Annotated in this window: 53 protein-coding genes, 1 tRNA gene and 1 riboswitch (2 of these 55 cut by a window edge); of the genes, 20 read left to right on the top strand and 34 right to left on the bottom strand. The window is 68.8% G+C overall.

What is annotated here, in order from left to right; genetic code table 11:
* The 5 genes from purF to ASF60_RS21535 form a co-directional block, all read left to right on the top strand.
* Positions 1–933, top strand: partial view of an amidophosphoribosyltransferase gene (purF, locus tag ASF60_RS21555; RefSeq protein WP_056190038.1) — the 3' portion only. It extends 558 nt beyond the left edge of the window; 933 of the gene's 1,491 nt are visible here — the last part of the coding sequence; its start codon lies off the left edge, out of view; its stop codon occupies positions 931–933.
* Positions 934–941: 8 nt separating this feature from the next.
* Complete coding sequence (locus ASF60_RS21550; RefSeq protein WP_056190036.1) at positions 942–1,691, top strand: SDR family NAD(P)-dependent oxidoreductase; 750 nt, start codon at positions 942–944, stop codon at positions 1,689–1,691.
* An 827-nt stretch (positions 1,692–2,518) separates the two neighbouring features.
* Positions 2,519–4,243: an FAD-dependent oxidoreductase gene (locus ASF60_RS21545; RefSeq protein ID WP_082508126.1), complete on the top strand. Its 1,725-nt coding sequence runs from the start codon at positions 2,519–2,521 to the stop codon at positions 4,241–4,243.
* Between the two features lie 282 nt (positions 4,244–4,525).
* Positions 4,526–4,945 carry a dihydrofolate reductase gene (locus tag ASF60_RS21540; RefSeq protein WP_056190031.1) on the top strand — a complete coding sequence of 140 codons (420 nt, stop codon included), beginning with the start codon at positions 4,526–4,528 and terminating at the stop codon, positions 4,943–4,945.
* A 36-nt stretch (positions 4,946–4,981) separates the two neighbouring features.
* Positions 4,982–6,109 carry a carboxylate-amine ligase gene (locus tag ASF60_RS21535; protein ID WP_056190030.1) on the top strand — a complete coding sequence of 376 codons (1,128 nt, stop codon included), beginning with the start codon at positions 4,982–4,984 and terminating at the stop codon, positions 6,107–6,109.
* 9 nt (positions 6,110–6,118) lie between these two features.
* Here ASF60_RS21535 and der read toward each other — a convergent pair whose 3' ends face one another.
* From der to ASF60_RS21520, 3 genes are all read right to left on the bottom strand, one after another.
* The gene (gene der / locus ASF60_RS21530; RefSeq protein ID WP_056190028.1) at positions 6,119–7,477 is read right to left on the bottom strand and encodes a ribosome biogenesis GTPase Der; all 1,359 of its coding nucleotides are present in this window, start codon (positions 7,475–7,477) and stop codon (positions 6,119–6,121) included.
* Positions 7,478–7,523: 46 nt separating this feature from the next.
* Positions 7,524–8,237 carry a tetratricopeptide repeat protein gene (locus tag ASF60_RS21525; protein ID WP_056190026.1) on the bottom strand — a complete coding sequence of 238 codons (714 nt, stop codon included), beginning with the start codon at positions 8,235–8,237 and terminating at the stop codon, positions 7,524–7,526.
* A gap of 99 nt (positions 8,238–8,336) precedes the next feature.
* The gene (locus tag ASF60_RS21520; RefSeq protein WP_056190024.1) at positions 8,337–8,945 is read right to left on the bottom strand and encodes an NnrU family protein; all 609 of its coding nucleotides are present in this window, start codon (positions 8,943–8,945) and stop codon (positions 8,337–8,339) included.
* A 117-nt stretch (positions 8,946–9,062) separates the two neighbouring features.
* Here ASF60_RS21520 and ASF60_RS21515 point away from each other — a divergent pair, with 117 nt between their 5' ends.
* Complete coding sequence (locus tag ASF60_RS21515; RefSeq protein WP_056190022.1) at positions 9,063–10,256, top strand: hypothetical protein; 1,194 nt, start codon at positions 9,063–9,065, stop codon at positions 10,254–10,256.
* Here the strand turns inward: ASF60_RS21515 and ASF60_RS21510 are convergent.
* Positions 10,240–11,151, bottom strand: a complete 912-nt coding sequence (locus ASF60_RS21510; RefSeq protein WP_056190020.1) for a LysR family transcriptional regulator — start codon at positions 11,149–11,151, stop codon at positions 10,240–10,242. The genes ASF60_RS21515 and ASF60_RS21510 overlap by 17 nt on opposite strands.
* Positions 11,152–11,252: 101 nt before the next feature.
* On the opposite strand from ASF60_RS21510, the gene ASF60_RS21505 reads away from it, so the two are divergent.
* A complete protein-coding gene (locus ASF60_RS21505; protein WP_056190018.1) occupies positions 11,253–12,239 on the top strand; it encodes an aldo/keto reductase in 987 nt (328 codons plus the stop codon).
* Between the two features lie 10 nt (positions 12,240–12,249).
* Here ASF60_RS21505 and ASF60_RS21500 read toward each other — a convergent pair whose 3' ends face one another.
* A complete protein-coding gene (locus tag ASF60_RS21500; protein WP_056190017.1) occupies positions 12,250–14,829 on the bottom strand; it encodes an ABC transporter permease in 2,580 nt (859 codons plus the stop codon).
* Positions 14,830–14,833: 4 nt separating this feature from the next.
* The gene (locus tag ASF60_RS21495; protein ID WP_056190016.1) at positions 14,834–15,547 is read right to left on the bottom strand and encodes an ABC transporter ATP-binding protein; all 714 of its coding nucleotides are present in this window, start codon (positions 15,545–15,547) and stop codon (positions 14,834–14,836) included.
* 145 nt (positions 15,548–15,692) lie between these two features.
* On the opposite strand from ASF60_RS21495, the gene ASF60_RS21490 reads away from it, so the two are divergent.
* Positions 15,693–16,322 carry an arylesterase gene (locus tag ASF60_RS21490; RefSeq protein ID WP_056190113.1) on the top strand — a complete coding sequence of 210 codons (630 nt, stop codon included), beginning with the start codon at positions 15,693–15,695 and terminating at the stop codon, positions 16,320–16,322.
* A 4-nt stretch (positions 16,323–16,326) separates the two neighbouring features.
* Positions 16,327–16,866, top strand: a complete 540-nt coding sequence (gene thpR, locus ASF60_RS21485; protein WP_056190014.1) for an RNA 2',3'-cyclic phosphodiesterase — start codon at positions 16,327–16,329, stop codon at positions 16,864–16,866.
* Positions 16,867–16,887: 21 nt separating this feature from the next.
* Here thpR and coaA read toward each other — a convergent pair whose 3' ends face one another.
* The 11 genes from coaA to petA all read right to left on the bottom strand — a co-directional run bounded on the left by coaA (position 16,888) and on the right by petA (position 25,568).
* Positions 16,888–17,859 carry a type I pantothenate kinase gene (coaA, locus tag ASF60_RS21480; protein ID WP_056190110.1) on the bottom strand — a complete coding sequence of 324 codons (972 nt, stop codon included), beginning with the start codon at positions 17,857–17,859 and terminating at the stop codon, positions 16,888–16,890.
* A gap of 65 nt (positions 17,860–17,924) precedes the next feature.
* Positions 17,925–18,248, bottom strand: a complete 324-nt coding sequence (locus tag ASF60_RS21475; protein WP_056190012.1) for a phosphoribosyl-ATP diphosphatase — start codon at positions 18,246–18,248, stop codon at positions 17,925–17,927.
* A gap of 93 nt (positions 18,249–18,341) precedes the next feature.
* The gene (hisF, locus tag ASF60_RS21470; protein ID WP_056190010.1) at positions 18,342–19,118 is read right to left on the bottom strand and encodes an imidazole glycerol phosphate synthase subunit HisF; all 777 of its coding nucleotides are present in this window, start codon (positions 19,116–19,118) and stop codon (positions 18,342–18,344) included.
* Between the two features lie 18 nt (positions 19,119–19,136).
* Positions 19,137–19,895 carry a 1-(5-phosphoribosyl)-5-[(5-phosphoribosylamino)methylideneamino]imidazole-4-carboxamide isomerase gene (gene hisA / locus ASF60_RS21465; RefSeq protein WP_056190008.1) on the bottom strand — a complete coding sequence of 253 codons (759 nt, stop codon included), beginning with the start codon at positions 19,893–19,895 and terminating at the stop codon, positions 19,137–19,139.
* Between the two features lie 47 nt (positions 19,896–19,942).
* Entirely contained in the window at positions 19,943–20,605 is a 663-nt protein-coding gene (hisH, locus tag ASF60_RS21460) for an imidazole glycerol phosphate synthase subunit HisH (protein WP_056190007.1), read from the bottom strand.
* Positions 20,602–21,087 carry a DUF2628 domain-containing protein gene (locus tag ASF60_RS21455; protein ID WP_056190005.1) on the bottom strand — a complete coding sequence of 162 codons (486 nt, stop codon included), beginning with the start codon at positions 21,085–21,087 and terminating at the stop codon, positions 20,602–20,604. The genes hisH and ASF60_RS21455 overlap by 4 nt, the downstream gene beginning before the upstream one ends.
* A gap of 40 nt (positions 21,088–21,127) precedes the next feature.
* Positions 21,128–21,730, bottom strand: coding sequence for an imidazoleglycerol-phosphate dehydratase HisB (hisB, locus tag ASF60_RS21450; protein WP_056190002.1), 603 nt, complete (start codon positions 21,728–21,730; stop codon positions 21,128–21,130).
* Between the two features lie 99 nt (positions 21,731–21,829).
* The gene (locus ASF60_RS21445) at positions 21,830–22,705 is read right to left on the bottom strand and encodes an S-methyl-5'-thioadenosine phosphorylase (RefSeq protein ID WP_056190000.1); all 876 of its coding nucleotides are present in this window, start codon (positions 22,703–22,705) and stop codon (positions 21,830–21,832) included.
* Positions 22,706–22,819: 114 nt separating this feature from the next.
* The gene (locus ASF60_RS21440) at positions 22,820–23,716 is read right to left on the bottom strand and encodes a cytochrome c1 (protein WP_056189998.1); all 897 of its coding nucleotides are present in this window, start codon (positions 23,714–23,716) and stop codon (positions 22,820–22,822) included.
* Positions 23,717–23,738: 22 nt separating this feature from the next.
* Positions 23,739–25,025, bottom strand: a complete 1,287-nt coding sequence (locus ASF60_RS21435) for a cytochrome b (RefSeq protein ID WP_056189996.1) — start codon at positions 25,023–25,025, stop codon at positions 23,739–23,741.
* A 33-nt stretch (positions 25,026–25,058) separates the two neighbouring features.
* The gene (gene petA / locus ASF60_RS21430) at positions 25,059–25,568 is read right to left on the bottom strand and encodes a ubiquinol-cytochrome c reductase iron-sulfur subunit (RefSeq protein ID WP_244476788.1); all 510 of its coding nucleotides are present in this window, start codon (positions 25,566–25,568) and stop codon (positions 25,059–25,061) included.
* A gap of 622 nt (positions 25,569–26,190) precedes the next feature.
* On the opposite strand from petA, the gene ASF60_RS25000 reads away from it, so the two are divergent.
* On the top strand, positions 26,191–26,502 hold the full coding sequence (locus ASF60_RS25000; protein ID WP_056189992.1) for a hypothetical protein: 312 nt from the start codon (positions 26,191–26,193) through the stop codon (positions 26,500–26,502).
* A gap of 50 nt (positions 26,503–26,552) precedes the next feature.
* Positions 26,553–29,510: an ATP-binding protein gene (locus tag ASF60_RS21420; protein WP_056189990.1), complete on the top strand. Its 2,958-nt coding sequence runs from the start codon at positions 26,553–26,555 to the stop codon at positions 29,508–29,510.
* Between the two features lie 143 nt (positions 29,511–29,653).
* On the opposite strand, the gene ASF60_RS21415 is transcribed toward ASF60_RS21420, so the two are convergent.
* The 5 genes from ASF60_RS21415 to ASF60_RS21395 all read right to left on the bottom strand — a co-directional run bounded on the left by ASF60_RS21415 (position 29,654) and on the right by ASF60_RS21395 (position 37,506).
* Entirely contained in the window at positions 29,654–30,583 is a 930-nt protein-coding gene (locus ASF60_RS21415) for an amino acid ABC transporter substrate-binding protein (protein ID WP_056189989.1), read from the bottom strand.
* A gap of 337 nt (positions 30,584–30,920) precedes the next feature.
* Positions 30,921–32,582, bottom strand: coding sequence for a porin (locus tag ASF60_RS21410; RefSeq protein ID WP_056189987.1), 1,662 nt, complete (start codon positions 32,580–32,582; stop codon positions 30,921–30,923).
* 718 nt (positions 32,583–33,300) lie between these two features.
* Positions 33,301–33,915, bottom strand: coding sequence for a bifunctional 4-hydroxy-2-oxoglutarate aldolase/2-dehydro-3-deoxy-phosphogluconate aldolase (gene eda / locus ASF60_RS21405; protein WP_056189985.1), 615 nt, complete (start codon positions 33,913–33,915; stop codon positions 33,301–33,303).
* A 32-nt stretch (positions 33,916–33,947) separates the two neighbouring features.
* Positions 33,948–35,771 (bottom strand): phosphogluconate dehydratase, encoded by a 1,824-nt coding sequence (gene edd / locus ASF60_RS21400; RefSeq protein ID WP_056189983.1) that lies wholly within the window; start codon positions 35,769–35,771, stop codon positions 33,948–33,950.
* Positions 35,772–36,027: 256 nt separating this feature from the next.
* Complete coding sequence (locus ASF60_RS21395) at positions 36,028–37,506, bottom strand: SulP family inorganic anion transporter (RefSeq protein ID WP_156375908.1); 1,479 nt, start codon at positions 37,504–37,506, stop codon at positions 36,028–36,030.
* Between the two features lie 359 nt (positions 37,507–37,865).
* Here ASF60_RS21395 and ASF60_RS21390 point away from each other — a divergent pair, with 359 nt between their 5' ends.
* Entirely contained in the window at positions 37,866–39,236 is a 1,371-nt protein-coding gene (locus ASF60_RS21390; protein ID WP_156634349.1) for a GGDEF domain-containing protein, read from the top strand.
* 28 nt (positions 39,237–39,264) lie between these two features.
* On the opposite strand, the gene ASF60_RS24110 is transcribed toward ASF60_RS21390, so the two are convergent.
* Entirely contained in the window at positions 39,265–39,897 is a 633-nt protein-coding gene (locus ASF60_RS24110; protein ID WP_244476754.1) for a L,D-transpeptidase, read from the bottom strand.
* Between the two features lie 86 nt (positions 39,898–39,983).
* Entirely contained in the window at positions 39,984–40,421 is a 438-nt protein-coding gene (locus tag ASF60_RS21380) for a globin family protein (RefSeq protein ID WP_056189981.1), read from the bottom strand.
* Between the two features lie 314 nt (positions 40,422–40,735).
* Here ASF60_RS21380 and ASF60_RS21375 point away from each other — a divergent pair, with 314 nt between their 5' ends.
* Together ASF60_RS21375 and ASF60_RS21370 are read left to right on the top strand one after the other, a co-directional pair.
* Positions 40,736–41,617, top strand: a complete 882-nt coding sequence (locus tag ASF60_RS21375; RefSeq protein WP_244478537.1) for a DUF4336 domain-containing protein — start codon at positions 40,736–40,738, stop codon at positions 41,615–41,617.
* Between the two features lie 206 nt (positions 41,618–41,823).
* On the top strand, positions 41,824–42,753 hold the full coding sequence (locus tag ASF60_RS21370) for a hypothetical protein (RefSeq protein ID WP_056189979.1): 930 nt from the start codon (positions 41,824–41,826) through the stop codon (positions 42,751–42,753).
* 46 nt (positions 42,754–42,799) lie between these two features.
* Here ASF60_RS21370 and ASF60_RS21365 read toward each other — a convergent pair.
* The 3 genes from ASF60_RS21365 to ASF60_RS21355 all read right to left on the bottom strand — a co-directional run bounded on the left by ASF60_RS21365 (position 42,800) and on the right by ASF60_RS21355 (position 44,429).
* Positions 42,800–42,886 (bottom strand) — tRNA-Leu (locus ASF60_RS21365).
* 65 nt (positions 42,887–42,951) lie between these two features.
* Positions 42,952–44,142 carry an FAD-dependent monooxygenase gene (locus ASF60_RS21360; protein ID WP_056190106.1) on the bottom strand — a complete coding sequence of 397 codons (1,191 nt, stop codon included), beginning with the start codon at positions 44,140–44,142 and terminating at the stop codon, positions 42,952–42,954.
* A 32-nt stretch (positions 44,143–44,174) separates the two neighbouring features.
* Positions 44,175–44,429 carry a zinc-finger domain-containing protein gene (locus ASF60_RS21355; protein ID WP_056190104.1) on the bottom strand — a complete coding sequence of 85 codons (255 nt, stop codon included), beginning with the start codon at positions 44,427–44,429 and terminating at the stop codon, positions 44,175–44,177.
* A gap of 211 nt (positions 44,430–44,640) precedes the next feature.
* On the opposite strand from ASF60_RS21355, the gene map reads away from it, so the two are divergent.
* The 6 genes from map to ASF60_RS21325 all read left to right on the top strand — a co-directional run bounded on the left by map (position 44,641) and on the right by ASF60_RS21325 (position 50,490).
* Complete coding sequence (gene map / locus ASF60_RS21350; RefSeq protein WP_056189977.1) at positions 44,641–45,471, top strand: type I methionyl aminopeptidase; 831 nt, start codon at positions 44,641–44,643, stop codon at positions 45,469–45,471.
* Positions 45,472–45,481: 10 nt separating this feature from the next.
* The gene (gene radC / locus ASF60_RS21345; protein ID WP_056189975.1) at positions 45,482–46,228 is read left to right on the top strand and encodes a RadC family protein; all 747 of its coding nucleotides are present in this window, start codon (positions 45,482–45,484) and stop codon (positions 46,226–46,228) included.
* 99 nt (positions 46,229–46,327) lie between these two features.
* Entirely contained in the window at positions 46,328–47,767 is a 1,440-nt protein-coding gene (locus ASF60_RS21340) for a circularly permuted type 2 ATP-grasp protein (RefSeq protein WP_056189972.1), read from the top strand.
* A gap of 129 nt (positions 47,768–47,896) precedes the next feature.
* Complete coding sequence (locus tag ASF60_RS21335; protein WP_056189969.1) at positions 47,897–48,841, top strand: alpha-E domain-containing protein; 945 nt, start codon at positions 47,897–47,899, stop codon at positions 48,839–48,841.
* Positions 48,842–48,878: 37 nt separating this feature from the next.
* The gene (locus ASF60_RS21330) at positions 48,879–49,706 is read left to right on the top strand and encodes a transglutaminase family protein (RefSeq protein ID WP_056189966.1); all 828 of its coding nucleotides are present in this window, start codon (positions 48,879–48,881) and stop codon (positions 49,704–49,706) included.
* Positions 49,707–49,737: 31 nt separating this feature from the next.
* Entirely contained in the window at positions 49,738–50,490 is a 753-nt protein-coding gene (locus ASF60_RS21325; RefSeq protein ID WP_056189963.1) for a hypothetical protein, read from the top strand.
* 7 nt (positions 50,491–50,497) lie between these two features.
* Here ASF60_RS21325 and ASF60_RS21320 read toward each other — a convergent pair whose 3' ends face one another.
* From ASF60_RS21320 to rpoD, 7 genes are all read right to left on the bottom strand, one after another.
* Positions 50,498–51,565: an NAD(P)H-dependent flavin oxidoreductase gene (locus ASF60_RS21320; RefSeq protein ID WP_056189961.1), complete on the bottom strand. Its 1,068-nt coding sequence runs from the start codon at positions 51,563–51,565 to the stop codon at positions 50,498–50,500.
* Positions 51,566–51,568: 3 nt separating this feature from the next.
* On the bottom strand, positions 51,569–52,240 hold the full coding sequence (locus tag ASF60_RS21315; RefSeq protein ID WP_056189958.1) for a thiamine phosphate synthase: 672 nt from the start codon (positions 52,238–52,240) through the stop codon (positions 51,569–51,571).
* Between the two features lie 49 nt (positions 52,241–52,289).
* Positions 52,290–53,075 (bottom strand): thiazole synthase, encoded by a 786-nt coding sequence (locus tag ASF60_RS21310; protein ID WP_056189954.1) that lies wholly within the window; start codon positions 53,073–53,075, stop codon positions 52,290–52,292.
* Positions 53,076–53,078: 3 nt separating this feature from the next.
* On the bottom strand, positions 53,079–53,291 hold the full coding sequence (thiS, locus tag ASF60_RS21305) for a sulfur carrier protein ThiS (protein ID WP_056189952.1): 213 nt from the start codon (positions 53,289–53,291) through the stop codon (positions 53,079–53,081).
* On the bottom strand, positions 53,288–54,478 hold the full coding sequence (gene thiO, locus ASF60_RS21300; RefSeq protein WP_056190102.1) for a glycine oxidase ThiO: 1,191 nt from the start codon (positions 54,476–54,478) through the stop codon (positions 53,288–53,290). Before thiO ends, thiS begins: the two co-directional genes overlap by 4 nt.
* A gap of 95 nt (positions 54,479–54,573) precedes the next feature.
* A riboswitch (TPP riboswitch) is annotated at positions 54,574–54,702 on the bottom strand.
* Positions 54,703–54,854: 152 nt separating this feature from the next.
* Positions 54,855–56,102, bottom strand: a complete 1,248-nt coding sequence (locus tag ASF60_RS21295; protein WP_056189950.1) for an adenylate/guanylate cyclase domain-containing protein — start codon at positions 56,100–56,102, stop codon at positions 54,855–54,857.
* Positions 56,103–56,324: 222 nt separating this feature from the next.
* Positions 56,325–56,513, bottom strand: partial view of an RNA polymerase sigma factor RpoD gene (gene rpoD / locus ASF60_RS21290; RefSeq protein ID WP_056189947.1) — the end only. The gene runs 1,806 nt beyond the window's last position; the window shows 189 of its 1,995 coding nt (coding positions 1,807–1,995); its start codon lies beyond the right edge, outside the window; its stop codon occupies positions 56,325–56,327.

The following is a 56,513-nucleotide window of genomic DNA, read 5'->3' as shown; positions in this document are numbered from 1 at the left end:
GCCATCGTGGCGCTGACCAACAAGAAGCTGATCGGCGCCCGCGATCCGCTGGGCATCCGCCCCCTGGTGCTCGGCGAGCTCGACGGCCGCTACATCCTCGCTTCCGAGACCTGTGCCCTCGACATCATCGGCGCCAAGTTCATCCGCGACATCGAGAACGGCGAGATCGTGGTGATCTCGGAAGAGGGCATCGAGTCGATCCGCTTCGCGCCCGCGCAGCCGATGCGCCCGTGCATCTTCGAGTACATCTACTTCGCGCGCCCCGATTCGGTGGTGAACGGCAAGAGCGTCTACGCGGTGCGCAAGAATATCGGCCACGAATTGGCGCGCGAATCGGCGACTGCGGCCGACGTGGTCATTCCGGTGCCGGATTCCGGTGTGCCCGCCGCCCTCGGCTTCGCCCAGGAGACCGGCCTGCCCTTCGAGATGGGCATCATCCGCAACCACTATGTCGGCCGCACCTTCATCCAGCCGACCCAGTCGGTGCGCGAACTCGGCGTGCGGATGAAGCATTCGGCCAACCGCGCCGTGGTCGAGGGCAAGCGCATCGTGCTGGTCGACGACAGCCTCGTGCGCGGCACCACCTCGGTGAAGATCGTCCGCATGATGCGGGAGGCCGGTGCCAAGGAGGTGCATTTCCGCATCGCCTCGCCGCCGATCACCTATCCGGACTTCTACGGCATCGACACGCCGGAGCGGGAGAAGCTGCTGGCCGCCACCCATGACCTCGAGGGCATGCGCCGCTACATCGGTGCCGATTCACTGGCCTTCCTGTCCATCGACGGTCTGTACAAGGCCATGGGCGAGGCCCGCCGCGACGAGGCCTGCCCGCAATACACTGACCATTGCTTCACCGGCGACTACCCGACCGGCCTGACCGATCTGGCCATCGCGGGGCCGCGCCGCCTCGCCATGCTGGCCGAAGCGGACTGAGCCGGCCGATGAGCACGCCCGAAAAAACCCTCGCCGGCCGCGTCGCCGTCGTCACCGGGGCGTCGCGGGGCATCGGCCATGCCGCCGCCCTGGCGCTGGCCGAGGCCGGCGCCCACATCGTCGCGGTCGCCCGCACGCAGGGCGGCCTGGAAGCGCTCGACGATGCCATCCGGGCGCGCGGCGGCAGCGCCACCCTCGTGCCCCTCGACCTCACCGATTACGACGCCATCGACCGGCTCGGCGCCGGCATTCACGAACGCTGGAAGCGCCTCGACATCCTGGTGGGCAATGCCGGCATCCTGGGCAACCTCACACCGATCGGGCACGTGACCCCGAAAACCTGGGCGCAGGTGATGGAGATCAACGTCACCGCCAATTACCGGCTGATCCGCTCCCTCGATCCGCTGCTGCGGATGTCCGACGCCGGCCGCGCCATCTTCGTCACCTCCGGGGCGGCGCAGAAGTGCCGGGCGTATTGGGGCCCCTATTCGGTGTCGAAGGCGGCTCTCGATGCCCTGGTGCGGACTTACGCAGCCGAGACCGCGACGACTCCGGTGCGCGCCATGCTGCTCAACCCCGGCCCCCTGCGCACCACCATGCGCAAGGCGGCGATGCCGGGCGAGGACGCGATGACCCTGAAGACGCCGGAAGACCTCGCCCCGCACTTCGTGCGCCTCGCGAGCCCGGATTTCTCGGAATCGGGCAAGATCTACGACTTCCCGAGCGACCGGATCCTGACGCCCCAGATGGCAGGCTGACGCCGCAGCGTCGGCACAGTCGCCGCCGGACCCCGGCCGCGACCGATCACCGGTGAAGGCAGCCCCGCTCGGTTCCGAAGCCGCCCTCCCCCCTCCCGGCATCGCGCGACCGGGACATCGCCGCCGCGCGATTGTCCCGCTGGCTCTCTCCGACGACCCGGTTCGCCTCGGACGGCCGAACCATGGGCGGAGGCCATCGAGGCTCGGTCGCCACCAGATGGGCCCATGCCCCCGCGCGGCATCGTCGTCGCCACGCGGCGAGGCGGATGACAGCGGCGCATGAGGGCCGCTCGTGCATCGAGCGAGCGGGCCATCCCGATCCGCCGGGATCAAACCCTTCGCGATCGATCTGCGCCAATGCCAGGCTTGGGACGTCTCTCGCGCAGATGCGGGATTCGGGTGCCTTCCCGGCCAGAAGCCCCTCGCCCGGCCCCTTGCCTCGCCCCGACCGGCGGTCGAACCCCTTCCCGTCTCCCGGTCGGTCTCGCAACGCCGCCAAGCGCGAGGCGATGGGTCCGACCAGGATCACGCTCGAAGCATAAACATCGTTGCTAATCTAATCAGATCTGCTGCGAGACATGGCACTTCGAAAAGAACCGATTCTTATCAAATAATCGGCCAGAACACGCCAGTAAAGCTACTATTTCTCAAGTTGAACCATATAAACAGGAGCATTTTTCTGTTTCCGATCGCGAATAAATTCGAAAGGTCAGACTGCGCAGAATCCGATTCGACTCATTGACCATATGTGACAAGCCGATATGTGGTTTTCCGTTCTGTATGATCGTCGATCGCGCTTTTGAAGAAACTCCGAGAGACTCCCCATCATGGTTTCGCGACGTTCTTTTCTCGGGGGTGCCGCCGCAACGCTTCTCTATCCGCTCTCCGCTCGGGCCGGACACTTGAGCTTCGACATCGTCGTCTACGGCGCGACCAGCGGCGGTATCGCGGCGGCGTTCGAGGCCAAGCGCCAGGGTCGCTCCGTCGCGCTGGTCGGCGGTTGGCGGGAGAGTCACCTGGGCGGGATGATGTCGGGCGGGCTCGGGTATTCCGATGTGGACTCGCCGCGCGCCTACGGTGGGCTGGCCCGTTACGTGATCGACCGCATCAACGAACGCGCCGGACATCCCCCGGGGACCTTCGCGTTCCAGCCGCGATTCGCCGAAGCCGTGTTCCAGGATCTGCTGGCACGACACGATATTCCGGTGTTCTGGTCACTGGGGGTCACCCAGGTTCGCAAGGAGAACGGCCTGATCGTCGAGATTGCGACGACGATGGGACAGACATTCGCGGCGAAAGTCTTCATCGACGCATCGTACGAGGGCGACCTGGCCGACAAGGCCGGAGTGACGACCTTCATCGGTCGCGAGGCCGCGTCGCCGCAGGACCTCTACAATGGCTACCGGAACGTCTTCAACGACGGCGGCGGAAGCAATCACAACTTCGTCCGGCCGCGCTTCTTCCTGAAATTCCTCGCCGACCGCCACATCTACCTCGATCCGTTCGTCACGCCCTCCGATCCGGCATCCGGCCTGTTGCCGGGCGTTCGCGAACGCCCGCAATTGACCTCCGCCTCGGGGGACGGCGCCGTTCAGGCCTACAACTTCCGCCTGACCATGACGCGGGACCCGCGTGCCCGGGTGCCGTTCGCGAGCACCCCGTCGGACGGCTACAAGAAAGCTAACTACGAAATTCTATTCCGCTATCTCGAAGCGCTGCGGGACGGTGGCTTCCTGAAGCCGACCTCGACGATGGCAGAAGAGAATTTTCTGCTCTGCAACAACATCGGCGACGGCCTCTACGACGTGAACAACCGGGGAGCGGTATCCCTCGACCATGTCGGCGGTTCCTGGTCCTATCCCTCCGCAAGCTATGCGGAGAGAGGCCTGATCTGGAAGGAGCACGAGCGGTGGATTCGCGGCCTCTTCTATGCCTTCCAGCACGAGAACGACCCGCGGGTGCCGGAATCCGTCCGGGAATCCATGCGGGCCTTCGGCTTGGCGGACAATCACTACCTCGACCCGTTTCCCGGCGACGAACGCCATTGGCCCTACCAGCTCTACGTCCGCGAATCCCAGCGCATGGTGTCGGATTTCGTGCTCCACGGCGCCGATATCGCGGCTCGTGACGGCTCGGAGCCACGCAGCCTCAGTACGATCGCGGCCGGAAGTTACAATCGGGACAGTCATCACACGCAACGGATCGCGGTTCCGCTCCCGGTCTGGCACATCCGCAACGAGGGCAATTTCGAGGTCGGGAATGGCGGAAAGGACAAGATCTTCCCCATCCCCTACGAGGTCACGGTTCCTCGGCGCGCCGAGTATCGAAACCTTCTGGTGGCCTTCTGCGTCAGTGCCACGCACGAAGCCTTTGGCGCATTCCGGATGGAACTGACCTTGATGCAGGTCGGCCAATCCCTCGGCATGGCCGCCGCGATGATTGCGGAGCATCCCTGCTTTCTGGCGGTGCAGGATGTGCCGTATGCGGATCTCCGCCGGCGCCTGCTGCAAACGCCCGAGACCACGAAACCCTATCTGCCGCAGACGAACTGAGGTCCGGCCCTCACCTGGGGGCTCACCGTGGGCGCTCACCGAGGGGCGTTGGCGGCACCCGGCGCGGCGTCATCGATCGGGACGAATTGTCCCCGCACGGGCAGGAAGTTGCGATTCGCAATCGCGCTGACGGTCCAGATCTGCCATCAGCCGATGGACCCTGTCCGTGCGGCGGCCCGATCCGAGAGCGAGCCGCAGCACCCCGATCCTTGCCGGTGCCATCGGTGCGACCCTCCATCGGCAGGTCGCGCCATTCCCCTCCCCTCTTCGGACGAGCCTCTCATGATCGACGTTCGCTGCATCTGCGCCATCGGCCTTCGCGGCCAGCTCGGCCTCAAGGGACACCTGCCCTGGGAGGGCAACACCGACCCGCTCTTCGTCGAGGACGTGACGCGCTTCTTCGCCATCACCATGGGGCACGTCCTGATCGCCGGCCCCAAGACCATCGCGTCGGTGCCCGAATTTGCGTTCAAGGACCGTACCATCGACGTCATCCGCAGCCACGAGGACCCGGAGGCGGTTCTGGCGCGCTATCCCGGACGGCGCATCTTCGTCGGCGGCGGCATCGCGGTCTGGAACGTCTACGCCCGCTATATCCAGCACTGGGACGTCACCCGCCTGCCCTATGACGGCGAGGCCGATCGCTGGTTCGATCCGGCCTGGCTCGTCGGCGGCCCGTCCCGGGCACAAATGCCCGCCTGACGGGTTGAGGGGAGCAAGCAACCGACAAGGCTCCCGATGACGTCCGCCCCCTTCCGTTTCGGCATCGAGGAGGAATATTTCCTGGCGGATGCGGAGACGCGCGGCACGCCCCGGCGCTCGGTGAAGCCCTTCCACGTCCAGGCCGGCGAGGAACTGCCCGAGATCGGGCGCGAACTGCTTCAATGTCAGGTCGAGGTCTGTACGCCGCCCTCGACCGACTTCGCCGGGGCCCGAGAGGTGCTGGCCCGGCAGCGGGCGGCGCTGGCCAAGCTCGGGCGCGAACACGGCCTCCTGGTCTTCGCGGCCGGCACGCATCCGGTCGCGGATTGGGCGCGCCAACTCCCCACCAAGGGCGACCGCTATCGCGGCATCCTGCGGGACGTGGGCCTGGCCGGACGGCGCAGCCTGATCTGCGGCATGCATGTCCATGTCGAGGTGCCGGACCCGGACCGGCGGGTCGACCTCATGAACCGGCTGCTGCCCTTCCAGCCGATGCTGCTGGGGCTCTCGGCATCCTCGCCGTTCTGGCAGGGCAAGCCCACCGGCCTCAGCGCCTATCGCCTCAGCGCCTTCGGCGAGTTGCCCCGCACCGGGCTGCCGGAGCTGTTCGCCGACCCGGCCGCCTATGCGCGCTACGTGCGGATCATGACCCAGGCCGGCTCGATCCAGGATGCCAGCTTCCTGTGGTGGTCGCTTCGTCCCTCGATCAAGTTCCCGACGCTCGAATTGCGGATCGCCGATTCCTGCACCCGCCTGGACGACGCGCTGACCATCGCAGCGCTCTATCGCTGCCTCGTGCGGCTCGTCGTGCGTCGGCCGGAGCTGAATGCCGGCCTCGACGGCGTCTCGCGCGCGCTGGCGCAGGAGAACCTGTGGCGCGCCCAGCGCAGCGGCACCGAGGCCGAGCTGATCGACGAGGCGAGCGAGGAGGCCGTGCCCTTCGCCCAGGCTTTGGACACGCTGCTGACCCTCATCGCCGAGGACGCCGCCGCGCTTCACTGCGAAGCGGAGGTGGCGCAGGCCCGCCGCATCCTCGATCACGGCACCAGCGCCGAGCGACAGGTCGCCACCTTCGAGGCCACCCGCAACGGCGACACCTCGAACCGGCAGGCCCTCGACGCGGTGGTGGACTGGCTGGCGGAGACGACGTGTGGGCCGCCGTGACGCCTGTCCTCAGCCCTTGTTCTCGCGGTCGAACGGGTTCTTCGAGGTCCGCAGCGACAGCCGGATCGGCGTGCCCGGCAGTTCGAAGGCCTCGCGCAGGGCGTTGACGAGGTAGCGGGTGTAGGATTTCGGCAGGCCGTCGAGCTGATTGCCGAACAGGGCGAAGTGCGGCGGGCGCGCTTTCACCTGGGTGGCGTAGCGGATCTTGATCCGGCGGCCCGACACCGCCGGGGGTGGATTGCGCTGGGTGGCGGCGCTCAGCCAGTCGTTGATCCGCGAGGTGGAGACGCGGGTGCTCCAGATCTCCTCGGCGTTCGTCACGGCCTGCATCAGCTTGTCGATGCCCTCGCCGGCGAGGCCGGAGAGCGGCACCACGGCGACGCCGCGCACCTGCGGCAGCAGGCGGGTGCAATCCTCGCGCAGCTTCTTGAGCAGGCCGTTCTGGTCGGCGACGAGATCCCACTTGTTCAGCCCGATCACCAGGGCGCGGCCCTCGCTCTCGATCAGGTCGACGATGGTCAGGTCCTGCTTCTCGAACGGGATCGTGGCGTCGAGGAGCACCACCACCACCTCGGCGAAGCGCACGGCGCGCAGGCCGTCGGTCACCGCGAGCTTCTCGAGCTTGTCGTCGATGCGGGCCTTACGGCGCATGCCGGCGGTGTCGTGCAGCTTGATCCGGCGGCCGCGCCATTCCCAGTCGAGGGAGATCGAATCGCGGGTGATGCCGGCTTCGGGTCCGACCAGCAGACGATCCTCGCCGAGCATCCGGTTGATCAGGGTCGACTTGCCCGCATTGGGCCGGCCCACGATGGCGACTTTGAGCGAGCGGTTCGACGGATCGTCGTCGTATGCCTCGTCCTCGTCGTCGAGCTTGGGCAGCGCCTCGATCAGCGCGTCGTGCAGTTCGCCGGTGCCCTCGCCGTGCTCGGCCGAGAACGGGATCGGGTCGCCGAGCCCGAGGGAGAACGCCTCGTAGGCGCCGGACATGCCGGCGCCGCCCTCTGCCTTGTTGGCGATGAGGATGACGGGGCAGCCGGCCCGGCGCACCATGTCGGCGAAGGGCTGGTCGGCCGGAAGCACGCCCGCGCGGGCGTCGATCACGAACAGCACCACGTCGGCTTCGAGGATCGCCGCTTCGGTCTGGGCGCGCATGCGGCCGAGCAGCGAACCCGGATCGGCCTCTTCGAGGCCGGCGGTGTCGATGATGCGGAAGACGAGACCACCGAAATTGACGTCGCCCTCGCGCCGGTCGCGGGTCACGCCGGGGCGGTCGTCCACCAGCGCGAGCTTCTTGCCCACGAGGCGGTTGAACAGGGTCGACTTGCCGACGTTCGGCCGTCCGACGATCGCGACGGTCGGCATATCCATGGTGTGCTCGTTTCGATCAGGCGTACGTGAGAAGCGGGTCGAGGGCTCAGCGCGTGACGGGTGGGGGAGCGGCCGGCGCGGCCGGAGCCGCCGCCGTCACAGTGACGGGTCCGCCAGCCACCAAGGCCGCGTAGACTTCGATGCGCTGGCGCAGGTTCTGCGGTGTCTGGGAATCGGCGTTGATCTGGTCGAACCAGCGGCCGGCGCCCTCATAATCGCCACGCTTCAGCGCGACGAGGCCGAGCATCTCGCGGGCGGTGTGGCGGAACGGGGCGTTCGGCGCGGCGAGGCCCTGGAGGGTGCCCAGCGCGGCATCGGGGTCGGTGCCATCGAGCCGCAGCAGGGCGGAGCGCAGGCGCGCGAGATCGCGCAGGCCGGTGCTGACCGAGGTGTCGTTGGCGAGGGCGTCGTACTCGGCGGCACCGGCCTTCGCATCGGTCTTGCCGGTCTCGGCCGCCGAGCGGAACCGGGCCAGAAGGGCATAGCCGGCGGGCGCATCGCTCTCGATCGCCTCGAACGCCTTGTCGGCCTCCGCAGACTTGCCCTCGCGGGCGAGGCGGTTGGCGACCTCGAAGCGCTCGGAGGCGGCCTCGGCGCGCACGCGCTGGTCGTGCTGCCAGTAGCGCCATCCGCCCACGCCGGCCACGACGAGAATCGCCAGGGCGATGATCACGCCGCTATAGCGGCGCCAGATCTCGGCGACCTGATCGCGGCGATAGTCCTCGTTGACCTCGCGGATGAACTCGTTGTTTTCGGCCATGTCGTCTCACGCCGCCCGAAACCCCGGCGGCCGCTCAAGAAAGTGGAAGGCCTGCGCCTAGCACAGGCGCAGGCCCTTGGCGACCGGCTTCGAAACGGCTCAGGCCTGGCCCGGCCAGGCGGCGACGCCGATCAGCAGCGGATGCAGGTACTTCCCGAACACGAACCAGACGCCGAGGCCGACGACCACCGCGAGCGCGTCGTTGCGCCAGCCGGCGGGCGCCGCCACCGGGCCGCCGTGCTGGGCCGCGACCGCACCGGCCGAGAGCGCCCGGCGCTTGGCGCTGATGCGGGCCACCACGGCCCAGGCGAGGAAGCTGCCGAACAGCAGGATCGAGCCGAGGTCGCCGTTGGCGAGGAGGTGGGCGGTGGCCCAGATCTTCACCGCCAGCAGCATCGGGTGCTTGGCCTTGGCGCGGATATGCCCCGGCAGGTAGGCGGAGGCGAGCACGATGAAGGCGAGCGCCGTCAGCAGCAGGGACAGGTGGCGGGTCCAGACCGGCGGGTCCCAGACGGCGATGTAGCCGGATTCGCGGTAGAGGTGGAAGCCGTAGGCTATCAGCACCAGCCCGAGGAGGGAGGCCAGGGTGTAGGCCAGCTTGAAGCGCCCCTCCCCGACCTGGCCGACGACCTCGGCCCGCTTGGTCCGCGCCATGGAGAAGGCGTGCGTGCCGAGAAACAGCACGAGGCCGAGAATGAGGATCAACATGGGGGGCTTTCGCGAGAAATGGGCGTCGGTGTGGATAAGCTCGGAGCCGCCGATGCCGGGACAAGCAGACTGTAACGGTTCAAAACCCAATCCTGGTCCGATGTCCAGGCTTCCCCGATGACGCGCCCGTCCCGCCTCGCCGCCCTCGGGCCGGTTCTCGCCCTCGGCTGGCTGCTCGGCGCGGGGACCGCGCAGGCGGCGCCCGAGCCGCCGGTCTCGGCTCTGACGCTGGTCGGGCCTCCGGTGGTGATGTTCAAGGCGACCCGCGACGCCTGCGACGGGGACGACGTGCCGGATGCCTCGGCAAGGGCGTTTCGCGACGCGTCTGGGGCGGTGGCGCTGTTCGGGATGCACTACCGCAACCGTGCCTTCCGCGGCCCGAGCCTGGATGCGCTCAAACTCGACTGCACGGTGGTGCTCGATTCCGGCGGTCAGGCCGATCCCGCCGCCTATGACGACGCCTCCTGGATCACCGCCACCTGGACCGAGGACGGGCGCCGCGTCGCCGCTCTGGTCCATCACGAGTACAGGGCCAACGAGCATCCGGGCCGCTGCCGTTCCGCGGTCTACCTGGAATGCTGGTACAACAGCGTGATCGCGGCGACGTCGCCGGATGGCGGGCGCAGCTTCACCCGGGCGAGTCCCCCGGTGGTGGTGGCCGGCGCGCCTTTCCGGCAGGAGGTCGACCAGGGTCGCCATCGCGGCTTCTTCAATCCCTCGAACATCGTCGGCGACGGAAGGTGGCGCTATTTCCTGGCCTCCACGACCGGATGGCGCCTGCCGGGCAGCGACCAATCGGCCGGGGTCTGTCTGTTCCGTTCGGACAATCCCGCCGACCCGACACTGTGGCGGGCCTGGACCGGAACCGGCTTCACCGCCGCCTTCCCCGATCCGTATGCGAAGCCGCCCAAGCGGCCGGCCACCTGCGCGCCGATCGCGCCGTTTCCGACCCCGGTCGGCGCGGTGGTGCGGCACCGGGCCAGCGGCGCCTGGATCGCGGTCTTCATGGCCAAGGCCGGCGAGGGCTTTCCGCAATCGGGCTTCTACTGGACCACCTCCCGCGACCTCCTGGCCTGGGACCAGCCCCGGCTGCTGCTGGCGGGTGCGACTCTCTACGACGATCCCTGCCGGGCGCCCGGCGGCCTGATCGCCTATCCGTCGCTGCTCGATCCGGACGCGCAGGGGCGCAACTTCGACGATACCGGCGATCGCGCTATCCTGACCTACGTCACCCTGCGCACCGAGGGCTGTACCATCACCTCCGACCGCGACCTCCTGCGGCGGACCCTGGCGATCAAGGTATGGCCGTGAGGTCGGGCTCGGGGCGGCGCACCAGATCGATAAAGGCCTGGAGCGGCGGCGGGATCTGGCGCCGGCCGGCATAATACAGGAACAGCCCGGGGAAACTCGGGCACCAGTCGGGCATCAGGCGGACCAGCCGACCGGACGCCAGGTGCTCGACGACGCTCTCCTCGAAGACCAGTCCGAGTCCGAGCCCCGCGAGGGCCGCCTGCACGATCATCTCCTGGTCGTTGACGATGAGCGGTCCGTCGACGGAGACCGCCACCGCCCGCCCCTCCTTCTCCAGCTCCCAGCGATAGATCGCCCCGCCCGGAAAGCGCTGCCGGATGCAGAGGTGCCGGCCAAGATCGTCCGGACCTTCCGGGTGCGAACGCCCGGCGAGGTAGTCGGGGGACCCCACCACGGCGAAGCGCTGCGCCCCGCCGAGCGCCACCGCGATCATGTCGCCGGCAAGATGCTCGCCGAAGCGCACCCCGGCATCGAAGCCGCCGGCGACCACATCGGTCATGGCATCGTCGGCCACGACCTCGACGCGGACAGCCGGATGACGGGCGAGGTAGCGCGCCACCAGCGGCATCAGGACGAAGCGACAGGCCGAGCGCGGGGCATTGATCCGCAGGGCGCCCCCGAGCGTCGCCCGGAACGCTCCTGCCGCCCCCACCGCCTCGGCGATCTCGGCCAGGGCCGGCCCGATCCGGGTGAGCAGCGCCGCTCCCGCCTCGGTCGGAGCGACGCTCCGGGTGGTGCGATGGAGCAGCCGCACGCCCATCCGGGTCTCCAGGCCTCGGAGGGCGTGGCTCAGCGCCGAAGTCGAGACGCCGAGTTCGAGGGCCGCCCGGCGGAAGCTGCCATTCCGTGCGATGGCGGCGAACACCGTGAGGTCGGCGAGATCGCTGCGCTGCATTGATGAATCTCGCTCAACGGTTCGTCAGGGCGGGTCGATCTTATCGCCGCAGGTCCCGCATGGCACATCGCGGGGGCGAAACCCGAATCCAGGAGCCGCCCATGCGACAGCAACCCCTCGGCCAGACCGGCCTCACCGTCTCCGTCCCGGGCCTCGGCTGCATGGGCATGTCGGAGTTCTATGGTCCGTCCGACGAGACGGAATCCCTCGCGGTCCTCGCGGCGGCGCTCGATCGCGGCTACGATTTTCTCGACACCGCCGACACCTACGGCCTCGGCCACAACGAGACCCTGCTGGGCCGCTTCCTGAAGGGCCGGCGCGACCGGGTGGTTCTCGCCACCAAGTTCGCCATCGTGCGCCCGCCCGACAGCACCGAGCGGCGCATCGACAATACGCCGGCCTACATCGCCCGCGCCTGCGAGGCCTCCCTGACCCGCCTCGGCGTCGAGACCATCGACCTCTATTATTGCCATCGCCGCAATCCGGAGACCCCGCTGGCCGAGATGGTGGGCGCGATGGCGCGGCTGGTGGAGCAGGGCAAGGTGCGGGGGCTCGGCCTGTCCGAAGTCTCGCCCGAAACTCTGCGGGCCGCCCACGCGATCCACCCCATCGCGGCGGTGCAGAGCGAATATTCCCTGTGGAGCCGGGCGCCTGAGGACGGGATGCTGGAGACCTGCCGCGAACTCGGCGTCACCTTCGTGGCCTACTCGCCGCTCGGACGCGGCTTCCTCACCGGCGGCCTCGACACGGCCGGACTCGCGGCGGACGATTTCCGACGGGGCAATCCGCGCTTCCAGGCCGATGCGCTGGCCCGGAACCAGGGCCTGCTGGACGGGCTCGGGGCCATCGCGGCGCGCCGGGGCGCCGGTGCGGGGCAGATCGCCCTCGCGTGGCTCGTCGACCGGGGGCCGGGCGTGGTCCCGATCCCGGGCACCCGGCGGGCGGTCCGACTGGCCGAGAACGCCGCGGCGATGGACCTCGCGCTGACGCCGGCCGAGATCGCCGAACTCGACGCCCTGTTCGATCCCGGCGCCGTCGCCGGTGCCCGCTATGCCGAGGGTGGAACCGCCGGCATCGAGGTGCTGTGAGCCCGGTGCCTCAGAACTGGCGCAGGTAGGGCGCGGGCTTCTGGCCGAGGATGCGCCAGGTGCCGGCGAGGCCGAGGACGATCGCGAAGGCCACCGCCAGCGCGGCGGCCACGATCGCGCCCGACAGGTCGAGGGTGAATTCGAGCTTCATCACGCGGGTGACGATCACCCACCCGGCAAGGGTGCCGGCGGCGAGACCGAAGATCGCCGTCGCCAGCCCGAGGGCGCCGTATTCGAGGGTGTAGGCGGCGAGCAGGCGGGATCGGGTGGCGCCCAGGGTCTTGAGCACGACGGCATCGTAGAGCCGGGCGCGGTGGCCCGCCGCCAGCGCACCCGCCAGCACGAACAGGCTGGCCACCACGGCGATGCCGCTGGCGCCCCGGATGGCCAGGACCAGCTTGGCGACGATGTCGCTGACAGCCTCCAACGCCTCCTTCACCCGCACGCTGGTGACGGACGGATAGGCCCGGGCGACATCCCGCAGGATGGTGGCCTCGGCCTTCGCGTCCGGCCCGTTGGGCAGGGTCAGGGTGGCGAGGTCGGAATGCGGCGCCCCCCGGAAGGTGCCGGGCGTGAACACCATGACGAAGTTGATGCCGAGCGAGCGCCATTCGACCTTGCGCAGGTTGGCGATCTTCGCCGTCAGGGTGCGCCCGAGGACGTTGACCGTCACGGTGCTGCCGACCTTGAGGTCGAGCTTGCCCGCCAGTTCGGCATCGAACGAGACCAGCGGCGTCCGCGCCTCCTCGGCATTCCACCACGTGCCGGAGACCAGGGACGAGCCCTCGGGCAGATCCTCCGCGTAGGTGATGCCCCGATCGCCGTCGAGGACCCAGGCGGCATCCTCCGGCGGCTTGATCTCGCCAGCCGGGACGCCGTTCAGGGCGGTGATCCGCCCGCGCATCATCGGCACCCGCTCGATCTTGGCGCCCGGGGCCTGAGCGCCGAGGAAGCCGTGGAACGCATCCGCGTCGCTGGACGGGATGTCGAGGAAGAACAGGTTCGGGGCCTTGGCCGGCAGGGAGTTGGTGAGCGTGCGCCGCACGTTGGCGTCGATCAGGCTCAGGGTGACCAGGAGGGTCACGCCGAGGCCGAGGGAGAGCACGATGGCGGGGGTGAGCGCCCCCGGGCGATGCAGGTTGGCGAGCGCCATCCGGGGGGCGGCCCGACGCGGGCGCGGCAGGCGGCGGGCGAGCGCCATCAGCCCGACGGCGACGAGGCGCAGGAGCCCGAAGGCGAGCCCGGCGGCGATGATGAAGATCAGCGCCAGACGCCGGTCGAAGGCGGTGACCAGGGCCAGGGCGACGAGCCCGGCCAGGGCCGCGCCCAGGATGAGGCGATAGCGCAACCGCGTCCGGATCGAGCCCGGATCGACCACGTCGCGGAACAGGCCCGAGACCGGGATGTCGTGGGCGCGGCCGAGGGGCAGGATCGCGAAGGCGAGCGCGGTCAGGAAGCCGTAGGCCGCCGCCAGGGCCAGTTCGCCCGGCGCCAGCGTCGGATTGAGGGGCAGCGGCAGGGCATCGTGGAACACGGCGTCGAGGCCGAAGGGCAGCGCCGCGCCGACCGCCAGCCCGATCGCGATGCCGAGGGCGGCGATCAGCAGGACCTGGGTCAGATAGAGAACGACGACCTGCCCGCCCGGCGCGCCGACGCTCTTCAGGGTGGCGATGGCGCCGCGCTTGCGCTCGACGAAGGCCGCGACCGCATTGGCGACGCCAACGCCGCCGACGATGAGCGCGGTGAGCCCGACCAGGGTCAGGAACTGGGTGAAACGCTCGATGCTCTTGGCGAAGCGCGGGTCCGCATTGGTCCGCGCCCGCATCTCCCAGCCGGCATCCGGGGCCGCCTTGGCGATGGCGGCGACGCGGGTGTCGAGTTCGGCATCGGCGACATTCGGAACCTGCAGGCGGTAGCTCCAGCGATTGAGACTGCCGGGCCGGATCAGGTCCGAAGCCGCGAGCGCCGCGTGCGAGATCAGCACGCGCGGCCCGAAGCCGATGCCGTTGGCGATGCGGTCGGGCTCCGACACCAGGGTGGCCCGAATCGCGAAGGGCTTGCCCGCGATGGTGATCCGGTCGCCGACCTTGAGGTCGAGGCGCGTCAGCAGCACGGGGTCCGCCACCGCACCGGCGGCGCCGTCGCGCTCGGCCAGCAGATCTGCCAGGGGCTCGGCCGGATCGGTGACGAGGTTGCCGGCGCTGGGATAATCGGCGCCGACCGCCTTCAGCTCGACCAGGGCGGCACCGGTCTCGCCCGCCACCGCCATCGCCCGCAGGGTGGTCACCACGGAGACCCTGCCCTGGGCGTCGAGGGCAGCCCGCTCCTCGGGCGTCGCCTCCCGGTTGATCAGGCTGTAGGTGAGGTCGCCGCCGAGGATGCGGGCGCCCTCGCGACCGAGCCCGTCGGTCAGCGAGCGCGAGATCGAGGCGACGCCCGCGATGGCGGCGACCCCGAGCGCGATGCAGGCGAGAAAGACGGTGAAGCCCGCGAGACCGCCGCGCAATTCGCGCAGGGCGAGCCGCAGGGTGAGCGGGATGCGGGAGCCGGCCCGCCGGGGCGTCGCGGTTTCGGGAAGGGTGCCGTGCATCGGATCAGGCCTGGACCGGCGCCGGCGCTTCCACCCGGCCGGAGCGCAGGCGGACGGTGCGGTCGCATAGGCGCGCGAGGCCGGGATCGTGCGTGACCAGCACGAGGGTGGCGCCGCGGTCGCGCTTGAGGGCGAACAGCAGGTCGACGATCTGTCGACCGGTCGCCTCGTCGAGATTGCCCGTCGGCTCGTCGGCCACGAGGATCGCCGGGTTCGGCGCGATGGCACGCGCGATGGCGACCCGCTGCTGCTCGCCGCCGGAGAGCTGGGCCGGGTAATGGTGCAGCCGGTGGCCGAGGCCGACCGCCTCCAGCTCGGCCTGGGCCCGGCGGTGGGCGTCGGGCTGGTCGGCGAGTTCGAGGGGCAGGGCCACGTTCTCCAGGGCCGTCATGGTCGGCACCAGGTGGAAGGCCTGGAACACGATGCCGATGCGACGCCCGCGAAAGCGCGCCAGGGCGTCCTCGTCGAGGGTGCCGAGATCCGTGCCCTCCACGACGATGCGACCCGCATCGGGCCGCTCCAGCCCCGCCATCACCATCAGGAGGGTCGATTTGCCCGATCCGGACGGGCCGACCAGGCCGACCGCCTCACCGGGTGCCACGTCGAGGGAGATTCCGCGCAGGACGTGGACGCGCGCCGCGCCGCGGCCGAGGCTCAGGTCGATGTCGGAGAGGGCGATAGTCCGCGCCGTCGGCGCCGTGGGCTTGTCGGACTTCAACGGGCGACCGATCTGTGGGCAACTGAGGTCATGGTGAACCGAGGGTCGGGGTTGTGATCGAATGGGTCTGTGTGGAGTCTCACGTCTCGCCGATATGGTCCGGGCGCAAGCGGCGCGCCATGCCGGTCTCGGCCTCGCGGCCATGATGACGCTCTTTGCCGCACTCGGGCCGGGCGATACGCCCGCACGCGCCGCCGCCGACACGCCCCCCGTGAAGCTCGTGGCCTTCGGCGACAGCCTCACGGCCGGATACCGCCTGCCGGCGGATGCCGCCTTCCCGGCCGTGCTGGAACGGGCCTTGAAGGCCCGCGGTCGCGCCGTCTCGATCGCCAATGCGGGCGTCTCGGGCGACACCACCACGGGCGGGCTCGACCGCCTCGACTGGTCGATCCCGGACGGGACGGACGGGGTCATCCTGGAACTCGGCGCCAACGACATGCTGCGCGGCACCGATCCGGCGGTGACCCGCAAGGCCCTCGACGCGATGATCGCCCGGCTGAAGGCGCGTGGAATTCCGGTCCTCCTCGCGGGCATGAAGGCCGCGCCGAATCTCGGGGCGGATTACGTGGCGCGCTTCGATGCGATCTATCCGGACCTCGCCAAGAGCTACGGCCTCGTCCTCTACCCGTTCTTCCTCGAGAGCATCCTGGGCGATCGGCAGGCCCACCTCGATGACGGCCTGCACCCGAACGCCAAGGGGGTGCAGGCCATCGTGGCCGGCATCCTGCCCACGGTCGAAAGCTTCCTCGATCGCCTGACGCCGCAGGGGCGCTGAGGCCGTGCCCCGCCTGTTCACCGGGCTGGAGATCCCGCCGGACGTCGCCGAGGCGCTGTCCCTCAAGCGCGGTGCCCTGCGCGGCAGCCGTTGGATCGAGCCATCCGATTATCACGTGACCCTGCGGTTCCTCGGCGACGTCGAGGTCGAGATCGCCGAAGCCCTGCACGCGCGGCTGGCCGAGGCGCGGCCCCGGGCGCCCTTCGCCGTCACCCTCGACGGATTGGCGAGTTTCGGGGGCGACAAGCCCCGGGCGATCCTCGCCACGGTGGCGCCGAATGCCGAACTCGGCGATCTCCAGGCCGAGCACGAGCGCCTCGCCCGCCAGGCGGGGGCCGAAGCCGAGCGACGAAAATTCACGCCCCACGTCACCCTGGCGCGCCTGCGCCGCGAGGCCGGCGCGGAGGATGTCGCCGCCTATCTCGGTGAGCGCGGATTGTTCACATCGCTGACCTTCACGGTGGAGCGGGTCGCGCTGTTCTCGGCGCGCGAGTCGAAGGGCGGCGGCCCCTACGTGGTCGAGGCCGCTTATCCGCTGGGATGACCGGCCGATCGCGTGCCGGTCTCAGAGCCGGCGCAGGGCCACCGTCTCGATGCGGTGGCTCGCCCCCTTGGCGAGGATCAGGCTGGCCCGCTGGCGGGTCGGCAGGATGTTGTCGCGCAGGTTGGGCAGGTTGATCGTCGTCCACAGGGTGTCGGCGATCTCGATCGCCTCCGCCTCCGTCACCTCGGCATACTTGCGGAAGTAGGACAGCGGATCGCGGAAGGCGGTCTGGCGCAGGCGCAGGAAGCGGTTGACGTACCAGCGATGCAGGTCGTCCTCGTGGCCGTCGAGATAGATCGAGAAGTCGAAGAAGTCGGACACGAACGGGATTGCGGTGCCGTCGCGCGGCAGGCGCGCGGGCTGGAGCACGTTCAGACCCTCGACGATGAGGATGTCGGGCGATTCGATGATCCGCTCCTCGCCCTGCACCACATCGTAGACGAGGTGCGAGTATAGCGGCGCGGCCACGCGCTTCTTGCCGGCCTTGATGTCGGTGAGGAAGCGCAGCAGCGCGGCGGTGTCGTAGCTTTCCGGGAAGCCCTTGCGCTCCATCGCGCCCATGCGCTTCAGCTCGGCATTCGGCAGGAGGAAGCCGTCGGTGGTGATGAGGTCGACCTTCGGAGTGTTGGGCCAGCGCGCCAGGAGCGCCGCCAGCACGCGGGCCGAGGTCGATTTGCCGACCGCGACCGAACCGGCGAGGCCGATGATGTAGGGCACCTTGGTCTCGTGCTCGGCCAGCAGGAAGCGCTGGGTCGCCTTGAACAGCCCCTGCGTCGCCGCGACGTAGAGCGAGAGCAACCGCGACAGCGGCAGATAGATCGCCTCGACCTCCTCCACCGAGATCGGATCGTTGAGAGATTGGAGCCGGGCCACTTCCTCGGCGGCCAGGGTCAGAGGGGTGTCGGCGCGCAGCTGCGCCCATTCCTCGCGGTTGAACAGGCGATAGGGCGAGAGCCGCTCGGAGCCCTCGCCGGTCACCGGGTCGTGACCCATCACCGGATTCTGTCCCCGAATGGCGGGACGTTCGGGCCGGCCCATCGGCATGGGGGGCTCGGCGTTCACGCGGGCCTCCGTGCGGCCTTCTCGGCGATCCCGCTCTGGACCGTCCGCCGCTGCAATTCAGCCAGCACCTCGTCGAGGGCGATGCCGCCCCCGCGCAGCACAACCAGGAGGTGATAGAGCACGTCCGCCGATTCGCTGACGAGGCCGGCGCGATCACCCTGGACCGCGGCGATCGCGGCCTCGACAGCCTCCTCGCCGAGTTTCTTGGCAGCCCGGGCGGGGCCACCGGAGAGGAGCTTTGCGGTGTAGGACGTCTCGGGGGAGGCCGCCGCACGGTCCGCGACCAGGGCTTCGAGGTCGCTGAGAGTAAATTGGGTCATACCATCCTGATCCCGGCGAACCGGGCTTATCGTGCCATGCAACCAAGCGTGCGGCACGATGGATCATGACGCAAGGGCTGCGACAACTCGGCCTCAGGGATCGAGGCGCATGGAAAGGCCGGCCGCGGCCATGTGGGCCTTGGCCTCGGAAACGGTGTGCTGCCCGAAATGGAAGATCGAGGCGGCCAGGACCGCGCTGGCGCCGCCATCGCGCACGCCCGCCACCAGATCGTCGAGACCGCCGACGCCGCCGGAGGCGATGACCGGCACCGAGACGGCGTCGGCGATGGCCCGGGTCAGGCCGATGTCGTAGCCGGAGCGCATCCCGTCCCGATCCATCGAGGTCACCAGCAATTCTCCGGCGCCGCGGGCGGTCACGGTGCGGGCGAAGGCGATGGCGTCGATGCCGGTCGGTTTGCGTCCGCCATGGGTGAAGATCTGCCATTGCGGCGGCGCGTCGGGCGCGGAGGTGCGCTTGGCATCGATCGCCACGACGATGCATTGGCTGCCGAACTTCTCCGCCCCGCGCGCCACGAAATCGGGATCGTTGACCGCCGCCGTGTTGATCGAGACCTTGTCGGCCCCGGCCAGCAGCAGCGTGCGGATATCCGCCACCGTGCGGATGCCCCCACCGACGGTGAGCGGCATGAAGCAGGCCTCGGCGGTGCGGCTGACCACGTCGAGCAGCGTTCCGCGATCCTCGTGGCTCGCGGTGATGTCGAGGAAGCAGAGTTCGTCGGCTCCGGCCGCGTCATAGGCCTTGGCGGCCTCGACCGGATCGCCGGCATCGCGCAGTTCGAGGAACTGCACGCCTTTCACGACGCGACCGTCCTTGACGTCGAGGCAGGGGATGATGCGGGTCTTGAGCACGGGGGTCCTCGAACCGGATCAGGCCGCCGGACCGGCATCGGCCGCGCCGGTGGCGCGCCGGATCGCCGCCAGGGCCTCACGCGGATCGATGCGGCCGTCGTAGAGGGCGCGGCCCGTGATGGCGCCGGCGAGCAGCGCGCAATCCGGCTCCAGGATGCGGTGGACATCCTCGATCGAGGCGAGGCCGCCGGACGCGATCACCGGGATGGTGACGGCGCGGGCGAGGCCGAGGGTCATCTCGATGTTGAGGCCCTTCAGGATGCCGTCACGGGCGATGTCGGTGTAGATGATGGCCGCGACGCCGGCATCCTCGAACCGGCGACCGAGTTCCTCCGCCGTCATGCTGGAGGTGGTCGCCCAGCCTTCGACCGCGACGCGGCCGTCCTTGGCGTCGATGCCGACCGCGATCTTGCCCGGATAGAGACGGGCCGCCTCGCGCACGAAGGCGGGATCGCGCACGGCGGCGGTGCCGATGATGACGCGGCTGACGCCCTTGGCGATCCAGGCCTCCAGCGTACGCATCTCGCGGATCCCGCCGCCGAGCTGCACCGGCAGCCTGGTGCGGGCCAGGATCGCGTCGACGGCGTCGGCATTCATCGGGGCGCCCGCGAAAGCGCCGTCGAGATCGACCACATGCAGCCAGGAGAAGCCCTGTTCCTCGAAGACGGCGGCCTGCGCGGCCGGGTCATCGCTGAACACGATGGCCTGGGCCATGTCGCCCTGGACGAGGCGGACGCAGCGTCCTTCCTTGAGATCGATGGCCGGGAACAGGATCACGCGTCGGTTCGCTTTCGGGTGGACGGTTCAAAAGTGGGGTGCGGGTCTCAGGGGCGCCAGCGCAGGAAGTTGGCAAGGAGCGCGAGGCCGAGGTGCTGGCTCTTCTCCGGATGGAACTGGGTGCCGGCGACGTTGTCGCGCGCCACCATCGCGGTCACCGCGCCACCGTAATCGCTATGGGCGACCCGGTCCTCGGACCGCTCCGGCGACAGCGCGTAGCTGTGCACGAAGTAGGCGTGCAGGCCGCCCTCGCCGGTGGGGATATCGGCCAGCAGCGCGTGCTCGCGGTCCACCTGCAGGGTGTTCCAGCCCATATGCGGCACCTTGAGGCCCGGATCGGACGGCTGAATCGGTCCGACATCGCCGGGAATCCAGCCGAGGCCCGGCGTCGTGTCGTATTCGAGGCCGCGCGTCGCGAGGAGTTGCATGCCGACGCAGATGCCGAGGAAGGGGCGACCCCGCGCATGCGCCGCATGGGTCATCGCCTCCACCATGCCGGGCACGGCGTCGAGGCCACGGCGGCAATCGGCGTAGGCGCCGACGCCGGGCAGAACCACCCGGTCGGCCCGCGCGACGGTCTCGGCCTCATCGGTCAGGACGATCCGCGTCGCATCCAGGCCGGCCTCGCGCGCGGCGCGCTCGAAGGCCTTGGCGGCGGAGTGCAGATTGCCCGAGCCGTAATCGATGATGGCGACGGTCTCGACGCTCACCGGCGCGTCTCGCTGAAGGGGAACATGCCGATGGCGAGATCGCTCGGTGGGACAGCGAGTCCGCCAGAGGGGGCCGAGGACGGCCGTGCGGGGGGCGCGCCTTCGAGCCAGCGGGCGGAGGCCTTCATCTCGGCTTCCTCGGTGCTCGCGGCGATCACCGCATCCCGGACCGGTCGCCCGACCCGGGCATAGGTCCAGCGCCGCAGGGAGGAGGCTTCGAGGCCGATCAGGATCGAGACCAGGAGCGCGATGATCGACGCCGCCACCGGCGTCAGGCCGAGGAGGCGTCCACCGAGCGCCACGCCGGCGAGGAGCACCAGCACGCCGAGGCCCGCGAGCCAGAGACGGTGGAAGAAGAACCACAGGGGTCCGAAGGCGAAGGCCGGCCAGGAGAAGCCGTCCGGCACCAGGTGCGCGCGTTCGAGGCCGTAAGCCTCGCCGGCCAGGGCGTCCCGCTCCGGGTGCAACGTATAGGTGCGCATCACGTCTCGCATCCTCCCTGCCGAGCCGCCCCGAGGCGGATCAGAGCGATCCCTTCGTGGAGGGAACCCGACCACCCTCGCGGGGATCGATCGCCACCGCCTGGCGCAAGGCGCGGGCCAAGCCCTTGAAGCAGCTCTCGGCGATGTGGTGGGCGTTGTCGCCGTACAGCGTCTCGACATGTAGAGTGAGGCCGGCATTCATGGCGAAGGCCTGGAACCACTCGCGCACCAGTTCGGTGTCGAACTGCCCGATCTTCTCGACCCGGAACTCGGTGCGAAACACCAGGAACGGGCGGCCGGAAATGTCGATGGCGACGCGGGTCAGCGCCTCGTCCATGGGTAAGTGGATGTCCGCATACCGGGCGATGCCGCGCTTGTCGGCCAGGGCCTGCGCAACCGCCTGCCCAAGGGCGATGCCGGTGTCCTCCACCGTGTGGTGATGGTCGACGTGGAGATCGCCGGACACCGCGACGTCGAGGTCGAACAGGCCGTGGCGGGCGAACAGTTCGAGCATGTGATCGAAGAAACCGACGCCGGTCGAGACGGTGGCGCGTCCGGTTCCGTCGAGATCGACCGAGACGCGGACGTCGGTTTCCGCCGTCTTGCGGCTGATACTGGCGAAGCGCCTGGCCTCTTGGGTCACTGATCGGTTCCGGTTCTTCGAGACGAACCCGCCTTCTAGTGCGAAGACCGGCGCCCGTGAAGGGCGCCCAATGCCGAATCCACCGGCGCGCCGATCACGTCAGGCGGAGAGGACTCGTCCGGCCACGGCATCGAGCTTGGCCAGCAGGGCCGGATCGCGCTGCGCCGGGGCGGTCATGATGGCGCCGTCGAGGGCCCGCTCGGTGCCCGCCGGACAGGCCACGCGCTCGGCCGGGAAGTCGCGGGCGAGACGGGCGACGAGCCGAGCGGCCTTGTCGGCATTGGCGCGCGCCACCGCCACCACGGCGGCCACGTCCACCGCCTCGTGGGTCGGGTGCCAGCAATCGAAGTCGGTCACCATGGCGATGGTCGCGTAGGTGATCTCGGCCTCGCGGGCGAGCTTGGCCTCCGGCATGTTGGTCATGCCGATGACGTCGTAGCCGAGGGCCTTGTAGGTGGTGGATTCCGCGTAGGTCGAGAATTGCGGCCCCTCCATGCAGACATAGGTCCCGCCGCGATGGACCGCGATGTCCTCGGCCTGCGCCGCCTCGGCGATGCGGCCCTGCAAGGCGGGACCGATCGGGTGGGCCAGGGAGACGTGGGCGACGCAGCCGTCGCCGAAGAAGGACGCGGCGCGGCCGTGGGTCCGGTCGACGAACTGGTCGACGAGGACGAAGAGGCCGGGATGCAGCTCCGCCTTGAACGAGCCGCAAGCCGACAGCGAGACGAGGTCCGTGACCCCGGCCCGCTTCAGGATGTCGATATTCGCCCGATAATTGATGCCGGACGGTGAGAAGCGGTGGCCCCGCCCGTGGCGGGCGAGGAACACCACCTTGGTCTCGCCGATGCGGCCGATGCGCAGGGCGTCCGAGGGCTCGCCCCAGGGAGACTCGATCCGCTCCTCGCGGACATCCTCCAGGCCGGGCAGGTCATAGACCCCGGACCCGCCCATCACGCCGAGCACCGCTGCCGTCATCCCCATCTCCAAAAGTTCGCGCCGGTCGCCCCTCCTTGGGGCGCCGGCGCGGGTCGTGTCAACGAAGCGAGGCCAGGAAGCAAGGCCGGGTCGAACCGACCGCTCGGCGCTTGCTCAGTAGGTCTTGTGCAGCTCGGGCTGGAGGCCGTGGACCTCGCCGCCGACCTTCGCCCAGATCTTCTTCTTCACGTAGTAGAGCAGGCCGGCCAGCACGAGCAGGAACAGGATCACCCGCAGGCCGAGGGCCTTGCGCGCCATCATGTGGGGCTCGGCCGCCCAGGCCATGAACGCCGCGACGTCCTTGGAATACTGCTCCGTGGTCTCCGGCACCACCGGCTCACCCTTGTCGTTCTTGGCGTACGTTACCTGCCCGTCGCTGATCGGCTTCGGCATCGCGATCAGGTGACCGGCGTAATACTTGTTGTAGTAGGTCCCTGCCGGAATCTCCTTGCCGGCCGGCGGATCCTCGTAGCCGTTCAGGAGCGCGTGGATGTAGTCCACGCCCTGCTCCGAGAAGCCGATGAACGGCATCGCGTCGAAGACGAACCACGGGAAGCCGCGCTCGTAGGTCCGGGCTTTCGCCAGCACCGAGAAGTCGGGCGGGGCCTTGCCACCGTTGGCGGCGGCGGCCGCCTTCTCGTTCGGGAAGGGCGACGGGAAGGCGTCGGCGGCACGGGCGGGACGCTCGACGTCCTCACCCGCATCGTTCTGCTCCTTCACCTTGTACTGGGCGGCGAGTTCCTTGACCTGCCCGGTGGTGAAGCCGGGCCCCCCCTCCTCCGAGAGGTTGCGGAAGCGCACCAGGCTCATGCCGTGGCAGCTCGAGCAGACTTCCTTGTAGACCTGGAAACCGCGCTGAAGCTGGGCCTGGTCGAAGCGCCCGAAGGTCCCGGCGAAGCTCCACGTTTCGCGGGGCGGGTTCGGTGGGCCATGCTCTTCCTCTGCCTGGACGGCAGAGATGCTCATGACGGCCGCGAGCAGGGACGCGGCGAGAAGGCGGGTTGTTTTCATGGTTCTTAAAAGTCCCCTGCCCTCAACCTTTGGACGATGGTGCGGCCGCCGCACCCACCGGCATGCCGGACCCGCTGATCTGCTTGCCGGGACCGGTCACGGTCTCGAGGATCGAGCCCGGAAGAGCCTTCGGCGTCTCGAACAGGCCGACCAGCGGCATCACGAGCAGGAAGTGCAGGAAGTAATATGCCGTGCAGATCCGGGCCGCGATGACGTAGCCACCCTCCGGCGGTTTCGCGCCGAGCCAGCCGAGCACCACGCAGACCACCACGAACAGCCAGAAGAACTGGCGATAGATCGGGCGGTAGTTGCACGAACGCACCCGGGAGGTGTCGAGCCACGGCGCCAGCGCCAGGATCAGCACTGCGCTGAACATCAGGATGACGCCGCCGAGCTTGTCCGGCACCGCGCGCAGGATCGCGTAGAACGGCAGGAAGTACCATTCCGGAACGATGTGGGCGGGGGTCACGGCCGGGTTGGCCGGCACGTAGTTGTCGGCGTGGCCGAGGTAGTTCGGCTGGTAGAAGATCCAGTAGGCGAAGAAGGCGAAGAACACGACCGAGGCGAACACGTCCTTGACGGTCGCGTAGGGCGTGAAGGGGACAGCATCCTTGCCGGTCTTGATCGGGATGCCGGCCGGGTTGTTCTGGCCCGTCACGTGCAGCGCCCAGACGTGCAAGATCACCACACCGGTGATCATGAACGGCAGCAGGTAGTGGAGCGAGAAGAAGCGGTTCAGGGTCGGGTTGCCGACCGAGTATCCACCCCAGAGCAGGCTCTGGATGGTGTCGCCCACCACCGGAATCGCCGCCAGGATGTTGGTGATGACGGTGGCGCCCCAGAAGCTCATCTGGCCCCATGGCAGGGTGTAGCCAAGGAACGCGGTCGCCATCATCAGCAGGTAGATGATCACGCCGAGGATGTAGAGCACCTCGCGGGGGGCCTTGTACGAGCCGTAATACAACGCCCGGAAGATGTGGACGTAGACCGCCACGAAGAACATCGACGCGCCGTTGGCGTGCATGTAGCGCAGCAGCCAGCCGTAATTCACGTCGCGCATGATGTGCTCGACGGAGTTGAAGGCGTTGGCGGCGGAGGGATCGTAGTGCATCGCCAGCCAGACGCCGGTGACGATCTGCGACACCAGCATGGCGATCAGGATCGCGCCGAAGGTCCAGAAGTAGTTGAGGTTCCGCGGCACCGGGAAGGAGACGAAGGACGAATGCACCAGCCCGATCAGGGGCAGGCGCGATTCGAACCACTTCGCCAAGGCACTCTTGGGAACGTAGATATTGCCGTGTCCGCTCATGGGGCGACCCGCTCCAAATCCTGTTTCAGGGTGTCAGGCGACGGCCTTGCCGCCCTCTTCGCCGATCCGGATCTTGGAATCCGATTCGAAGATGTAGGGCGGGATCGGCAGGTTCGTCGGGGCGGGCCCCCGGCGCACCCGGCCTGACGTGTCGTAGAGGGAGCCGTGACAGGGGCAGGACCAGCCTTCGTACTGGCCCTGATGGCCGATCGGCACGCAGCCGAGATGGGTGCAATTGCCGTAGACCACGAGCCACTTGGCGTGGCCCTGCTTCACGCGGGCGGCGTCCGTCTGCGGATCGATGAGATCCGCCATCTTCACCTCGCCGGCTTCCTTGATCTCCTTCTCCGAGCGGTTGCGCACGAAGATGAGCTTGCCGCGCCAGAACACGTTGACGATCTGACCTTCCTGGATCGGTGCCAGATCGACTTCGAGCGGAGCACCGGCCGCGATGGTCTCGGCGTCCGGCGCCATCGAGGCGACGAAGGGCCAGGCGAGCGCGCCGGCACCAACGGCCAAGGCCGCTCCCGTCGCGAGGAACATGAAGTCACGTCGCGTGCCGTCCGGCGCGCCGTGAGAGTTCTCAGGATCGGCTGCCGTGTTCGCCAAGTGTCACACTCCAAGCATGATTGCGCCGGATGAGCCTCATTCCGGGTGCGGAATCGGCCAGACGGGACCTTAGAGGCTTTCAAAGGAAAGTCAGCCCGGCGGGACGGAAGCACCATCCCACAGCATTGTGCAATGCGACCCCGCGTCACCCGAAGTCAAGGCGCGAACCCGTTCTGAATCGGCCGTTTCCGACCTTGGCGCAGCAGCGTTGCGGCAGTGCCGCGCGGGGGTCCTCCGAGCCATGCAGAAGGGCGAGTCTCGGGCGCGTTCGCTGGTCTTGCCATGCGCTCGGCGTGGAGGCGGATGCCGTCAGGACCATGAACGATATCGCAGGTCGGACTGCTCCGTTCACGGCGCCATCGATGGCCGCCCCAGGGTCCGGCGATCGGTCCGGCCCGGATCGTGCTGAACACCCATGCGACGATGGCTGCCGGCCAGGGGTTGCGATCACCCTGCGTCGCATCCGCTTTTTGCCGCCTGTGCGCAACCGCGCAGATGCGTTACCCGGAACCGCATAGCTTGACCGTCTCGTCAGGCCGCCGACGCCGAGAGACTCATGGACGTCACCGATCCGCCCTTCACCCCGGACGGGCTGCGAATTGCCGGCGGCGTCCTGCTGCCCGTCATCGCGGCGAGGCTTGGCGTCGGCACGGACGAGACCAATTCCGCCGGCGACGAGCGCGTGCCCCTGTGGCGGGCGGTTCACACCAACTTCGTCGCTATCCCGATGGCCCAGAAGGGCGGCACCGCCGCGTCGCGGATTGTCCACGCCACTCCCATCGGCGCCGCGATCGGAGCCTCCCCGGTGGCGGCGGTACTGCCTCTCCCGTTGCGACGGCACCTGCTTGGGGAGCATCGGACGGCGTGAAGATCCGCCCGTCGGAATTCAGACCTAGTCTCGCCGGGGTCCCGCGCTGGATGGCAGTTGGGGCCGCACGCGGCACGCCGGTCTTCCTGTTTGCCGCTCAACCCGCATCCGCGATCGAAACCGGGTCCCTGCAGGCGTGGTCACCGGGCAGCTTCGGGATCGGCGTCGGATTGGCAGCCCTGGTCGGCGCGGGCACGCTCGGGCTCGTCCGGTGGCGGCGTCGACCAGCCGCTCTTGCGGCGGGCCGCGACGCCGGTCTGCTGAACGCCGTGTTCGATGCCTCGGCCGATCCGCACCTCGTCTTCGCGGTCGCGCCGGACGGCGGTTTCCGTCTCGCCGCCTGGAATGCTGCGGCAGCGGCCGCCTTCGGGGGCGACGACGGCCGGATCGGTCGCGACGTCTCGGCGCTGCTGCCCGCATCCGAGGGTGCGGCGATGCGGCGGGATCTCGCCCAGGCGGCTGCGAGCGGAACGACGGTGCGGAGCCAGATACCGGCGGACGGATCATCGGCGGCGCCCGCGACGGAAACCACCTGTGTGCCCCTGCGACGACCCGGCACCGGCCCGGTGGATCGCGTCCTCGTCACCCGACGTGACATCAGCCACCTCGCGCAGGCGCAGCCCGAAACCCTGGATGCCAACCGCCGCCTCGTCCTGGCCGAGCAGGTCGCCCATATCGGCCACTGGCATCTCCACCTGGCCTCGCGCGTCCTGACGTGGTCCGACGAGGTCTACCGCATCCACGGGCACGAGCCGCAGAGCTTCGTTCCCACCATCCCGGGCAGTATCGCCGCCTGCCACCCGGACGACCGTCGCGGCATGGTGCGGCGGATCGCCCGCGCATTGCGCCGGCACGAGGGGTTCGACATCGCCCTGCGGCTGGTCCGGCCGTCCGGCGAGGTGCGGGACGTTCTCGTGCGCGGCCTCTGCCTGCCCGAGCGGTCCGGCCGCGATCCCTCCAACGACACCCAGCCGGAGGCGATCTTCGGCGTGTTTGCCGACATCGCCGAGTTGAAGCAGGCCGAGCGTGCCCTGGCCGAGAAATCCGCGCTGCTCGAAGCGACCCTCGAGAGCATGGATCAGGGGCTGCTGAGAATCGACGGGACCGGGCACATCCCCGTCATCAATCGCCGGGCCATGGAGATCCTGGCGATCTCGCCCGAGATCCTGGCGACCAAGCCGGACTATCGCATTCTCCGTCAGCATCTGCGCGAAACCGGCACCTGGGGTACCCTGATCCAGGACCCGAAGCACTGGCACCTCGACGAGAACCGGCGCACTACCGAACTGCGCTCCGAGCGCCGACGGGCCGACGGACGGGTGATCGAGACCCGCTCGCTGCCGATGCTGAACGGCGACGGGCACCTTCAGACTCTCACCGACATCACGCACCGCCGTCACTCCGACGAGCAGTTGCGGGAGAGCGAGGCGCGCTATCGCCTGCTCGCCGACTACACCGCCGATCTGATCGTCCTCGACGATGCCTCCGGGCGCCACCTCTACATCTCCCCGGCCGTGACGGGGATGCTCGGCTACGATGCCGTCGAGGCCAATCGCCTCGGCCTGCGCACCCTCGTGCATCACGAGGACATCGCCAATCTCTCAGCCACCCTGCACGCCCTCGGCCCCGAGCAGCCGACCGGGTCGGTCATCTATCGGATGCGCCACAAATCCGGGTCCGACATCTGGGTCGAAGCCGCCTTCCGGCGCATCGAGGAAGGGGGCGACGTCCAGATCATCCAGGCCATCCGCGACGTGTCGCAACGCCAGAGCCAGGAAGCCGACCTGCAGCGGGCCCGCGTCGCCGCCGAGGCCGGCGCCCGCGCGAAGGCGGAGTTCCTGGCCAATATGAGCCATGAACTGCGCACCCCGCTCGTCGGTATCCTCGGGGTCCACGATCTCCTGCGCGGGGACGCGCAGCTCACACCGGATCAGGCGCGTCTGGTCGGGCTGGCCCAGGAATCCGGCCGCTCCCTCCTCACCATCGTCAACGACATCCTCGATTTCTCGAAGATCGAGGCCGGCCAGCTCGTCATCGAATCCGTACCGTTCAGCCTGCGAGCGCTGGTCGAGGCCTGCCGGGAGTTCAGCGCGGAGATCGCGCAGGTTCGCGATGTCCGGTTCGTCACCGAGATCGGCGAGGACGTGCCGGACTGGTTGCTCGGCGACCCCACCCGGTTACGGCAGGTCATCCTCAACCTCGCCACCAACGCGATCAAGTTCACGCCCGCGGGCTCGGTGACCCTCCGGGTCACCTGGGCCCCGGCGCCCGACGATGCGCCGCGCCCGGGCGCGACCCTGCGGATCGCCCTGATCGACACCGGGATCGGGATCGCGCCTGAGACGCTGTCCCAACTCTTCGAACGCTTCGCCCAGGCCGATGGCTCGACCTCGCGCCAGTACGGCGGAACCGGCCTCGGACTCACCATCTGCCGACGGCTGGTGCACCTGATGGGTGGCGAGATCGGCGGCGAGAGCCGGCTCGGCGAGGGGTCGACCTTCTGGTTCTGGCTACCGCTGCACCGCGCGGCTGGCGCGGATGCCGCGGCGGCGCCGACCCCGACGACGCTGGCTCGGCGGGCCGGTCCGAGCTGGCGGGTGCTGCTGGCGGAGGACAACGCCATTAACCAGGAGATCATCGGCACGGTGCTGCGCCAGAAGGGGCATGTGGTCGACGTGGTCGACGACGGCGAGCAGGCGGTGACGGCGGCCTTCGACCGTCCCCGCGACCTCGTCCTCATGGACGTCCAGATGCCGGGACAGGATGGGCTGGCGGCGACGCAGGCGATCCGCCTCCGCGAGCGCCTGGAGGGCCGGCCGCGCACGCCGATCATCGCCCTGACCGCCAATGCCATGCCGGAGGAGATCGAGCGCTGCCGGATTGCCGGCATGGACGCCCACGTGGCCAAGCCGGTGGACTGGTCGGTGCTCTTCGCCACGATGGAACGGCTCGCGGGCTCCGCCGAAGGGGAGCACTCGGCCGCAGGGGGTGAGACGGCCGGGCGATGAGATTCGGCGCGGGGGTTCGCGTCTTTCATTTGTCCTGTGGGGATCATCGGATTTCGACGGATCCCTGACAGACGCCAGGACGCGAAACGCCCCGCCCTGGGGAAGGGCGAGGCGTCGGTGGTTGGTCGTCCGGATGGTTCGGTTCAGTAGGCGGCCGGGTCCGGGCTGTCGCTCGGCGAGGCGAAGGCCTTGATCATGGCCTCGCTCATCGGGAGGTTCAGGTTGATGCCGCGCGGCGGGATCGGCTTGGTGAACCACTTGTCGTAGAGCGCCCGGCCCTCGGCGCTCTTGTAGAGCTTGGCGGTCGCCTCGTCGGCCACGGCCTTGAACGGAGCGTCGTCCTTGCGCAGCATGATGCCGTAGGGCTCGGGCTTCGAGATCGCCTCGCTGGAGATCGCGTAGGCACCGGGGTCCTTCGAGCTGGCGGCGAGGGAGGCCAGCAGCACGTCATCCATCACGAAGGCGGCGGCCCGGCCGGTCTCGACCATCAGGAAAGCTTCGGCATGGTCCTTGGCCGGCAGGATCGTCAGGCCGAGGTTGCGCGCCGTGTTGACCTCGTTGATCTGCCGAATGTTGGTGGTGCCCGAGGTCGAGACCACGGTCTTGCCCTTCAGATCTTCGATCTTGTCGAGCTTGGCCGACTTCTTGGCGACGAAGCGGGTCGCGGTCAGGAAGTGGGTGTTGGTGAAGGTGGCCTGCTTCTGGCGGTCGGGATTGTTGGTCGTCGACCCGCATTCGAGATCGATGGTGCCGTTGGCGATCAGCGGGATGCGGGTGGCGGAGGTGACGGGGTTCAGCTTCACCTCGAGATTGGGCATCTTGAGGTTGGTCTTCACCGCCTCGGCGATCTTCTGACAGATCTCAAGGGCGTAACCGACCGGTTTCTGATCGCCGTCGAGATACGAGAACGGCACGGACGCGTCCCGGTAGCCGATCGTGATCGAATTGGTTTCCTTGATCTTCTTCAGGGTCCCGGTGAGGTCTTGCGCCTGGGCGCTCCCTCCCGCGAGCACCGACAGCGCGAAGCTGAGGGCGACGGCAGGCAGGGTGGATCTCTGATGGCACGAACGCATCTGCAGGCTGACTCCGGAGGGTCGATCGCCGCACCGGCGATCACTGAGACTTACATAAGCAACGTAGCAGGGGACTTTGCCGCCGCAATCGTTGTTTTCGCGCTGTCCAAGACGGAAACGCTTCCCGCCCTGGCAAGGGGCGTGCCGCGAAGCGTCGACCGGGCGTCTAAAGCCTCAGACATGGCGTCCCGAGCCTCAGACTGTCCTGCCGCCACGCTTCCATCGGGCGATGCGGCGCACATGCAAAAAGGCCCGACTTTGCAGCCGGGCCAGTTCGCCTGTCTCGAAGATGGAGGGTCCGGGCTCAGCGGGAGCCCGGACCGGACCGTTCCGTCGCTTAGAAGTCGCGCTGGACGCGCGCGCGCAGCTGGAAGGTGTCGTCTGCGGTGACGGTCCGGACACTGCCGTTGGCAATGTTGGCGGCCGTGACGGCGCCGTTGGAACGGGTCATGTCGACGACGCGACCGTTCTGGACACCAACCTTGGTGTAGAAGCCTTCGAGACCGATATCGAGATCCTTGACGGGCGACCAGATGATGCTGGCGCCGGCGACGATCTGATAGTTGTCACGCAGCACGGGGCTGACGTTGAAGGACACCTGGCCGGGAACACCCGTGAACTGACCGGTCGAGCCGGTCGACTGGAACACGGCGGCATTGGCGGCGCGGGCGCCACGAGCGAAGTTCAGCTCGCCGTAGCTGGCGAACACGGCCGAGCGCCACTCGGGAGCCCAGTAGTGCAGGAACGAACCGACAACCGTGAAGCTGGTCGACAGCTCGATCTTGCCCGTGAAGGGGTTGAGCGTGGCATCGGACATGTAGGGGTCGAACGCAGCGCCGTTGATGGTGCTGGCGCGCGACGCGTAAGTGCCGTTGTACGAAGAGTAGCCGGTGTAGAGCGTCGCGCCCTCGCCGTAGGCGCCCTGGAGGTACAGGGTATCGCCGGGTGCGATGAAGGGCATGTTGATCTTGGCGCCGGCCTGAACGGCCCAGCCGTACTCGCTGGCGGGACGCTGGAGCGTGCCGGCCAGACCGGCGAAGCCGGTACCTGCGAGGTTCGGAGCAAGCGCGGTTCCGTTCGGGCCGAGAGCGGCGCCCGAGATGAAGTTGCCGGTGTTCAGCTCCTTGACGGCGGCGGAGATCTGCGCCGAGCCCCAGGCGGCATCGTACCGAAGGACACCGACGAAGTCGGGCATGCGGTTACGCTGCGCGACATCGACGTTGGAGAACCCGTTACCCGTGAAGATCGGCGACGGCGCACCGGTGTTGGCGACGTTGATGCCAACCTGCGAGCCAGCGGGGGTGAACGTGGTGTTGGCACCGAACACCTGCGAATAGATGGTGTTGCGGCGGAAGGACGGATCTTCCAGCGAGATCGTGGCCGAGAGGCCGCTGCCGCCGAGCTTGCTCGTGTAGGCGAGCAGGTTGGTGGACTGCAGGTCCGAGTTGGCGGTGGCACCGGCGAACTCGAAATCGTGGGCGTAGAAGTCGAAGAACGACGACGCACGACCGGCGGTGAGGCCGGCGAACTGAATGAACGCCTTGTCGGTGTTCACGAACTGCTGAACGCGGCCGTTCTGGTCCTGACCGGTGGCGCCGAAGGCGTTGCCGATGCGCTCCTGGGTGCCCGAGCGAAGGCCGCCGGTGGCACCGGTCCGCGAGGCGAACTGGAGGCGCACGAAGGCGCGCAGGGTGCCGTAGGCGGTCTGCGTGCGGGCATCGACGTTGATGCGGGCGAGGCCGATATAACCGGTGGTGTCACCGTTCGAGCCGGAGCGGCTGTCGGTCGGCTGGTAGCCGACGTCGAGGCGGGCGCGGCCCGAGAGACGGATGCAGGTGTCGGTGCCGGGGATGTAGAAGAAGCCTGCACCGTAGGCGGAGCAGACGCGGACGTATTCGATTGGGGCAGCCTTCTTGACCGGGAGGTCGGCTGCCTGTGCTCCGGCGACCGCGGCAAATCCTGCAGCGGAGGCGAGAAGCGAGCTCTTCAAGAGCTTCATTGAATTCTCCAAAAGCTTCGAGACCCGAGGAAAGCGTACTACGCCCGAGATCTTCGAGGATCTCGATGTCGCGTCGCCCTTTGTTCTTGAATGACCAGGCGTTACCGCCGGAAATTGTTGATTGCCCCGGAGTTGCCCCCAACGCCCAATCACTGTGTGCGAGCGCCTTCTTTGCGGCAACTCGGAATCGTGATCGCGGCGGCGGTTCCGGCCTGCTGTTGCGGGCTTGCAACGTTGAACAGGTGGCTAAGTGACTGTTCTGAGGGCAGCTTTTTCGAAGCGGTGCCTGTTTTCCGCGCCGGTCGGGTGGTCCGGGATGAGCTGCAAGTCTCAGGAAATACGGAATAATCTGTGATTTATGACACTTCTGAGAAGGCCGCAGACAATCCGGCTCCATCCCGATTGCTCAGCGAATGGTCTCAAACCGACGCTTTGTCCGCTGGCATACCAAAATGATCTCAAGCAGATCTTTGGGATGTGGATGACCGGCTCAGAACGGGAAACGAGCCGCACGGCACGATTCGCGAAGCTCCGCTTGCGGGTCCCGGGGATGAGAATCAGATACCCTTCGTGACGGATCACAAGAGACCGGCCGGGATCGACACAGCAGGCATCCGTGACTCGCCGATCGTCTCGGCCGACGGACGCGAAACCGACATGTCCGTTGGCCGATTCCTCCACGGCCAGCGGCTGCGGGTCTCGGAGAGATCGACGGGATCTAGCCCGTGAGGCGGCTGGCCGCCTCGGCCGAGCGGCGGATCAGGTCCGGCTCCGGCACGCCCGGGGGAACCACCCAGCTGCCACCGACGCAGAGCACCGGCGAGAGGGCGAGCCAATCCGGCGCCGTGGCCTCGGAGATGCCGCCGGTCGGGCAGAACCGGACCTGCCCGAAGGGGCCTGCCAGGGCCTTGAGCGCCTTGATGCCGCCGGAAGCCTCCGCCGGGAAGAACTTGAAACGATCGAGGCCGTGATCGAGGCCGCGCATGATGTCGGCCGCATTGGCGACCCCCGGCAGGTAGGGGACGCCGCGAGCAAGCGCGGCCCGGGTCAGCGGATCGGTGAGGCCGGGGCTGACGATGAACTGCGCGCCCGCCTCGAGCGCCGCGTCGAGGTCGCGGGCATTGAGGACGGTCCCGGCGCCGACCACGGCGCCCTCCACCCGCGCCATGGCCCGGATGACGTCGAGGGCGGCGGGCGTCCGCAGGGTCACCTCCAGGGCGGTGAGACCACCCGCCACCAGGGCGCGGGCGATGGGCTCGGCCTGGGCGACATCCTCCACCACCAGCACCGGAATGACGGGGACGGAGCGCATCAGGGTGTCGATGGTGGTCATGGACGGCATCCTTGGCTGGGCGGAGGCGAGTGTCAGAGGCCGGCGGCGGCGAGCATGGCGGAGGCGCCCTGCTCGGCCCCGTCGGCGCCGTGGCGCAGGAAGGCGAAGAGCTCGCGACCGGTGCCGAAGGCCGGCGGCGGCGGCACGGCGTCGGTCCGGCCCGCCCATTCAGCCGGGTCGACCAGGGCTTCGAGGGTTCCGGCCTCCGCGCTCAGGCGCACGATGTCGCCATCGCGCAGCTTGGCCAGGGGGCCGCCGCCGAGTGCTTCCGGACTCAGATGGATCGCCGCCGGCACCTTGCCGGAGGCGCCCGACATGCGCCCATCGGTGACGAGAGCGACGCGAAAGCCGCGATCCTGCAGCACGCCGAGCTGAGGCGTGAGCTTGTGCAGTTCGGGCATGCCGTTGGCGCGCGGTCCCTGGAAGCGCACCACCACCACCACGTCCCGTTCGAGTTCCCCGGCCTTGAACGCCGCCATGACGTCGTCCTGGTCGTCGAAGACGCGGGCCGGCGCCTCGACGGTCCAGCGCGACGGATCGACGGCGCTGGTCTTGAAGGTGGCGCGGCCGAGATTGCCCTTGACGAGGCGCATGCCGCCATCCGGCTGGAAGGCCTCCGCCGGGCTGCGCAGGATGGTCTCGTCATGCGAGCGCTCCGGCGCGTCCTCGTAGACGAGCTGGTCGTCGATCAGCTTGGGGTCGCGGGCATGGTCGCGCAGGCGGCTCCCGGCCACGGTCAGGATGTCGTCGTGCAGGAGCCCGGCATCAATCAGGCTGGCGATGACGTAGGACATGCCGCCGGCCGCGTGGAAATGGTTCACGTCGCCAGAACCGTTGGGATAGACCTTCGCGACCTGGGGCACGACCGCCGAGAGCCGGTCGAAATCGGCCCAGTCGAGGACGATGCCGGCCGCCCGCGCGATGGCCGGCAGGTGGATGGCGTGGTTGGTCGATCCGCCGGTCGCCAGCAGCCCGACGACCGCGTTGACGATGGCCTTCTCGTCGATGCAGTGGCCGAGGGGCCGGTAATCGTTGCCGTTGGCCCCGATCTCAGCGAGGCGATGGACCGCCGCCCGCGTCACGGCCTGGCGCAGCTTCGTGCCAGGGTTGATGAAGGATGCGCCGGGCATGTGGACGCCCATCACGTCCATCATCATCTGGTTCGAGTTCGCCGTGCCGTAGAACGTACAGGTGCCGGCTCCATGATAGGAGGCGGATTCGCTCTCCAGCAGTTCGTCGCGCCCGACCTTGCCCTCGGCATAGAGCTGGCGGATGCGCTGCTTCTCCTTGTTGGCGAGCCCCGAGGGCATCGGCCCGGCCGGGATCAGGATCATCGGCAGGTGGCCGAAGCGGAGCGCGCCGATCAGCAGCCCCGGCACGATCTTGTCGCAGATGCCCAGCAGCGCCGCCCCGTCGAACATGCCGTGGCTGAGGGCCACCGCCGTGGACAGCGCGATGGTATCCCGCGAGAACAGCGACAGCTCCATGCCGCGCTGCCCTTGCGTGACGCCGTCGCACATGGCCGGAACGCCGCCGGCCACCTGGGCCGTGGCGCCGACCTCGCGGGCGAACAGCTTCATCTGCTCGGGGTAGCGGCCATAGGGCTGATGCGCCGACAGCATGTCGTTGTAGGCGGTGACGATGGCGAGGTTCATCGCACGCCCGGACTTGATCACCGTCTTGTCCTCGCCGGACGCGGCGAAGCCGTGGGCGAGGTTGCCGCAATTGAGCATGGGCCGGTGGACGCCGGATTCGCGCTCGCGCGCGATCAGGTCGAGATAGGCCTTTCGCGAGGGGGCCGAGCGCTCGATGATGCGCGCCGTGACGGCGGCGATTTCCGGGTGAAGCGCGCTCATGACCTCTGTCTCCTCGCGTCCGGGCGGATCCCGACGCAGCTTGCCTCAGCCGCGGCAGGTTGCGCCAGCATGACCGTAGCGCGCCAGCGCGACGGTCATGCGATTGTTGTGTCTGATGTCAGCCCGGTCTCGGGTCGGTCAATGGCGCCGGGATGCGACCCGCACCCGACCCGCGCCAGCCCGACCCGCTGCAGGTTGCGGGCCAGCCCCCGCTTCCCGGTCGTCGCCCGCCCCGGCGGCCTCCGAACGAGGCCCCTCAATGACCACCCGCGGCCAGAGCCGCGCCCGGCCTGTGATGGGTTCCCAGGCGTTCGACCATCGTGGCGGTGGCGGCGTTCATGCCGACGATCTCCACCGCGATGTCGTGATGGCGGAACTTGAGGACCACGCGGTCGAGGGCGTTGACGCCGGTGATGTCCCAGAAATGGGCCTCCGACAGGTCGATCACGATCCCGGTCAGTTCGACCTCGCGGAAATCGAAAGCGGCGTGAAAGGCTTCCGCCGTGGCGAAGAAGATCTGCCCGGTGACCCGGTAGGTCCGCACCGTCCCGGTCCGATCGGAGGTGACGGCGAAGAACCGGGTCACCTTGTGGGCGAAGAACAATCCGCTGAGAACCACGCCGAACAGGACGCCCTTGGCGAGATCGTGCGTCGCCACCACCACCGCGACCGTGCCGAGCATGACGAAGCTCGAACTCTTCGGATGGGTCAGCAGGGTCCGCAGGGACCCCCACTGGAAGGTGTTGATCGACACCATGATCATCACCGCCACCAGGGCAGCCATCGGGATCTGTGCCACGTAGGGGCCGAGCACCACGATGAGGAAGAGCAGGAAGGCGCCGGCCCAGAGCGTCGAGAGGCGACCGCGGCCGCCGGACGAGACGTTGATCACCGATTGCCCGATCATGGCGCAGCCCGCCATACCGCCGAACAGACCGGCCCCGACATTGGCGAGGCCCTGTCCGGCGCATTCGCGGTTCTTGTTCGAACCGGTGTCGGTCATCTCGTCGAGGATGGCCGCCGTCATCAGGCTCTCCAGCAGGCCGACCATAGTCAGCGTGAGCGCGTAGGGCAGGATGATGCGCAGGGTCTCCAGGGTGAAGGGCACCTGCGGCAGCGCGAAGAACGGCAATTCGGTGGGCAGCGCCCCCATGTCACCGACCTTGTGGATCGGCAGCCCCATGGCCATCGAGACGGCGGTGAGGAGCAGGATGGCGATGAGCGGAGACGGCACCGCCTTCGTGAGGTAGGGCAACCCGTAGATCAGCCCGAGGCCGACCGCCGTCATCAGGTAGACGGTATTTCCCTGTCCGATCAGTTCCGGCATCTGCGCCAGGAAGATCAGGATCGCCAGCGCGTTGACGAAGCCGGTGACGACCGAGCGCGAAACGAAGCGCATCAGGTTGCCGAGACGCAGGGCACCCGCCGCCATCTGCAACAGGCCGGTCAGGATGGTGGCGGCGAAGAGGTAGCCGAGGCCGTGATCCTTCACCAGGGTGACCATCACCAGCGCCATGGCGCCGGTGGCGGCGGAGATCATCGCCGGCCGCCCGCCCGCGAAGGCGGTGATGACCGCGATGCAGAACGAGGCGTAGAGCCCGACCTTGGGGTCGACCCCCGCGATGAGCGAGAAGGCGATGGCTTCGGGGATCAGCGCCAGGGCGACCACGGTGCCGGCCAGCAATTCGCGCGTGATATCGGGAGCCCATTGGCTCCGCAGGTTCGTCAGGGACATGATTTGAAACGATCCAGGCGTTCCCGCACGACCGGCGTGACGGAAAGACGAATTGGACGTCACCTGCCCATTGCGGCAGCAAGCGACGGAGATGCGAGTGATGTTCGTGGGAGAGCGACGGCTACGGCGGCGTTGGCCGTGCGTACAATCTGGCTCGATCCTTCAGCATTCGGTCAGCCTTATCAGGATCGCGCATGAATGCAACGCGGGCGCATCTGCGACCGATGGAACGCGCTCCGATCTCGCTACGACACGACGCCGGAGATTTCTGAACGGGAAATCGTCAGGACCGGTGGAATTTTTACAGGTCTCTCCCGAGCCATGGCCTATAGTCCCGGCACTGAAGCTGGCAGATCTCCATGGACACCGTAAATCCAATTTTGAACGGGCCAAGTCTGATCGAGCCATGTCTGATCGGGCCATGTCTGATCGGGCCAAGCCTGATCGAAGGAGCCCGTTGCAGGCCCTGGTACCGTCTTCGCCTGCCGGGAGACCTCGAACACCAGTTCGACGCCACGATCCGGTGGTCGTCGGGCACCTATATTCAGTCCTGGCTCCTGATCTTCATCGTCTTCAACGTCATTTCCCTGAAGATGGACTACGACCTGTTCGGTTCCGAACGGTTCTTCATTCCGGCCTTCCTGACGCTGGCCGTGTTCATCCCCCTCTGCACGCTGGCGATCCTGGCCCTGGGCGGCATCACGACGGCCCGGCGTCAGGCCGCCCTCGTGACGGGCGTGGCGTTGCTCGACATGGCCATCGTGCTGAACAGCGCCCGGATCGCCCCGCCGGCCCACGCGGACACTTATCTGGTCATCGCGGTGATCGTGCCCATGGTGGTCGGTATGATCGCACCGCTGTCCTTCCGGCACAGCCTTGTGCTGTCCGGCAGCGCCCTGGCCCTCTACGCGACCTACGTGATCGGGATCGCACTTCCGCGGAGCGAGGCCACCGGCCTGCCCCTGCTGATCGCCAGCCTCATCCTGGTCCCGTTGAAGCTCGCCTATTCGCGCGAATGGACCCGTAAGGAATCCTTCCTGCTCACCCTGGAGAAGGCGGCCCGCGAGGTGGACCTGGCCGAGGCGAATGCGCGCCTGACCATCCTGTCCGAAACGGATGCGCTCACCGGGCTGCCCAACCGCCGCAGTGCGACGCTGCGGCTGCAGGCCGGCTGGCAGGAGGCCTGCGCCCGCGGAGAATGGGCAACCCTGGCCCTCATCGATATCGACGCCTTCAAGCGTCTCAACGACACCTCCGGACACCTCGAGGGCGACCGCTGCCTGCGCTGCGTGGCCGAGGCTCTGGCCGACTCAGCCGGGGCCTATGGGGCGCAGGTCGCGCGCTACGGCGGCGAAGAGTTCATCGCCTTCCTGCCCGGCAACGATCCCGGCCAGGCCGCGACCATCGCCGAGAGCCTGCGCGCGGCGGTCTTGCGCCTCGCCTATCCGCATCCAGGACTGCCGGGCGGCACCTGCGTCACGGTCAGCGTCGGCGTCGCGACGGCCCATGGTCATCTCGGAAGGCTGGCGACCGGGGCCGACGATCTCCTGCGATCCGCCGACGATGCCCTTTACCGGGCCAAGCGCGCGGGGCGGAACCGGGTCGAGACCGTCATCCTGTCTCTCGCCGCGCCGGTCCAAGACGCGTCAGTACACGACGCATCCGTAGAGGATGCGTCAAACCACGACGCGCCAGATCACGACACGCAGCGGGCGAATGCGTGGCGATGAGGCGCGTCGTGAACGCGGCCCTGACGGATCAATCGAGGCCGTCGCCGACACCGTAGGGACCACCGTCGAAGCCCGGATCGCCGACATCGTAGGCGGACGATCGGCGCGGGACCGCGCGAAAGGCCACGACCGGTCGCTCGACACGACCGGAGGGCTCGCGTCCCATCTGCATCCCCGCCGACATGATGCCGTCGTCGTCCTGGCGGCGGCGGCGGGAGGCCATGATCGCGCTGCCTTCGATGACCACCCGCGTCCGGGCCATGCCCTCGGCCTTCACGAGGTTGAACAGGGTCGCGGCATTCTTCGGCGCGAGTCGGACGCAGCCATGGGAGGCCGCGCTGCCCAACCGGCGGGTCTGGTTGGTACCGTGGATGGCGTGTCCCTGCCCGGTGAAGAAGATCGCATTGGGCATCGGCGCGTCGTCGAACTCGCGGGAGAAATGGGTGCGCTCCATCCGGAACGGCCGGTGGGCTCCGCTCGGAGTGTCGTAGCTGTCGGCGCCGGTCGAGACGGGCCACGTGTAGCGGGTCTGACCGTCGACCGCGACAATCATGCGCTGCGCGTCCTTGTCGACCGAGATCAGAACCTCGGCGGCGGCGGGACAGGCCAGGACCAGGGCGGCGACGAGGCCGGAGAGAAGGGGCGACAGGCGGCGGCGCATCGGGGCCCTTTGCACATGGGAAACCATCACGCAGACGCGTGTCCGGCCGGTTGGTTCCGGAGCCCCCGAGAGGCCGCGAGGCCGGATCATGCTGCGCTGGGGGCGGCGGGGGGCCGGACCTCGGCCGCCGCGGCCTTCATGACGCTCGCGACCAAGCCGTAGGTCTCCACCCAAGCCTCGCGCACCTCCGGGGTGAAATCCGGCCCCAAGCCCTGCTCCAGGGTCCAAAGGAGGGCCGCACCGACGGGTTCGTAATGGGCGGCCTGGGTTCCGAACGACACGTGCTGGCGGCCGAGGGTCTGGAGGGCCGGCACCACGGTCTCCGGCTTGTGGAGATTGGTCACCGCCAGGCCCAGCATCGCCATCAGCTTCTTCTTCTGTTCCCGCATGTCATCGGGAAACATCGGGCGAACCTGAGGAGCGATCTCGAACAGCCGGCCATAGAACAGATCCGCCGCCGTGTCGGCGATGGGCCGGACCTTGGCGAAACTGTCCTGAACGAGAATCACCTGATCCGGGGTCATGCGGGCTCCTCAGGGAAAGACGGTCGCGCGAATACGGCGCGACATGGTCCCGTTTACTGGTCAGCGGCAAGGTCGCTCAAGCCCGAACCCCGGCCATGCCGACGAACGACGAGACAGATCGGTGAATTCCGTCACGCCCGGAGCACCGGACGGAACCGATGCGTGCATCGGGACCGGCCCTGTCGCGGTCCGGTGGTGAGGGACGGGCATTCGCGAGACGGCCCGAAAACCGCCCCCGCGATTCGGCGCAGGGACCCCGGGGTTGCGGCTTCGCGTTCTCCCAGGCGACCACATCCGCGAGGGAGTTCGAGCGCTTGGCCCACGAGTATCATGACACCCGAGAGATCCAGGATGCTCAGGACATCAGCTATCCGCCCCTGAACATTCCGAAGCCGGTCACCGATGGTGTCTGGATCGTCGATGCGGCGCCGATCCATGCGGGCGGCCTGCCGCTGCCGATCCGCATGACGGTGCTGCGGCTAGCCGGCGGCGAGCTGCTTTTGCATTCGCCGGTCCCGTACCGCCCGGAGCTTCAGCGCGCCTTGGAGCGGCTGGGACGCATCGGCCACCTGGTGGCGCCGAGCGTGGGGCACTGGATGTTCCTGCGGGACTGGCAGGGTGCCTGCCCCAACGCGATCACCTGGGCGGTGCCGGGACTCGAGGATCGGGGACAGGTGCGCCGCTCGGGTGTCCGGATCGATGCGGAGTTGACGAACCGGTCGCCGCGGGTCTGGTCCGAGGAGATCGACCAAGTGCTGATCACCGGGCCGGTGTTCCGGGAAATCTGCCTGTTCCATCGGCCGAGCCGGACGCTGCTTCTCACCGATCTCGTCATCAACCTGGAGGGCGACCTCCTGCCGGTGATCATGCGCCCGGTCGCGCGCCTCCTCGGGATCGTCGCACCGGACGGCAAGGCGCCGCTCTACCTCCGCCTCCTGTTGCGCACCAATCACCAGGCCGTCCTGAACGCGGCGCAGCGGCTGGTGGCCTTCCACCCGGACAGGGTCATCTTCGCGCACGGGCAATGGTTCGACCGGGACGCGCCGGCGGAACTGCGGCGCTCCCTCGCGTGGATTCTCGGACCGGGAATCGACCGGGACCAACGCCGCCAACCGGGAGCCTCGCCGCTGGTGATCGGCGCGGCCGTGTTGGGTGTCGCGGCGGCGCTCGCCTATCTTCGGCGGAAGCGACGCTAAGCGCGGCATCCCGAGCCGCGCCCTGCTCCGCCCCCCGACGCAGCCGGCTCGGTCGAGTCAGGTCCGGTCATCGACCCTCCGGCTGATCCATCCTGGCGGCCTCGGGGTGGCCGATCGCGCACGGTTCGGCAGCGCCGGACAGCATTGACTTAATCATACCGCTCATCCTAACTCATATAGCACTGGCTATAATATGAGGGATGACGATGCAGGGTTGGGGGGGACCGAACGCGCGCTCGGCATCCGCCGCGCTATGGGCGGCCGTTTCCCTGGCCGGCGGACAGGCGCTTCTTCCATCCGGCGCCCAGGCCCAGACCCTTCCGACGGCCGCGGAAAACCTCACCCCCGGTGACCTCGACAGCGAGCACCTGTTCGGCTTCACCGAGGGCAGCGACCTCGGCGTCCCCGGCGAGGCGGAGCTGGAATGGGAAACCTCCGGGCGTCTGGGCAAGCGTCTCGGGCGGTTCGTCGCCATCGACAGCGGATTGGCGCTGAAGGTGCCCCTGACGAGCAATGTCCGGCTCGCCCCCGGCATCACCTTCAATGCCTACGAGATCGACGTGCCGGGACATCCGGCGCGGCTGAGCGGCGGCCCGGCGGGCGCCTTCCTGGAAACCCGCCTGCGCCTCCTCGATCGCCGGACCGGCCCGTTCGGGCTCACCCTCAACATCGTCCCCAGCTATAGCGCCGTCGACAGCGGGTCCGGAGCGAGGGCCCGCAGCGTCGGCACCGAAATCGGGCTGCTGGCGGATTACGAATTGATCCCGGGCCGGCTCGTCGCCGCCCTCAACGCCACCGTCGCCTTCGCCTCGACGCGGCTCGACGCGGGCGATGACCTCGCGCTCGCCTCGGGCACCGAATGGGCAGGCGCCCTTGCCTACCAGGTGCAGCCCGGCCTGTTCGTCGGCGGCGAAGCGCGTTACGCGCGCACCTATGACGGGCTGACCCTCGGTCGCCTCGCCGGCCAGGCCGTCTATCTCGGGCCGACCCTCTACACGACGCTCTCCCCCCACGCCTGGGCCTCCGTCACCTGGAGTTTCCAGGTGGCCGGAACCGCCGTCACCGAGCCCGGCCCCCTCGACCTGACGAACTTCGACCGCCACCAGATGCGGCTCAGGGTCGGCTACAGCTTTTAAGATTTTCGACGCGTTTGTCGTCGCGGCCGTTCGGACGATGATGGGTTGGTGCGGACGGCGGGACTCGAACCCGCACAGCCTTTCAGCCGCAAGATTTTAAGTCTCGTGCGTCTACCGGTTTCGCCACGTCCGCATGCCGGGATCAGCGGTAGCGGGGCCGCATCCGGAGATCAAGACGTCCCGTCCGGACGGGCCGGATCAGGGCGTCCAGCCGTAGAGCCAGGCGTAGCGGCGGTTCATGCCCTCGGGTCCGAGCCGGCGCATCACGGCGTTGCGGATCGGCGCCACCAGGGCGCCGGCATGGTAGGTGCGGCCGTTGGCGCGGGCGGCGCGGCGGACCCGGCGGACCCGGGCCGTGCGCAGGCGGCTGTAGCGCGCCAGCGCCGCGCCGGGATCGAGCGGGCCTTCGCGGGGGTCGAGGACCCTGGCCAGGGTCGCCGCATCCTCGATCGCCAGCGCCGCGCCCTGGGCCAGGAACGGCAGGATCGGGTGGGCGGCATCGCCCAGGAGGGCGAGGCGGCCGCGGGCCATCGGCCGCGACGCGTCGCGGTCCTCGAGGGACCAGACCAGCCAGGAATCCGGCACTGCCAGGAGGGCCGCGAGTGGCGCCGCCGCATCGCGAAACCGGGCGCGCAGCACGGCGGGCTCGCCGAGTTGGCCCCAGCCCTGGCTGCCGGTCCGCTCCGGGATGACCGCCACCACGTTGACGTGCTGGCCGCCCCGGATCGGGTAATGCACCACGTGCCGCGCCGGCCCGAGCCACAAGCCCGTCGAATCCCCGTCGAGCTCGGACGGGAAGGCCTCGCGCGGCACGATCGCCCGCCACGCCGCCGCGCGGCTGGAGCGCAGGCGGTGGCCGTCGAGATGCCCGCGCAGGCGGGACCGGACCCCGTCGGCGCCGATGACGAGATCGGCCGGGAAGGTTTCGCTGCGCGACCCGCTTGCGCTCTCCAGGGTGAGGTCGATGCCGTCCGGCCGTTCGGCGAGGGCGGTGACGTCGCGTCCGACCAGGAGGCGGATGTTGGGGCGCCCGCGCACGGCGTCGAGGAGCAGGGTCTGCAGGTCGGCCCGGTGGATCACATAGTAGGGCGCGCCGAACTGCTCGCGCAGGCTGGCGCCCAAGGCGACGCCGCCGATGACGTGGCCGGAGGCCAGCGCCCGCACCACGACCCCGGGGGGCTCGCTCGCCGCCCGGCGCAGGGCCGGCCCGAGGCCGAGCCCGATCAGCACCCGGCTGGCGTTCGGCGAAATCTGAATGCCGGCGCCGACCTCACTGAAGCCGGTCCGGCGCTCGATCAGGGTCACGGCGTGGCCGGCGGCGTCGAGGGTCAGCGCCGCCGTGAGGCCGCCGATCCCCGCCCCCACGATGGCGATGCTTAATGCTGGCACGAAGTCGCCCGGCACGGAGCCGATCCGCCCGGTCAGGCGGCGGCCGGGGTCCGGTCGTCCCACACGCAGATGGCGGGGTCGGCGTTGCCGGCGGCCAGGGTCGGGCGGTAGCGGTACAGCGTCGAGCAATACTGACAGATAATCTCGTCCTCGGCGCCCATGTCGAGGAAGATGTGCGGATGGTCGAACGGGGGCTTGGCCCCGATGCACATGAACTCCTTCGAGCCGACATGGATCACGGCCACGCCGGGCTCGTTGTGGAAATGCGGCACCGCCTTGTCAGCCATCGCCTCGTCCTGCCTGCCGGCCCGCCGGGCCATCGTCCCGATCGGGCATCCGTGTCGTGGGGTCTGCCGAGATCCGTCTCTAGCCGCTCGCCCGGCGCAAGCCTAGTGCGGACGGCGCGAGCCGCGTGAAAACGGAGCGAGGGTTGGCCTCGCGCCGACCTCACCGTACATAGGGTTCGAGCCAGCCCCGGACCGCTTCGCGAAATTTTCCATGACCCAGAACGAACAGGCCGTCTCCGACAGCGGACGGCGCGCGCCCCAGCCGCCGATCCATGGCCCGGAGGGGTTCGAGGGTATGCGCAAGGCCGGCCGGCTCACCGCGGAAGCCCTCGACGTGCTGATGGAGGCGACCGCCCCCGGCGTCACCACCGAACATCTCGACAGGCTCGCCTACACCTTCGCCATGGACCACGGCGCCTACCCGGCCTCCCTGCTCTATCGCGGTTATCCGAAGTCGATCTGCACCTCGATCAACCACGTCGTCTGCCACGGCATCCCGAACGACAAGCCCCTGCGCGAAGGCGACATCGTCAATCTCGACATCTGCCTCATCGTCGACGGGTGGCACGGCGATTCGAGCCGCATGGCGTATGTCGGCGAGGTGCCGCGCCGCGCCCAGCGCCTGTGCGAGATCACCCACGAATGCCTGATGCGCGGCATCGCGGCGATCAAGCCCGGGGGTTCGACCACCGATATCGGCCGGGCGATCCAGGCCTATGCCGAATCGGAGCGCTGCTCCGTGGTGCGCGACTTCTGCGGCCACGGCCTCGGGCGCACCTACCACGATGCCCCGACCATCCTGCACTACGTCGAGCCGAGCTACGACGTGAAGTTCCAGCCCGGCCAGTTCTTCACCGTGGAGCCGATGATCAATCTCGGCCGCCCGGCGGTGAAGGTGCTCTCCGATGGCTGGACGGCGGTGACGCGCGACCGCTCGCTCTCGGCGCAGTTCGAGCACACGGTGGCGGTGACGGAGACGGGGGCGGAGATCTTCACCCTGTCGCCCAAGGGACTGCACCAGCCCGCGCCCACCGCCGCCTGACCGCGACGCCGTGACGGACCGGCCGCCTCCCAGACCTGACCGACGACCGGAGGGCGGGCCGGAGGAGGCCGGCAGCGGCCCGGCGGAGCCCCACTACCTCGGGCACCGCGACCGTTTGCGGGCGCGCTTCGCCCAGGGCGGGGCCGACGCCCTGCCGGATTACGAACTGCTCGAGTTGGCGCTGTTCCGGGCGATTCCGCGCCGGGACGTGAAGCCCCTGGCCAAGGCCCTGATCCGGCGCTTCGGCAGCTTCGCCGAGGTGGTGAGCGCCGAACCCGCGCGACTTGCTGAAATTGAAGGCATCGGCGCCGGGGTCATCGCCGACCTGAAGCTCATCGAAGCGGCAGGTCACCGGCTGGCGCGCGGCGCCATCGCCGATCGGCCGCTGCTCTCCTCCTGGAGCGCCGTGCTGGACTATTGCCGCGCCACCATGGCCTTCGCCCCGCGCGAGCAGTTCCGCATCCTGTTCCTCGACCGCCGCAACCACCTCATCGCCGACGAGGTTCAGGGTCGCGGCACCGTGGATCACACTCCGGTCTATCCGCGGGAAGTCGCGCGCCGCGCCCTCGAACTCTCGGCGACGGCGATCATCCTGGCCCACAACCACCCGTCCGGCGATCCGACGCCCTCGGCCGCCGACATCCGCATGACCCGCGAGATCCTGGGAGTGCTCGATCCCCTCGGCATCGTCATCCACGATCACATTATCCTGGGTCGCGAGGGACACGCGAGCTTCAAGGGCTTGAAGTTGATCTGAACGTGCTACCGTACACGCCAGGGCGGTACCTTCGGGGCCGATGTCCGATCGCTGGCGCGTGTCTTGCCTAGCTAGACGGTGTTCAAGGGGGAGACGCGAATGGCGCTCGCTGCATTCGACGAGATGACCGGGCTGCCCGACGGGGCGCTGAGCAACCCCGCCGTGCGCGAAGCCTACGACAGCCTGAAACACTGGCTCGACACCACGCCGCCCGAGCATTTCAACACGCGCCGCAGCCAGGCCGAGATGCTGTTCCGGCGCATCGGCATTACCTTCGCGGTCTACGGGGCGAACGAATCCACCGAGCGCCTGATCCCGTTCGACATCATCCCGCGGGTGATCACCAAGCCCGAGTGGAGCTTCCTGGAACGCGGGCTGAAGCAACGCGTCACGGCGATCAACGCCTTCCTGAAGGACATCTACGGCGCCCAGGAATGCATCAAGGCCGGCGTGATCCCGGCCGACCTCGTCTACCGCAATCCGCATTACCGCATGGAGATGCGCGCCTTCCGGGTGCCGCACGACCTCTACGTCCACATCGCCGGCATCGACATCGTCCGTACCGGCGAGAACGACTTCTTCGTGCTGGAGGACAATGCCCGGACCCCGTCCGGCGTGTCCTACATGCTGGAGAACCGCGAGGTGATGCTGCGGCTGTTCCCCGAGCTGTTCTCCCGCCACCGGGTCGCCCCGGTCGAGAACTATCCCGACGCCCTGCTGGCGACCCTGCGAAGTCTGGCGCCCTCGACGGCGACCCGCGATCCCACCGTCGCCCTGCTCACACCCGGCCGCTACAACTCGGCCTTCTACGAACACTCGTTCCTCGCCGACAAACTCGGCGTCGACCTCGTCGAGGCCTCCGACCTCTTCACCAAGGACGATGTCGTCTACATGCGCACCACGGAAGGTCCGCGCCGGGTCGACGTGCTCTATCGCCGCCTCGACGACGACTTCCTCGACCCGCTGGTGTTCCGCCCGGATTCCGTCCTCGGCGTTCCGGGCATCATGAACGCTTACGAGCGCGGGACGGTGACGCTGGCCAACGCGGTCGGCACCGGCATCGCCGACGACAAGGCGGTCTACAGCTACATGCCGGAGATCGTGAAGTTCTTCACCGGTGAGGAGCCGATCCTGCACAACGTGCCGACCTATCGCTGCCGCGAGAAGGAGGCCTTCGCCTACGTGATGGACAACCTTTCCGAACTCGTCGTGAAGGAGGTCAACGGGTCGGGCGGCTACGGCATGCTGGTCGGGCCGCACGCCACCAAGCGCGAGATCGAGGAGTTCGGGCGCAAGCTGAAACACGCGCCGGACGGCTTCATCGCCCAGCCGACCCTGGCGCTCTCCACCTGCCCGACCTTCGTCGCCTCCGGCGTGGCGCCCCGGCACGTGGATCTGCGCCCGTTCGTCCTGTGCGGCTCGGACGAGATCCGCATCGTGCCCGGCGGCCTCACCCGGGTCGCGCTCAAGGAGGGCTCGCTGGTGGTCAATTCGAGCCAGGGCGGCGGCACCAAGGACACCTGGGTCCTCGACGCCTGAGACATCGACGGGCGTCCGACACGACGTTTCGCGTCGGACGCCTTTTCAACGCGGTGCCCCCACCCGCATAGTCCTCCCCGCCCTGCGGTCTGCGTGATCCGACGCCGGCCGACGTCCCGATGGAACCCCATGCTGTCCCGGACCGCCGACAACCTGTACTGGCTCTCGCGCTACGCCGAGCGGGCGGAGTTCGTGGCCCGCATCCTCGATGCGGCCCTGCGCCTCGCCGCCCTGCCGTCCAGCTATGGCGGCGGCGAGACCAACGAGTGGGCCTCGGCCCTGGCGTCGGCGGGCGACCCGGAGGTGTTCAAGCCGCTCTACGACAGCGTCACGGAAGCCACCGTGTGCGATTTCCTGGCGTTCAGCCCGCACAACCCATCTTCGATCCGCTCCTGCATCGAGACTGCGCGCGAGAACGCCCGCAGCGTGCGTACCGCGCTGACCACCGAGATGTGGGACGCGATCAACGGGGCCTGGCTCGAGCTGCGCAACTACGAGGGGCGCGAGCTCAACCGCGACGAGTTCACCCGCTTTCTCGACTGGGTGAAGGGCGTCTCCCTCGCCTTCGACGGCTCGGCCTACCGCACCATGCTGCGCAATGACGCGTATTGGTTCACGCGCCTCGGCACCGCGATCGAGCGGGCCGACAACACCGCCCGCATCCTCGACGTGAAGTACCGCATCCTGCTCCCCGCCACGGAGAAGATCGGCGGCAGCCTCGACTACTTCCAGTGGACCACGATCCTGCGCGAGGTCTCGGCCTTCAACGCCTATCACTGGGTCTACCGGGAGAGCGTGAAGCCCCTGCTGGTGGCCGACCTGCTGATTCTCAACCGGCAGATGCCGCGCTCCTTCACCAATTGCTACGGCATGCTGGTGGAGCATCTCGATCTCATCGCCGATGCCTATGGCCGGCGCGGCGCGAGCCAGCGCCTGGCCAGCAACACGCTGGCGCGTCTCGAAGGCGAGAACATCAACCGCATCTTCTCGTCGGGCCTCCATGAGTTCGTGACGGAGTTCATCGTCGAGAACAATCGTCTCGGCGCCGCGGTGATCGAGCAATATCTGGTATAGGGCCGGCTCGAACCCGACGCCGCGCAAAGGTCGTTGCATGCGAATCCGCGTCTTTCACGAGACCAACTACACCTACGAGCAGCCGGCTCGCGGCCTGATCCAGGTTCTGCGCCTGCGCCCGCGCGACCATGACGGGCAGTACGTGCGGCGCTGGCGCATCGAGCCCTCCGTCGATGGCCGGGTCAGCGAGCGCGAGGACGGCTTCGGTAACGTGGTGCACTGGTTCACGGCGGACGAGCCGGCCGAGGCCCTGTCGATCCGGGTGACGGGCGAAGTCGATACCCTTGAGATGCACGGCATCGTGCGCGGCACCATCGAGCGGCTGCCGGACGTGTTCTACCTGCGCGATTCCGATCTCGCCCTGGCCAACGACGCGATCCAGGACTTCGCGCGCGAGATCGCGGCGGCCGGCGATCCGGCGCCCCTGCCCTGCCTGCATCGCCTGCTCGCCGCCGTTCACGAGCGGGTCGCGTTCGTGCCGGGTCCGGCCAGCGCCAGCACCAACGCGGCGCAGGCCTTCAGCCAGGAGAAGGGCGTCTGCCAAGACCTCACCCACCTGTTCATCGCGGCGGCGCGGCACCTCGAAATTCCGACGCGCTACGTGTCGGGCTACTTCCACCACGCCGACGACGACGCGGATCAGGGCTCCGGCCATGCCTGGGCCGAGTCCCTGGTGCCGGGCCTGGGCTGGATCGGCTTCGATGCGGCCCACGGCATCGCCACCACCGAGGCCCATATCCGCGTGGCGGTCGCCCTCGACTATCTCGGCGCGGCCCCGATCCGCGGCAGCCGCCTCGGTGGCGGGACAGAGACCCTCGACGTGACCCTCCGCGTCGAGCAAGCACAGGCCAGCGTCCAGTCCTGATTCCAGGCGGCCGCGCGGGAAAGATCGCATCATGACCTATTGTGTCGGCGTCCTCGTGGAAGAGGGCCTTGTGATGATCGCCGACACCCGGACCAATGCCGGGCTCGACGACATCTCGACCTATCGCAAGCTTCACCACTTCAACGTGCCGGGCGAGCGCGTGATGATGCTGGCCTCCGCCGGCAATCTCTCGATTACCCAATCGGTTCTCAGCCTCCTGTCCGAGGGCGTCGAGGGCGATGCCGGCGAGCCGACGATGAAGCTCGTCGAGGCGCCGACCATGTTCCAGGCGGCCCAGCTCGTCGGCCGCGCCATCCGCCGGGTGCGGGAGATCGAGAAAGCCGGCTTCGAGGCGGCGAACCTGCGTTTCTCGGTCTCGTTGCTGTTCGGCGGCCAGATCGGCACCGATCCGATGAAGCTCTACCTGATCTATTCGGCTGGCAACTTCATCGAATGCAGCGGCGATGCGCCCTTCCTGCAGATCGGCGAGCACAAATACGGCAAGCCCATCCTCGACCGCGCGGTGAAATACGAGACCGATCTCTACGACGCTCTCAAGGTCGGGCTGGTCTCGATGGACTCGACCATGCGCTCGAATCTCGGCGTCGGCCTGCCCATCGACATCGCGCTCGCCCGCCGCAACGCCCTCGACCTCGAGGTGAATCACCGGATCGAGGCCGGCGAGAGCTACTTCCACGACCTGCGCGAGCGTTGGTCCGCGGCCCTGCGCGCGGCCCACCGGGCGATCCCGCGGCCGCCCTACGGGCCGTCTACGGCGAAATGATCGGACGTCAGGCCCGTCGGAGAAGCGCCAGGGCCTGCTCTGCCAGCTCGACAGTCAGGCGTCCGGCGTCGATGTCGCGGGCGAGCGGTGCGGCCTGACCGGCCCAGAGTGGCGAGAAGTCACCCGACCCGCGCCGTTCGGCCTCGATCCGCAGGGGCTGCAAACCGATGGCGGCTGTGGGGAAGACGGGAGCGTCCGCGCGAAGCGGCCCGAGTTCACGGATCGCACGGTTGATCACGCCCCGCGCCGGCTTGCCCGTCAGCACGTTGGTGATCGTGGTGTCCTCGTCCCGGGCCCGGCGCAATGCGTCGCGATGGGGAGCGGATAATCCCGCCTCCGTGGTGAGGAGATAGGCGGTCCCCAATTGGACGGCCGAGGCGCCGAGCATGAAGGCCGCCGCGATCCCGCGCGCATCGGCGATCCCGCCGGCGGCGATGACCGGGACCGCGACCGCATCGACCACCTGGGGCACCAGCGCCATCGTGCCGACCTGCGTCGCGGGATCACCGCCGAGGAACGTGCCGCGATGGCCGCCCGCCTCGGCTCCCTGGGCGATGATGGCGTCGACTCCGCGCTCGGCGAGCCGGCGCGCCTCGCGCACGGTCGTCGCCGACGCGAGGATGCGGCAGCCGAGCGCCCGCAGGGGTGACAGGAGGCTCGGCTCCGGCAAGCCGAAATGGAAGCTGACGACCGGCGGCCTGAGATCCGCCACGACGGCCAGCATGGCCGCATCGAAGGGCGCGCGTTGCGCCATGGCGATGGGTGCGGCCGGGTCGAGCCCGAACTCCGCGTAGTAGGGTTCGAGCCGGCTGCGCCAAGCCGCCTCGCGCGCGGCGTCCGGCGCCTCCGGCACGTGGCAGAAGAAGTTGAGATTGAACGGCCGCTCGGAGCGCGCGCGCAGCGCCGCGACTTCGGTCCGCACGAGGTCAGGCGTCATCGCCGCGCAGGCCAGGGAGCCCAGGCCGCCCGCCGCGCTGACGCTGGCTGCGAGCGCCGGCTTCGGCCCGATCATCGGCGCCTGGATGATCGGATGCTGCACCGGCACCAGGTCGAGGAAACGGTTTGGACCCCACATCGCTCAACCTCTCCCCGATCCGCTGCGGCCGGATCGCACATCGAGCGACGCGCCGTAGGCCCGCGCCTCCGCCTCGGGATCGGGGCTGCGCATCAGCCCGCCCATCACCGCGATGCCGGCGGCCCCGGCCTCGCGGCAGAGTCCGACGCGGTCGGGGGTGATGCCTCCGAGCGCGATCACCGGGATGCGGAACGCCGCCGCCGCCGTCAGCGCCTGCGGCCCGAGGGCCGGACCGTAGCCCGGTTTGCTCGCGGTCGCGAAGATCGGGCTCAAGGTGACATAGTCGGCGCCTGCGCGCGCCGCAGCCTCGACCTCGGCGAGGCCGTGGGCCGACACTCCGAGGCAGCCGCGCGGAAGACGCTCGCGTGCCGACGCCACATCGACCGGAGTTGCCCCGCCGGGCAGGTGAACGCCCTCGGCTCCGAGATCCAGCGCCAGGGCGGGATCACCCCCGATCGAAACGAACCCGCCCCGGGCTCCGACGAGGTCGACGACGTCGCGGGCCAGTGCGCGACGCTCGTCCGGGGCCAAGTCCCGCTCCCGGAACCAGACCCAGCGCACACCACCCCGCATCAGGCCTTCGAGCGTGCCTAGGAGTTGGCGGGCGGCGAGGTCCGGTGGCGCCACGGAGGAACGCTCCGTTACCGCCAGCAGCGATGCCGGCAGCGATCTCATGCCGGCCGACGCCCGCAACGGGTGGACAACTCGCCCAAACCGAACCGGCTCACGAGCCGACGAGGCCAAGCTGCGGGCTCGACGGTTCGGCCCGGCCGCGCCTCGGAATGCGGCCGGCCAGATGCGCGTCGCGGCCGGCCTGGACGGCGCTGCGCATGGCGCGGGCCATGCGGACGGGATCGTCCGCCTTGGCCACGGCGGTGTTGAGGAGGCAACCCGCAGCCCCGAGTTCCATGGCGATCACGGCGTCGGAGGCCGTGCCGATGCCTGCATCGACGATCACCGGCACGGGGGAGCGGCGGCAGATGAGTTCCAGGTTGGCGGGATTGGCCACCCCCATGCCCGAACCGATCAGTGAGCCCATCGGCATCACGGCAGCGCAGCCGAGATCGGCGAGACGCTGGCACACCACCGGATCGTCGTTGCAATAGGGCAGCACCGTGAACCCGTCATCGACCAGGTGGCGGCAGGCCTCCAACAATTCGGCGACGTCGGGATACAGCGTTTCGCGGTCACCGATGACCTCGACCTTGATCCAGGTGGTGTCGAGCGCCTCGCGGGCGAGTTCAGCGGTCATGATCGCGTCTCGCGCCGTCTCGCAGCCGGCCGTATTGGGCAGGAACCGGTGCCCCTTCAGCCGGCGCAGGGTGTCCGATCCGTGTCCCTGCAGCGAGACGCGGCGGATCGAGGCCGTGACCACTTCGGCGCCGGAGGCCGCCACCGCCTCGAAGAGGATGCTCTGGGTCGGGTAGCCGGCCGTGCCGATAAACAGGCGCGAGCCCAGGCTCACGCCGCCGATCACCAGCGCATCGGTGTCGTTCGCGGGTTCAGTCATTCCTCAGCCTCCCTGCATGGCACGGACGATCTCGACGCGGTCGCCCTCGGCGAGCCGGGTCGCGGCCCAATCGCGCCGCCGGACCACCGCGCCGTTGAGCGCGATGGCGATGCCCTGCGGGCTGTCGAGGCCGGTTTCCTCGGCCTCCTCCCGGAACAGGGCGTCGAGATCGGCGGCGGCGCTGTCGCGGGCCTGTCCGTTGACGGTGAGTCTCACGCGAAGGCCCTCGCGGGTTCAGGCTTCGCGAAGCGGGCGAGCCCGAAGTCGCGTGCGTAAGCCGGAAGCGTCCCGTCGGCGACCAGGGCCGCCACCGCGTCGGCGGTGGCCGGAGCCAACAGGTAGCCGTTGCGATGATGGCCGGTGGCGACGACGAGGCCGGGCGCCAGCGCGTCGATGATCGGGGCGTCGTCGTCGGAAGTCGGGCGGAATCCGCTCCACACCGCCTCGACCGCCATCTCCTCGATACCCGGCAGCACGCGGCGGGCGCCCTCCAACAGGGCAAAGAGGCCACCGGCGGTGACACCGGCGACAAAGCCGCAATCCTCCACCGTCGCTCCGACGATGAGGTGACCGTCGCTCTTCGGCGCCATGTGGACCTGCTCGGTCCAGACCATATGGGCGAGGGTTCCGGTGCGGGCGGTGGTCCGCAGGGCCAGGGATTGGCCGCGCAGGGGTCGGACCGGCAGGGCGAGCGAATCAGGCAGCAGACCGGTCTCGCCGCTCCAGGCGCCGGTCGCGAGCACGATGGTGTCCGCGAGGGTGAGTCCGTGGGCATGGCGCACGCCCGTGACCCGGCTGGCGCTCCAGTCGAGCGCCGCGACCGGGCAGCCCTCCACGAGGGTGACGCCGGCCCCAAGGCAGGCCTGCACCAGGGCCGCCATCACCCGAGCCGGATCGACCTGATGATCGTGCGGACAGAACAGACCGGCGGTGACGGCCGGCCGCAAGCGCGGCTCGCGGGCGCGGACGTCCGGGCCGGTGAGCCAGCGCGCATCGAGGCCCGAGCGTTTCTGGAGATCGTGGCGGAAGCGCAGGCGCTCGACCTCGTCGCGGCCGAGGGCGAGCACCAGGGTACCCTCCTGCCGGTAATCGATATCGAGACCGGACGCGGCCTGAAGATCGTCGCGAAATCCCGGCCAGCGCGACAGGCTTTCGAGGGCGAGCGGCAGCAGCGGATCGGAGCCGGGCTCGTGCTCCGCGGCAGGGGCGAGCATACCGGTGGCGGCCAGGCTCGCTCCGGCGCCGACGGTGTCACGCTCCAGGACGGTGACGGACCGACCGCCCTGCGCCAAGCGCCAGGCGGCCGAGAGGCCGATCAGGCCCCCGCCGACCACGACGACGTCGCTGCGCGCCGGAGGGACGGCGACCGGCGGCGCAGCGCCATGTGTCCGTCGCAGATTGATGCAGGCCTTCGGGGTCACGTCCAACGCAATCTCCGCAACGGGCGTCGAGATTGGTGGGGCTGCAGCTTCAGGCGGTGAAGCGTGCCGGGCTTGATGAGAAACCCGCGGTCCAATCCCTACGCCGGTATGAACCGGGTCAGGTTCGAAGGATTTCCGCGCCGCCATCCGCGAACGGACGGCCATCGGTTTCTCAGCCCCTTGCCGGGGATCTCCCTGGAACGCTCCTGATGTGGGCCGTCCGCCCGCCGGGGTCAATCCCCGTTATGCCCGAAGGCAGGACTCGGGAAGGGCCACGACTGGCCACAGCCACGACTCGCCAACAGCAAGGCTTGGCCAACAGCAGGGCTTGGCCGAGAGGACGGCTCGCGGGGTGGCCTCAGGCCACCGGAGGGCGCGTCGGACGATAGACGCCCATCGGCTCGGCGAACCCGTCGAGGGCATGTTCGCCGAGGGGTTCCGGCATGTCCCAGAGGAAATCGACGAACGGCTTCGTCATCAGGATCGGCTCACCGAGCGTCCGATTCAGGCGGGCGACGCGGCTCGCAAGGTTCACGTCGCGACCGATGACGGTGAAGTCGAGGCGGGCGCCCGAGCCGACATTGCCGTAGGCGGCCTCACCGTGATGGAGGGCGATGCCGGCCGCGACCGGGTTGGCGAAGTGACCGAGCGAATTGGCCTCGGCGAGCGCCGCCATGGCGCTCTGCGAGGCGGTGAGTGCGCCCTTGGCCGCGCCCCCAAGATCGTCCCCCGGCTCGCGAAAAATCGCCAGCAGGCCGTCGCCAAGATATTTCAGGACCTCTCCGCCCTCGCGCTCGATGGCGGGCACAAGACAGTCGAAGAAGATGTTCAGCAGGTCGACCGCTTCCTCCGGCGTCATGTCGGCCGAAATTCGGGTGTAGTCGCGCATATCGGCGAACAGGATCGCCGAGCGGATGCGCTGGACATGGCCGCGACGGATCGAGCCGCCGAGGATGGCTTTGTGCGGCTCGTCGCCGACATAGATCCGCAGCACGTGGTCGAGCTGCTTGTTGACGCTGCGCATCTCCATCACGGCGGCGAGCGTCGGCATGACGAAGCGCATGATCGCCACATCCTCGTCGCGGAACCCGTCCGGGGACCGGGTGGCGAAGGAGATGCCGTTGCGGGTGCCGTTGGTGAAGAACAGCGGCGCCACGATGTAGTGCCGGTAGCCCTCGGCCTTCAGGTCCGGGATCACCGCGTAGGCGTCGTCCGGCGTCTCGGCGAGGTCGAGGATCAGCCATTCGCCGGTCTCGTGCACCCGGTGGAACGGGCTCTCGCGATAGGCCTTGTCGGACGCTTCCCCGTGCGGGAACAGCCGGACGGTGGAACCGGTCTCGCGGGTCCAGAAGCGGCCGACGCCGGAATATTCGGAATGCAGCGCGTCGATGGCGGTGGTGGCGCGGTCGACCGGCACGTCGAGGCGGATCAGGCGCTCGGCGAGACCCGACAGCAGGTCCTCCGCCTTCGGCATCCGAGCCCCCTCGCTCAGCAGCCAGTCTCGCAGGGCCACGCATTGCTGGAGGGCGCCGAAGGGAACGTCGGCCGCCTCCGAGCCGTCGGCTTCGGCGGTGGGAGAAGGCTGGGGCGGGCCTCGATCGAGCATATGGCCAAGGTGGGTTGAGAGGCGGCATCCGGCAACGGCCGCCGACGCCTTTTGTGAGTATCGCGCGGACCCGGCACCTTCAACCGTACAGCTGACGGGCGGGACCAGCGCAGATGTGATGGGCAAGGCCGAAGGTCCGCCCATGAAAAAGGCCGGCGCCCCGAAGCGCCGGCCCTCCCATGATTGATCGTCAGCACACGGTCTAGCGGGTGGTTTGAGGCGCTAGTTGTCGAGGAAGCTGCGGAGCTTGCGCGAGCGGCTCGGGTGCTTGAGCTTGCGCAGAGCCTTCGCCTCGATCTGACGAATGCGCTCGCGGGTCACCGAGAACTGCTGGCCGACTTCTTCGAGGGTGTGATCGGTGTTCATGCCGATGCCGAAGCGCATGCGCAGCACGCGTTCTTCGCGCGGGGT

Origin of the sequence: Methylobacterium sp. Leaf113, assembly GCF_001423325.1 — a bacterium.
Classification (GTDB): domain Bacteria; phylum Pseudomonadota; class Alphaproteobacteria; order Rhizobiales; family Beijerinckiaceae; genus Methylobacterium.
This window is presented reverse-complemented; position numbering and strand designations above follow the sequence as displayed.

Bases quoted from the DNA above. Each gene is read 5' to 3' on its own strand.
- ASF60_RS21540 (WP_056190031.1), top strand. From the start codon at position 4,526: ATGATCGACGTTCGCTGCATCTGCGCCATCGGCCTTCGCGGCCAGCTC.
- ASF60_RS21440 (WP_056189998.1), bottom strand. From the start codon at position 23,716: ATGAAAACAACCCGCCTTCTCGCCGCGTCCCTGCTCGCGGCCGTCATG.
- petA (WP_244476788.1), bottom strand. From the start codon at position 25,568: ATGTTCCTCGCGACGGGAGCGGCCTTGGCCGTTGGTGCCGGCGCGCTC.
- ASF60_RS21355 (WP_056190104.1), bottom strand. From the start codon at position 44,429: ATGGCTGACAAGGCGGTGCCGCATTTCCACAACGAGCCCGGCGTGGCC.
- ASF60_RS21515 (WP_056190022.1), top strand. From the start codon at position 9,063: ATGACGCGCCCGTCCCGCCTCGCCGCCCTCGGGCCGGTTCTCGCCCTC.
- eda (WP_056189985.1), bottom strand. From the start codon at position 33,915: ATGACCACCATCGACACCCTGATGCGCTCCGTCCCCGTCATTCCGGTG.
- ASF60_RS21315 (WP_056189958.1), bottom strand. From the start codon at position 52,240: ATGAGATCGCTGCCGGCATCGCTGCTGGCGGTAACGGAGCGTTCCTCC.
- ASF60_RS21445 (WP_056190000.1), bottom strand. From the start codon at position 22,705: ATGACGGCAGCGGTGCTCGGCGTGATGGGCGGGTCCGGGGTCTATGAC.
- ASF60_RS21335 (WP_056189969.1), top strand. From the start codon at position 47,897: ATGCTGTCCCGGACCGCCGACAACCTGTACTGGCTCTCGCGCTACGCC.
- ASF60_RS21535 (WP_056190030.1), top strand. From the start codon at position 4,982: ATGACGTCCGCCCCCTTCCGTTTCGGCATCGAGGAGGAATATTTCCTG.
- ASF60_RS21435 (WP_056189996.1), bottom strand. From the start codon at position 25,025: ATGAGCGGACACGGCAATATCTACGTTCCCAAGAGTGCCTTGGCGAAG.
- ASF60_RS21500 (WP_056190017.1), bottom strand. From the start codon at position 14,829: ATGCACGGCACCCTTCCCGAAACCGCGACGCCCCGGCGGGCCGGCTCC.
- ASF60_RS21325 (WP_056189963.1), top strand. From the start codon at position 49,738: ATGACCTATTGTGTCGGCGTCCTCGTGGAAGAGGGCCTTGTGATGATC.
- ASF60_RS21420 (WP_056189990.1), top strand. From the start codon at position 26,553: ATGGCAGTTGGGGCCGCACGCGGCACGCCGGTCTTCCTGTTTGCCGCT.
- ASF60_RS21475 (WP_056190012.1), bottom strand. From the start codon at position 18,248: ATGACCCAATTTACTCTCAGCGACCTCGAAGCCCTGGTCGCGGACCGT.
- ASF60_RS21545 (WP_082508126.1), top strand. From the start codon at position 2,519: ATGGTTTCGCGACGTTCTTTTCTCGGGGGTGCCGCCGCAACGCTTCTC.
- map (WP_056189977.1), top strand. From the start codon at position 44,641: ATGACCCAGAACGAACAGGCCGTCTCCGACAGCGGACGGCGCGCGCCC.
- ASF60_RS21310 (WP_056189954.1), bottom strand. From the start codon at position 53,075: ATGACTGAACCCGCGAACGACACCGATGCGCTGGTGATCGGCGGCGTG.
- ASF60_RS21370 (WP_056189979.1), top strand. From the start codon at position 41,824: ATGCAGGGTTGGGGGGGACCGAACGCGCGCTCGGCATCCGCCGCGCTA.
- ASF60_RS21520 (WP_056190024.1), bottom strand. From the start codon at position 8,945: ATGTTGATCCTCATTCTCGGCCTCGTGCTGTTTCTCGGCACGCACGCC.
- ASF60_RS21410 (WP_056189987.1), bottom strand. From the start codon at position 32,582: ATGAAGCTCTTGAAGAGCTCGCTTCTCGCCTCCGCTGCAGGATTTGCC.
- ASF60_RS21330 (WP_056189966.1), top strand. From the start codon at position 48,879: ATGCGAATCCGCGTCTTTCACGAGACCAACTACACCTACGAGCAGCCG.
- ASF60_RS21340 (WP_056189972.1), top strand. From the start codon at position 46,328: ATGGCGCTCGCTGCATTCGACGAGATGACCGGGCTGCCCGACGGGGCG.
- ASF60_RS25000 (WP_056189992.1), top strand. From the start codon at position 26,191: ATGGACGTCACCGATCCGCCCTTCACCCCGGACGGGCTGCGAATTGCC.
- ASF60_RS21295 (WP_056189950.1), bottom strand. From the start codon at position 56,102: ATGCTCGATCGAGGCCCGCCCCAGCCTTCTCCCACCGCCGAAGCCGAC.
- ASF60_RS21525 (WP_056190026.1), bottom strand. From the start codon at position 8,237: ATGGCCGAAAACAACGAGTTCATCCGCGAGGTCAACGAGGACTATCGC.
- ASF60_RS21510 (WP_056190020.1), bottom strand. From the start codon at position 11,151: ATGCAGCGCAGCGATCTCGCCGACCTCACGGTGTTCGCCGCCATCGCA.
- ASF60_RS21550 (WP_056190036.1), top strand. From the start codon at position 942: ATGAGCACGCCCGAAAAAACCCTCGCCGGCCGCGTCGCCGTCGTCACC.
- ASF60_RS21455 (WP_056190005.1), bottom strand. From the start codon at position 21,087: ATGCGCACCTATACGTTGCACCCGGAGCGGGACGCCCTGGCCGGCGAG.
- coaA (WP_056190110.1), bottom strand. From the start codon at position 17,859: ATGGGTCACGACCCGGTGACCGGCGAGGGCTCCGAGCGGCTCTCGCCC.
- ASF60_RS21320 (WP_056189961.1), bottom strand. From the start codon at position 51,565: ATGTGGGGTCCAAACCGTTTCCTCGACCTGGTGCCGGTGCAGCATCCG.
- ASF60_RS24110 (WP_244476754.1), bottom strand. From the start codon at position 39,897: ATGCGCCGCCGCCTGTCGCCCCTTCTCTCCGGCCTCGTCGCCGCCCTG.
- ASF60_RS21490 (WP_056190113.1), top strand. From the start codon at position 15,693: ATGACGCTCTTTGCCGCACTCGGGCCGGGCGATACGCCCGCACGCGCC.
- ASF60_RS21415 (WP_056189989.1), bottom strand. From the start codon at position 30,583: ATGCGTTCGTGCCATCAGAGATCCACCCTGCCTGCCGTCGCCCTCAGC.
- der (WP_056190028.1), bottom strand. From the start codon at position 7,477: ATGGATATGCCGACCGTCGCGATCGTCGGACGGCCGAACGTCGGCAAG.
- ASF60_RS21395 (WP_156375908.1), bottom strand. From the start codon at position 37,506: ATGTCCCTGACGAACCTGCGGAGCCAATGGGCTCCCGATATCACGCGC.
- ASF60_RS21380 (WP_056189981.1), bottom strand. From the start codon at position 40,421: ATGACCCCGGATCAGGTGATTCTCGTTCAGGACAGTTTCGCCAAGGTC.
- ASF60_RS21390 (WP_156634349.1), top strand. From the start codon at position 37,866: ATGGACACCGTAAATCCAATTTTGAACGGGCCAAGTCTGATCGAGCCA.
- ASF60_RS21505 (WP_056190018.1), top strand. From the start codon at position 11,253: ATGCGACAGCAACCCCTCGGCCAGACCGGCCTCACCGTCTCCGTCCCG.
- edd (WP_056189983.1), bottom strand. From the start codon at position 35,771: ATGAGCGCGCTTCACCCGGAAATCGCCGCCGTCACGGCGCGCATCATC.